Genomic DNA, 55,420 nt, shown 5'->3' with positions numbered 1-55,420 from the left:
CGCTGGGCAAGCTGAACGGCGAGGCCGCCGAGATCCGCTATCTGCAGCTCATGTACGCCCACCACATGGGCGGGGTGCACATGGCCAAGGGCTGTGTGGAGCGGTGCAAGGTCGGCGTCGAGCGACGGCTCGCGCAGGGGATGGTCCAGGCCCAGGAGTCGGAGATGCAGCTCATCACCGACCTGCTGAAGAAGCGCGGCGCGAAGCCGGAGGCCTGAGCCCAAGGCCGCAGGCCTGAGCCCAAGGCCGCATGCCTGCTGCTGAAGTCGCAGGCCTGCGCCCGGCGCTGAGCCGCTGAGCCGGGCCCCGCGGGGAGCCTCCCGGCCGGGAGGCCACTGGGGCGCGACCCGGTTCATGTCGGGCATCGCGCCCCAAATCCCTTGCACATGCGGTTCCTTGGGCGCTTCTTGGCCCAGCCATGTCCCCGCCATTCCCCTGGCATGAACGGTTCATCGCAAGAGTGACCCCCATCCAGAGATCCATTAGGGGGTTCTCCATGAGATCCAACCGAGCCGCGGTGCGTGCCGGAGTGAGCATGGCGGCGACGCTGCCTCTGCTCGCCGGCGCGCTGGCACTCGGCATACCCGCGGCCCATGCGTCGACCGACCCGGACGGCCGTGACACGCTCCAGGGCACCAAACCGCTGTGGGCCACCGCCCAGGCGGACAAGGGAGCCACGGCGGACGCCTCCCGGGTCTCGGCCCGGGTCTACCTCGCCGGCCGGGACGCGGCGGGCCTGAGCGCCTACGCCAAGGCGGTCTCCGACCCGTCGTCGCCCTCGTACGGGAAGTACCTGAGCGCGGGGCAGGCCGAGGCCCGCTTCGGCGCGACCAGGGCCCAAGTGGCCGAGGTGACCGCGTGGTTGAAGTCGGCGGGCCTGACCGTCACCGGCACCACACGGCACTACCTCTCGGTGACGGGTGAAGTGGCCGACGCGGAGAAGGCGTTCGGCACCCAGCTGCACAACTACGCCAAGGGCAAGAAGACCTACCGGGCTCCCTCGAAGACCGCCTCGGCTCCCGCGGGCCTGAACGGCGCCGTCCTGACCGTCACCGGCCTGGACAACGCCCCGCACAAGGCGAACCACTCCGACACGCTGCCGCCACCGGACGCCGTGTTCCACAACGCCGGGCCGTTCTCCTCGTACTACGGCTCGAAGACCGCGACGACGCTCCCGAAGGCGTACGGCACGAAGATCCCGTACGCCGTCAAGGGTTACACCGGCAGGCAGCTGCGGGCCGCGTACGGGGCGGGCCGGGCGACCGGCAAGGGCGTGACCGTGGCGATCACGGACGCGTACGCCTCGCCGACCATCGCGGCGGACGCGGCCACGTACGCGGCGAAGCACGGCGACGCGGCGTACGGCGGCGGGCAGTTGAGCCAGGTGCTGCCGACGCAGTACACGCGGACAGAGGAGTGCGGGGCGGCGGGCTGGTACGGCGAGGAGACCCTCGACGTCGAGGCCGTGCACGCCGTCGCGCCCGCCTCGAACATCGTCTACGTGGGCGCCGAGTCCTGCTACGACGACGATCTGCTCGACTCGCTCGGCAAGATCGTCGACGGGCATCTGGCCGACATCGTCTCCAACTCGTGGGGCGACATCGAGGCCAACCAGACGCCGGACCTCGCCGCCGCCTACGACCAGGTCTTCCAGCTCGGCGCGATCGAGGGCATCGGCTTCTACTTCTCGTCGGGCGACAACGGCGACGAGGTCGCGAACACCGGTACGAAGCAGGTCGACACCCCGGCCAACTCGGCGTGGGTGACGGCGGTCGGCGGCACCTCACTGGCCGTCGGCAAGGGCGACACGTACAAGTGGGAGACCGGCTGGGGCACGCTCAGGGCCACGCTGTCGGACGACGGCAAGAGCTGGACCGACTTCCCGGGCGCGTACACCTCCGGCGCGGGCGGCGGCACCAGCGCGACGGTGAAGCAGCCGTTCTACCAGCGGGGGGTCGTGCCGTCGGGGCTCGCGAAGGCGAACGGCCGGACGGCCATGCGCACGGTTCCCGACATCTCCGCGATCGCCGACCCCAACACCGGGTTCCTGGTCGGGCAGACGCAGACCTTCCCGGACGGGACCCAGAAATACGACGAGTACCGCATCGGCGGCACCTCGCTCGCCTCCCCCGTCATCGCGGGCATCCAGGCGCTCGCCCAGCAGCAGCGCGGCGGCCACCCGATCGGCTTCGCCAACCCGGCGATCTACGACCGGTACGGCTCGAAGCTCTACCACGACGTCACGGACCGCCCGACGGGCCGCGACCTCGCGGTGGCGCGCGTCGACTTCGTCAACGCGTTCGACGCGTCGGAGGGTCTGCTGACCTCCGTCCGCAGCCTCGGCAAGGACAGCTCGCTGAAGGCCGTGCGGGGGTACGACGATGTCACCGGGGTGGGTTCGCCCGCGCCCGGTTATGTGACTTCGTACCGTCGCTGAGGCTTGTGCTGTGTGGTGCGCCCGTCTCTCGTCCTTGTCGGCGAGGGGCGGGCGCGCTCATGTCTCCAGGATCGCGTCCGCGACGTCCTGGGGGCGGTCGAGCATGACCAGATGGCCCGCGGGCTCGGACACCCGGAAGGTGCCGCCGAGTCGTTCGGCGAGCGCGCTCTGCCGGTCGAGCCAGTGACGTGAGCCACCCTCGTACGCGGCGAGCACGGTGACGGGCGCGTCGAGCGGAGACCGGCCTCTCAGGGAGGCCAGTTCGACCGCCTGGTCCCGGTAGCGGCCGTTCTCGGCGAGGACCGCGTGCAGGAAGCGGCTGGTGGAGTAGGCGCGGCGGACGAGGTCGTACGGGGCCGGGTCGCCGCCGGTGTGCCGTCCGGCCCGGACCGCGGTACGCCGCAGGAGGGGGCCGAGCGCACGCGGGACGCCCGCGGTGGACAGGAACGTGCCGTACGCGCGCGTGCACGCGTCCGCGAACTCGGGGGCCCTCCTGGGGCGGGGTGCCTCCTCGACGCTGGCGTCGATCAGCACGAGCCCGGCCGTCCGCTCCGGGAAGAGCCGGGCGAACGCCTCGCAGTGGAACCCGGCTAGCGAGTGCCCCACCACGGTCACGGGCGTCTCCGCTCCGACCCCGGCCGCGTCGAGCACGCGCGCGATGCGCTCCGCCTCACCGGTGAGCGTGGGCCACGCGCGCGCGTGGCCGCTTAGCCCGAGCCCCGGGCGGTCGAAGCGGATGATTGTGCGGTGCGGGGCGAGGAGCGGGATCACGGGGTTCCAGTCGAACCAGGCCATCCCCAGGCCGGCGCTGAGGATGCAGACGGGGCCGGTGCCGTCGACGCGGATGTGGTGGGGAACTCCGGAGATGCGGGCGAAGGTCATGGGTGGTCCCCGGAGGCGGACGGTGTGCGTTGCCTGTCGTCCGCGTCGGCGTTCGGGATACGGGTCCGAAGTGATGGGCCGGGTGGCGTGGGGCGTACCAGTGAGACGGCCAGGACCGTCAGCCAGACCGCGATGACGCCCACCTGAAGGCGTTGGGCCACGCCCAGGCCCCAGGCGGCGTGGCCCGTCTCCAGCGCGGCGATCGTGGTCAGCGTCCAGGCGGTGGCTGCCAGTTCGAGCGTCACCAGGGCGGGGCCGGAGCGGGCCAGGGGCGCCCGGGGCGCGTACCTGCGGGCGGCGAGGGTGAGGGCCGGCATGGCGACGAGGATGCCGCACAGGGCGACCGTGCTGCTCACGGAGTGCGCGGAATGGGCCACCGGTAGCAGGCCCGCGCGCTCCTGGGCGGCGCAGGTCGGGTCCGCGGTGGGGGCGCAGCTGAGCGGCAGGCGGGAGTCGACGGCTGTGGCCATACCGAACAGAACGAGTGCGACCCAGCCAACCCTTGTCCACCGCCCCGGGGAGGGCAGCCGCAGCAGTGCCAGCAGGCCGGCGGCCCACACCAGGACACCCGCGAGCAGGTCCGTCGTGCGGAACAGGGTGCCGTGCGGCTGGTTCCGGGCGGCCAGTTCGCTCACGTACGTGTGCGCGGGGGCGAGGTCTGTCGTCAGGACGACTTCGAGTGTCCAGGCGGTGTAGGCGAGCGCGCCGAGGGCCAGGAGGGTGGCTGTGGTCGGGCGGGGCTTGATCATTGGTGCCCATGATCGAGGCGGGGGGCTTGTTCCGCATGTTCGTCGCCTGCGGGCGACTGGGGGCCGGTCGCGCAGTTCCCCGCGCCCCTGAGGTGGGTGGGGGTTCATGTTGTGTGTCGACTACAGCCCGGTGGGGGCTGAGCGCGCAGTTCCCCGCGCCCCTTAAAAGCAGGGGCTACCGCCCCCAAGGACAAAAGCCAGGGGCGCGGCCCCGCTCAGGTCTTCAGGGGCGCGGGGTCACGAAGACCCTGCGGATCGCCGACGCGGCGGAGTACAAGCGGCGGCAGTGCCCGCCGGGGACCAAGATCTCGGCGAAGGGGTTCGGCAAGGACCGCCGCCTGCCGGTCACCAACAGGCCGGTCACCAACAGGCGGCGCGAGAACGTCTGAGCGGGACGGGCACCGGACCGGCGCCCGTCCCCGAGACGCGAGGGGACGTGCCGGGACGTGCGAGCGCCGCGCTTCCCGGCCCACCCGACTTCCCACAGAGCAAGCTCGGATGTCCCGGCGCGTCCCCGCCCCACCACGAACCCAAGGGGCGCGGGGAACTGCGCGACCAGCCCCCGACAACCCGCAGACAACCGCCGGAGGTCACCGACGGGCAGCAGTCTCCACCTGCCGCGGAACACCCCCGGCAACAACGCGTCCGGCACGGACCGTCACCCTCCGACGATCCACCACGTACGCGAGTGTTGCTACGCCCAGGCCCAGTACCGCCAGGGCTGCGCCCGCCAGGGCGGGCGACGTCGTGCCGAAGCCCGCCGCCAGCGTGAGCCCACCGATCCACGCACCACCGGCATTGGCAAGGTTGAACGCGGCCTGGTTGGCGGACGAGGCCAGGGACGGGGCCGAGGATGCCTTTTCCATGACCATCAGGAGGAGGGGGGAGCTGGTGACGAACGCCGCTGTGCCCAGGAGGACCACGGCCAGGGGCGCGCTCCATGCCGTGGCCATGAGGACCGGGAAGAGGAGCAGGACCGCCACCAGGGCGACCAGGCCGCCGAAGAGGGTGCCGCGCATCGAGCGGTCGGCCAGGCGGCCGCCGAGCAGGTTGCCGATCGTCGCGCCGACGCCGAACAGCGCGAGCAGCAGGGTCACGCTGGAATCGGCGTATCCGGCGGAGTCCGTGAGCATCGGCGTGATGTAGCTGTACGCCGAGAAGAGGGCTCCGAAGCCGGCGACGGTGGTGCCGAGGGCCAGCCAGACCGGGAGGGACTTGAGCGCGGCCAGTTCGCTTCGGAGTCCGGCGGCGGGGGTGTGGCTGTGGTCGCGGGGCAGTACCAGGGCCAGGGAGGCGATGGCCACCAGGCCGATCACGCTGACGCCCAGGAACGTGGCGCGCCAGCCGAAGTTCTGGCCGACCAGGGTCGCGGCGGGCACGCCCGCGATGTTCGCGACGGTCAGGCCGAGGAACATCAGGGAGACGGCGCGGGCCTTGCGCTCGGGGGCGACCATGCTGGTGGCGACGACGGCTCCGACGCCGAAGAAGGCGCCGTGCGGCAGGCCGCTGAGGAAGCGGGCGGCGAGGAGGGAGTGGTGGTCGGGGGCGAAGGCCGAGAGCGTGTTGCCCACGACGAACAGCACCATGAGACCGATCAGGACCTTGCGGCGGGACATCCGGGCGGTCACCGCGGCGAGCAGCGGGGCGCCGATGACGACACCGATCGCGTACGCCGAGACCAGGTGTCCCGCGGTGGGGATCGAGATGTTCAGGTCGTCCGCGACGTCGGGCAGCAGGCCCATCATCACGAACTCGGTGGTGCCGATGCCGAAGGCGCCCACGGCTAGGGCGAGCAGGGCCAGGGGCATGAGGGACCTTCCAAACGAGTGCGGTGTTCCGTACAGCTTATGTTCATCTACGGAACAAAGCGTCTCAGGCCCAGTATTCCCAGGGGTTACGAGCCGGTTGCCGAAAGCTTCACGCGGGCGGCGATCGGAAGGTGGTCACTGCCCGTCTCCGGGAGCGTCCAGGAGGTGACCGGCTCGACGCCCTTGACCATGATCTGGTCGATCCGGGCCATCGGGAACGACGCCGGCCAGCTGAACCCGAAGCCGCTGCCCGCCGCGCCCTGCGTGGAGCGCATCTGCGAGGTGACGGCGTTCAGCGCGCGATCGTTCATCGTGCCGTTCAGGTCGCCGAGCAGGGCGACCTGGGGAAGCTTCTCGTCGGCGATGGCCTCACCGAGCGCGTCGGCGCTCTTGTCGCGCTGGCGGGCGGTGAAGCCGGCCTCCATCTTCACCCGCACGGAGGGGAGATGGGCCACATAGACCGCGAGCTTTCCCTCCGGCGCGGTGACCGTGGCCCGCATCGCGCGCGTCCAGCCGAGCTTGATGTCGACCGGCCGGGACTCGCTCAGCGGGTACTTGCTCCACAGGCCGACCGTGCCCTGCACGGAGTGGTACTTGTACGTCGGGTCCAGAGCCTGCTCGTACACCGGGACCGCCGAGGCCGTCAGCTCCTCAAGGGCCACCACGTCGGCGCCGGACGCGGCCACGTCGCGGGCCGTGCCGGCCGGGTCCGGGTTGTCGGCGTTGACGTTGTGCGTGGCGACCGTGAGATTTCCGCCACTGCCTGTCCGGTCGGCGAGCAGTCCGCCGAAGAGGTTCAGCCAGACGATCGCCGGCAGCAGTACGGCGATCAGCGCGGTGGCGGACCTGCGGACCAGCGCCAGGACGAGCAGCACCGGGATGAGGACGGCCAGCCAGGGCAGGAACGTCTCCGTGAGGCTGCCGAGGTTGCCGATGGTGTTCGGGATCCGCGCGTGCAGCCCCATGACCAGGGAGAGCACGAGGGCGAACGCGCCGAGGACGATGCCCCGGCGCCAGATGCCCCGGTCGTTGCGGAGGGTGGAGAGCAGGCGCCGAAGCCGGGGTTCTCTGCGGTCGGACCCCTGGTCACCGCTGCCCGTCTCCGTCTTGTACGCCTGCGCCATACCGTCGCCTCACCAAGTGCCGTGCACACCATCCCTGCGTCTAAGACCCTAGGGGATGATCGCGTTTGTTCTCGCCGTGCCATGACGGCCGTATGGGCACGAGGACGAAAGAGTCGACGTGAGGAGTTCCGGTTGCGAGCCCGATGGGAGTGGTCTGTGACGAAACGCGCACATTGCCGCGGGGGTTGGCGGCCCTCTGCGGGTGGACTCAGGAGGCGGCGGGTCCCAGTCCCGCCAGGACCGTGTCGACGATCCGTTCGGGCAGGCCCTCCTCCAGCTCTGCGTCCGGTCGGACGACGGCGCGTACGAGCATGGGGCCCACGAAGAGGTCGTTGGCCAGTTCCACGTCGACGTCCGCGCGGAGTTCGCCGTTGAGCTGGCCGCGGCGCAGCACGTCGAACGTCCTCCGGCGGCGCGGTTCGATGACGGCCGAGTGGTAGACCTTCCACAGCTTGGGGCTGCTCTTCATCTGCGCGTGGACGTTGTGCATGATCGCCGAGGAGCGGTTGACCAGACCTTGCTGCCGCAGCGATTCGAGCAGGATGATCAGGTCCTCGCGCATGGAGACGCCGGGCAGTTCGGGGTCGGGCGGTTCGGCGGTGCGCAGCACGTCGCAGAAGAGTGCCTCGCGACCGCTCCAGCGCCGGTAGATGGTGGCCTTTCCCACACCGGCGATGCGGGCGACCCGCTCGATGGAGATGTCCGCGAGCGGAATGCCCTCCTCCAGCAGCTTCATGACGCCCTCGATGATGGCGCGCTCGACGGCCTCGCTGCGCGGGCGTCCCCTGGCGGGTCCGCCCCCGCCGGCCGCCCCCGCCTCCTGCTCCGCGACGCCCACGCCCTCGCTCCGCTCTCGAATCCCGCTGTTCCGCCGCCCGTGTTGGCCGGCCGCCCCGTTGATTCTCCCCGGCGCGCGGGGAGTTCGGTCACTCGCCGTCCCGGGTGGCCGGATCCTTGCCGTACGGCTCAGTTGTCCGCGCTCACCAGCTCCGCCTCCTTGTCCGCCGGGGCCGGTGTGCGGCCCGGCAGGAACAGGCCGACGACCACGGCGCCGACGAGGGCGACACCCGCGCCGCACAGGGCCGTGACATGCATCGCGTGCAGGAAGGCCTCGTTGGCCGGGCCGACGAGGGCGTCTCCCTTGGGGCCGAGCTTCGCGGCGAAGCCGAGCGTCGCCTCAATGGACTCACCCGCGCTGTGCCGGGCCGCGGCGGGCAGCTTGTCCTCGATGCCCGAGCGGTACGCGGCGGACAGGACCGAGCCGAGTACGGCGATGCCGAGGGCGCCTCCGACCTGGCGGAACGTGTTGCTGAGCGCGGAGGCGGAGCCCGCCTTCTCGCGGGGCAGGGCCTGCATGATCACGACGCTGGTGGGCGTCATGATGTGCGCCATGCCGGTGCCCATGAGGAAGAAGATGACCTCAAGGATCCAGATCGGCGTGTCCGCCTCAAGACCGGCGAACGCGGCCAGCATGGCGGCGATCAGGAGCATGCCGCCGGTGGTGGTGGCCTTGTTGCCGAAGCGGTCCACGACGAGCCGGGCGCGCGGCGCGAAGACGAGCTGTGCGACGGCCAGCGGCAGCATCAGCAGGCCGGTCTGCAGCGGCGAGTAGCCGCGCACGCTCTGGGTGTAGAAGACGGCGAAGAAGGTGACGCCCATCAGCGCGAAGAACACGAGCGCGATGGCGCTGATCGCCGCCGAGAAGACCTTGTCCTTGAAGTACGTGACGTCGATCGACGGGTGGCTGCTGCGCTTCTCGAACACCACGAAGCCGACGAGTACGGCGAGTCCGGCGCCGATGGTCGCGAGGACCGTGGGGTCCGTGAAGTCGGCGAGCTGGCCGCCCTTGATGATGCCGTAGACGAGCAGGACGAGACCGATGACGGACAGTACGACACCCACGGGGTCGATCCGGCCCGGCTTCGGGTCGCGGGAGTCGGGGACCAGCCAGATCATCAGGCCCAGGGCGAGGATCACGATCGGCACGTTGATCAGGAAGACCGATCCCCACCAGAAGTGGTCGAGGAGCACGCCTCCGGTGATCGGGCCGATGGCGATGGCGAGGCCGACGCCGCCCGCCCAGATGCCGATGGCCTTCGGCTGCTCGTCGCGCTCGAAGACGTTCATGAGGACCGCGAGGGTGGCCGGCATCACAAAGGCGGCGCCGAGGCCCATTACCGCGCGGAACGAGATGAGCTCGACCGGCGTTCCGGAGGAGGCCGCGAGCGCCGAGCCGACGCCGAAGACGAAGAGTCCGCCGAGCAGGACCTTCTTGCGTCCGAGCCGGTCGCCGAGGAGGCCCGCGGAGAAGAGCAGGCCCGCGAAGACGAGGGTGTAGGCGTTGATGGCCCATTCCAGCTCGCTCTGGGTGGCCCCCAGGCCGGTCGGGGCGGGCGTCGAGATGGTCTTGATCGCGACGTTCAGGATCGAGTTGTCCAGGACGACGATCAGCAGGCTCAGCATCAGGACGCCGAGGATCGCCCAGCGGCGCCGGTGCACGGCTTCCGGTATGCGGGTGGCAGGGACGGCGGGAGTTGTCATGCCGAAAAGCCTAGGGGAGATTCGATACGAGACCGTCTCGTATTTGAAACCCTTTACCGAGACCTTACGGGCCCGTGGGGAGCGGGTGCCCCCTCTCCTGGGGAGCGGGTGCCCCCTCTAGCCGTTCCCTGGCACGAGGTGCCACCATGGAGGGGATCCGGAGACGCCGTGAGGGCGCTTCGAGATGACAGAAGGAGCCGTTGCAATGACGCAGCTTTCGGCTGCCCAGGCGACCACCGACAGCAGCAGTAGGGCGCTGTACGGGGGCAAGGGCACACGCCGCATCACCGTCCGCGACATCACCACCGCCAAGGAGCGCGGCGAGAAGTGGCCGATGCTCACCGCGTACGACGCGATGACCGCGTCCGTCTTCGACGAGGCCGGCATCCCGGTCATGCTCGTCGGCGACTCGGCGGGCAACTGCCACCTCGGGTACGAGTCGACCGTGCCCGTCACCCTCGACGAGATGACCATGCTCTCGGCCGCCGTCGTACGGGGCACCTCGCGCGCACTGATCGTCGGCGACCTGCCCTTCGGGTCCTACCAGGAGGGGCCCGTGCAGGCGCTGCGCTCGGCGACCCGGCTGGTGAAGGAGGCCGGGGTCGGAGCGGTGAAGCTGGAGGGCGGCGAGCGGTCGCACCGGCAGATCGAGCTGCTCGTGGAGTCCGGTATCCCGGTGATGGCGCACATCGGGCTCACCCCCCAGTCCGTGAACTCCATGGGGTACCGCGTCCAGGGGCGCGGCGAGGAGGCCGCCCAGCAGCTTCTGCGGGACGCCAAGGCCGTCCAGGACGCGGGCGCGTTCGCGGTCGTCCTCGAACTGGTTCCCGCGGAGCTGGCCGCCGAGGTGACCCGGGTGCTGCACATTCCCACCGTGGGGATCGGGGCGGGGCCCGACACCGATGCGCAGGTGCTGGTCTGGACGGACATGCTCGGGCTCACCGGGGGCAAGATGCCTCGGTTCGTGAAGCAGTACGCCAATCTGCGTGAGGTCATGGGCGGCGCGGCGAAGGCCTTCGCCGACGACGTCGTCGGCGGAACGTTCCCTCTGGAGGAGCACTCCGTCCACTAGTCCACTGTGGCACCAGGCAGCCCGCCGATTTCCCCCGTCGGCGGGCTGCCCCTCTTTTGCGCCTAAACCGGCGCCGCTCTCGCGGACCTGGTTGCTCGCCGTCGTGGTTCCTCAATTGATGGTTGCGGTACTCGTCGGGAGTCTGCCGGTGCTGTCGGCAACATGTCGGTGGTTTGTCGGTGGGGGCTGGCACCTTGGCGGCATGACGCGAATCGACAAGAACCCCAGCGGCGGAAACGCCGCCGTCTCCGTACGGGGGCTGGTCAAGCACTACGGCGAGACCAAGGCACTGGACGGCGTGGACCTGGACGTCCGCGAGGGCACCGTGATGGGTGTGCTCGGACCGAACGGCGCCGGCAAGACCACCCTCGTACGCATCCTGTCCACCCTCCTCTCCCCCGACTCCGGGCAGGCGAACGTCGCCGGCTACGACGTCATACGGCAGCCGCGGCAGCTGCGCCGTGTGATCGGTCTCACCGGCCAGTACGCCTCCGTCGACGAGAAGCTCCCGGGCTGGGAGAACCTCTACATGATCGGCCGGCTCCTCGACCTGCCGCGCAAGGACGCCCGCGCCCGCGCCGACGAACTGCTGGAGCGCTTCTCGCTCACCGATGCCGCCAAGCGGCCGGCGAGCACGTACTCCGGAGGTATGCGGCGGCGGCTGGACCTGGCCGCGTCGATGATCGGGCAGCCCTCCGTCCTGTTCCTCGACGAGCCCACCACCGGTCTCGACCCGCGCACCCGCAACGAGGTGTGGACCGAGATCAAGCGGATGGTCGGCGACGGTGTCACCGTGCTGCTCACCACCCAGTACATGGAGGAGGCCGAGCAGCTCGCCTCCGAGCTGACCGTCGTGGACCACGGCAAGGTCATCGCGAACGGCGCCATCGAGGAGCTGAAGGCGAAGGTCGGCGGCCGTACCCTGCGGGTCCGCCCGGTCGATCCGCTGCAGCTGCGGCCCCTGGCCGCCGCGCTCGACGAGCTGGGCCTCACCGGCCTCGCCGCCAGCACCGTGGACACCGAACGCGGTGCCGTCGTGGTCCCGATCCTCAGCGACGAGCAGCTGACCGCCGTGGTCGGCGCGGTCATCGCGCGCGGCATCACGCTCTCCTCCGTCACCACCGAACTGCCCAGCCTGGACGAGGTGTTCCTGTCCCTCACGGGTCACCGCGCCAGTGCCCCGCAGGACGCGACGCCCGCCCCCGACCTCGAGGAGGTCGCCGTATGAGCGCCACCACGCTTTCCCCCGCCGGCATCAAGGACGACATCAAGGACGACGGCCGGATCCCGCTGCGCGGTCATCTGCGCCACACCGGCGCCCTGGTCCGCCGCAACCTGCTGTGGATCCGGCAGGACCCCGAGTCGATGTTCGACGCGCTGCTGATGCCGGTCGTCTTCACCCTGCTGTTCGTGTACGTCTTCGGCGGCTCGATCGGGCAGGCACTGGGCGGCGGGCAGGACGGGTACGTGCAGTACGTGATCCCCGGCATGATCGCGATGATGAGCATGACGCTGTCTCAGGGCGTCGGCACCGGCTTCAGCCAGGACTTCAACTCCGGTGTCATGGACCGCTTCCGGTCCCTGCCGATCGGGCGCGGCTCGGTGCTGTTCGCGAAGGTCTCGGTGGAACTGGTCCGCATGCTGTTCGCGACGACCGTGCTGATGATCGTCGCCGTCCTGGTCGGGTTCGACATCAACAGCTGGCCCGGTCTGTTCGCGGCCGTGGGCCTGGCCGCGGTGTTCGCCTCGTCGATCATGTGGGTGTTCCTCACCCTGGGCGTGATCCTGAAGAACGCACAGTCCGTGCAGGCGATGGGATTCCTCGTGTTGTTCCCGCTGCAGTTCGGCTCGTCCATCTTCGCCCCGACGGCATCGATGCCCGGCTGGCTGCAGGCGTTCACCGACTACAACCCGCTGTCCACGCTCGCCGACGCGGCCCGCGGACTGATGGTGGGCGGACCGGTCGCGCACGACCTGTGGGTGACCCTGGGCTGGTCGGTGGCGATCACCGCCGTGATGGCGCCGGTCGCGATCCACAAGTTCCGTACCAAGAGCTGACGTTCACGCTCGTCCGGACCACGGCACGTCCACGATCCGCGTCGTCAGACCAGGGCGGCGGCCTCCGTAGGGGAGAGGCCGCCGCCCTCCGCGTACGCGGCCTCGTACGCCTCGTCGTCGAGGGCGGTGCGCACGGCCGTCTCGGCACGCTCCCGCACATGGCGTTCGATCGCGGACCGGACGTGGCCGGGCGGCAGCAGCCGGTCGGCGGCACCGAGACAGCGGGCGGCGTCCCGGACCCGCTGTCCGCCGTCGACGCCGGACAGCGCGAGGGAGGCGGTGGCAAGATGCGCCGACGTCATGTTCGGCGAGATCATGTTGCTCAGCGGGTCCTGCGCCCGCTGCAGGGCACCCCTCGCCTTCGTCACCGCTTCGTCGTACAGCCCGTCCACGGCGTCCAGCCAGGCCTCCACCCCGAGCACGTACGAGTCGAAGACCACGAAGTGGACGGCGCCGAACTCCTCACGCATCCGGTCCATCTGGATGCGGGCCTCGGCAAGCCGGCCGGTGCGGCCGAGCCACATCGCGAGGAAGAGCCGCGCCGCGGGCATCGCCTCGTTGCGCGCTCCGTGGCCCTGCTCCAGGACGTCGCGGAGCATCCGCTCGCCCCGCTCGGCCTCCCCCGAGTCGATGAGCACGCCGCCGAGGCGGGTGGTGAGGATGGCCGTCTGGGCGCGGGCACCGAGGTGTTCGGCGTGGGTGATGGCCGCCCGGTAGTCCGCCGCGGCGAGTTGGTACTCGCCCTTGCGTTCACGGGCCTCACCCCGTGCGGAGAGCGCCTCGGCGGCGCCCCAGCCGTCCCCGATGCGGACGAAGATCTCCAGCGACTCGTCCGCGTCACGGGTCGCGTCACCGGCCCAGTCGGCGCGGTTGGCAAGGATGTTGGCGCGCATCTGCAGGGAGCCGGCCAGCTCCCACTGGTAGCCGAGCTCCCGGCAGGTGTCGACGCTCGCGTCGATGACCTCGCGCAGCCGGTCCATGTCGCCGGTGAGCATCACGGCATAGAACCAGAGGAAGCCGGGGTTGCGGCAGACCTGCGGGTACCCCGGCTGGTAGGTCTTGGTGATGGCCAGCAGCTTCGCCTCGGCCTCCGGGGTCTGCCAGGTCTCCAACTCCAGGTCCATACAGGCGAGATGGAGGAGGTGGACTCCGCGCCGGGCCTCGGCGAGGACCTCGGGGCGCATCGGCGGCGGAGCCTCGGTGCACCGTTCGTAGAGCGGGACGGCGGGCTCGGCGGGCGGCGCGAACGGGTCGGGGCCGAGCGCCATGATCTCGCGGGTCCAGTTGCGTGCCGCCGTGCGCAGGTCGCGGATCTGCCAGTACCAGGCGAGGGAGAGGATGAGGCAGAGCGCCTCCTGTTCGTCGCGTTCGGCGACGGCGTGCTGCAGTGCGGCGCGCGTGTTCTCGCCCTCGACCTGGAGCAGTTCGATGGCCGCGCGCTGGCCGGGGCCGCGCAGCTTCGGGTCGGTGGTGCGGGCGAGTTCGCGGTAGTACGTGAGGTGGGCTCGCTCGGCGGCGGGGCGCTCGCCGGACTCGTCGAGCCGCTGCCCGGCGTACTCGGCGACGGTCTCCAGGAGCCGGTAGCGCATCTCGCCGTCGGCCCCGCCCAGGGGGGAAGGCGCCGCGACGACAAGGGACTTGTCGACGAGCGAGCCGAGCAGCTCCAGGGCGGCGGGTCCGCAGACGGCCTCGGCGGCGGCGAGGTCGCAGCCGCCGGCGAAGACGGACAGCCGCCGCAGCACGTCCCGTTCGTCCGCGTCGAGGAGGTCCCAGGACCAGTCGACGACGGCACGGAGTGTCTGCTGGCGCGGCAGGACCGTACGGCTGCCTGAAGTGAGAAGGCGGAAGCGGTTGTCGAGGCGGTCGGCGATCTGGCGCGGGGTGAGCATCCGCAGCCGGGCGGCGGCCAGTTCGATGGCCAGCGGCAGTCCGTCGAGCCGTCGGCAGATCTCGGCGGCGGCTGCTGCGGTTTCGGCGTCGGCGTCGACCCGGAAGCCGGGCCTGGCCGCGGCGCCCCGGTCGGCGAGCAGTTTCAGCGCGTAGGGCTCGGGCAGCGGTTCCACCGGCCGCAGCAACTCCCCCGGTACGCCGAGGGGTTCGCGGCTCGTGGCCAGTACGGTCAGTCCGGGGCAACGTTCCAGGAGCTGTTCGACGAGGCGGGCCGCGGCGTCCACGACGTGTTCGCAGTTGTCGAGGACGATCAGCATGCGGCGCTTGGCGCAGTGTTCGGTGAGCCTGGCGAGGGGGTCGTCGTGCCGGTCGGTGACGGCCCGCATCTCCTCGGCGCCGGCGCCGCGCAGCACGGTCTCCCGCGCTCCGACCGCGGTGAGCACGGCCTCGGGCACGGCCTCCGGGTCGTCGACGGGGGCGAGTTCGGCCAGCCACACCCCGTCGGGCACGGACGCGGCGACGCTCTCGGCGGCTTCCTGGGAGAGCCGGGTCTTGCCGGCCCCGCCGGGCCCGAGCAGGGTGACGAGCCGGGCGGCCCCGAGGTCCCCGCGGATGGTCTCCAGGTCGGTGTGCCGGCCGACGAAGGAGGTGAGCCGGGCGCGGAGGTTGCCGAGGGGCGCGGGGCGCTCGCGCGGGGCGGACGGGGGGTTGGGCCCGGGCGTCTGCTCGTACGACGTCGGCCGGTGTCCGTTCCTGCTCGTTTCCCCGCGCAGCAACTCCCCGTGCAGCGACCGCAGTTCGGGGCCCGGGTCGGTGCCGAGACGGTCGGCGAGGAGTTGTCGTACGGATTCGTAGCCCGCCAGTGCCTCCGCGGTGCGGCCCGCGTCGCGCAGGGCGCGCAGGCGCAGGACCTGGAGGGGCTCGTCCAGGGGGTGGGCGTCGCTGAGGGCGGTGAGGTCGGGGAGGTACTGCTCGGCCTGGCCGAGGGCGAGTGCCGCGGTGAGGCGGGCTCGGTGGGCGTCGAGGCGGCGGGCCTCCCAGCGGGACGACTCGGCGGTGCGGTCCGGGAGGTCGGCGAGGGCGGGGCCGCGCCAGAGCGCGAGGGCGTCGTCGAGGACGACGGCCGCCTTGCCGGGGTCGCCGTCGGCGAGCGCGCGGACGCCCTCCCCGGCAAGCCGTTCGAAGCGGTGCAGGTCGATGTCGTCGGCCGCCGCGCACAGCCGGTAGCCGCCCTCGGCGGAGGTGATGGCGTCCGCGCCGAGCGCCCTGCGCAGCCGGCCCACCAGGGCCTGCAGTGCGCCCGTGGCGTCGGCGGGCGGGTCGGCGCCCCACACCTCGTCGACCAGTACGGCCGCGGGTACGGTCCGTCCCGGCCGCAGGGCGAGCACGGTCAGCAGGGCACGCAGCCGCGCCCCGCCGACCGGGACGGGGGTGCCGTCGCCACGGAGTGCCTGGGTGGTGCCGAGAATGCGGTAGCGCACGGGGTCCATTGTCTCCGGTGGTCTCAGCACGGGTCGCGGGGTTCCTGCGGAGTGGCGCCCGGGATGTCGATCGTGACGAGGACACCGTTCTCTGCGGAGCCCTCCGGGTTACGGGTTTCTGTCAGTTCGTAACGCTTGGCCCAGGTATCGACCGAACGCGCCGGCCGCTCCCCCGGGACGGGTTCACACCGCACCTGCCTGCCCGCGTGGAACACCTGCCATGACCCCATGGGTCCACCCTCCCTGGAACTCACAGGCGATCGCGAGACGTTTTCGGCATACGCCCGGTACGGTCGGGCACGCCCCTCAGCATGAAGCCCGCTGAGCGAACCCCAGGGAGCCCGACCCCATGACCACCGCCACCACCCGCCACAGCGACCGGCGGATCAGCCCCGTCTTCCTCGGGATCGTGGCCGTCACCGCGGTGACGGGATGGGCCACCTGGACGGGCTTCGCCGAGCAGCCCGGCGTGGCCGTCTTCCTGTTCGTGACGGCGGCCTGGATCGTCTCGCTCTGTCTGCACGAGTACGCGCACGCGCGCACGGCCCTGCACAGCGGCGACATCTCGATCGGCGCGAAAGGGTATTTGACGCTCAACCCCCTCAAATACACCCACGCCCTGCTGAGCATCGTGCTCCCCGTCATCTTCGTGATGATGGGCGGTATCGGTCTGCCGGGCGGCGCGGTCTGGATCGAGCGGAACCGCATCCAGGGCCGCTGGAAGCACAGCCTGATCTCGGCGGCGGGCCCGCTGACGAACGTGCTGTTCGCGGTGGTCTGCACGGCCCCGTTCTGGCTGGACGCGCTGGACGGCGTACCGGCGGACTTCCAGTTCGCCCTCGCGTTCCTCGCGCTGCTCCAGGTCACGGCCGCGCTGCTGAACTTCCTGCCGGTGCCGGGCCTGGACGGCTACGGCATGATCGAGCCCTGGCTGTCGCACAACATCCGCCGCCAGGTGGAGCCCCTCGCGCCCTTCGGGCTGCTCCTCGTGATCGCCATCCTGTGGATCCCGGCGGTGAACGGTGTGTTCTTCGACGTGATCGACGCGCTCCTGCGCAGCCTGAACATCGACGAGTTCCAGACGTACTGCGGGCAGAACCTCTACCGCTTCTGGACGGACACCAACGAGTTCTGCTCGGTCAACCAGTGACGGACTGCGCCTGACGGCGCGCCCTGTCCCGGCGCAGGTAGTACCAGGTCATGTTGGACGAGAGTCCCGCGAGCAGCACCCAGACGATCCCCAGCCAGCTGCCCTGGACGAAGGAGACGACGGCCGCGGCGGTGGCCAGCAGGCAGACGACGAGGGCGTAGAGGGCGAGTCGGGACATGGGGTGCGGCTCCTGTCGGGTCCTGTCGTTGCTGCCGTGGCCGGCGGTCCCGTGGGGGACACTGCTGCCTCCAGTGTCCCCCATGTCCGGAGCCCGCCGTACGCCTACACGTCGGTCACACGCAGACCCGCGTGGGCCTTGTACCGGCGGTTCACCGAGATCAGGTTCGCGACCAGCGCCTCGACCTGGTGGGCGTTGCGCAGCCGTCCGGAGAAGACCCCGCGCATGCCGGGGATGCGTCCGGCCAGCGCCTGGACGATCTCGACGTCCGCGCGCTCCTCGCCGAGGACCATGACGTCGGTGTCGATCTCCTCGACCTCCGGGTCCTGGAGAAGGACAGCGGAGAGGTGGTGGAAGGCGGCGGTGACCCGCGAGTCCGGCAGCAGGGCGGCGGCCTGCTCGGCCGCGCTGCCCTCCTCGGGCTTCAGCGCGTACGCGCCCTTCTTGTCGAAGCCGAGCGGGTTGACGCAGTCGACGACGAGCTTGCCGGCCAGCTCCTCGCGCAGGGACTCCAGCGTCTTGCCGTGTCCGTCCCACGGCACGGCGACGATCACGATGTCGCTGCGACGGGCCGTCTCGGCGTTGTCGGCGCCCTCGACGCCGTGGCCGAGTTCGTCGGCGGCGGCCTGCGCGCGCTCCGCGGCCCGCGACCCGATGATCACCTTCTGGCCGGCCCGCGCCAGCCGGTAGGCGAGGCCCTTGCCCTGCGGACCGGTGCCGCCGAGTACGCCGACGACGAGCCCGGACACGTCGGGAAGGTCCCAGGGGTCCTTCGCGGGCGCCTTCTGTGCACTGTCAGTAGAGGTCATGGGCCGACTTTACGTGCGCGGTTCGCGTCCGCGGCGGTCAGGTGAGCGCCGTCACGGGCACCCTGCGGAAGACGATGGTCTCGTACGCGCCGAAGTCGCCCGTCTCGTGGAGGAGTCCGACGGTGTCGTCGTCGACGCGGACGAGATCGGAGTACCCGGCGGGCAGCCCGTCCACGGTGTGCGCGGGCCGCCAGGTGACGCCGTCGTCGGTGCTGGCGCGGATCGTCATCAGGGCGCGGAAACCGGGGTCGGCGGGGCCGGAGTACAGCAGGACGTCCGGGTCGCGGAGCTGGAGCACGCTGCCCTCGACGACCGGGCCGGTGAGGCCGGCCTGCGGGCGGAAGGGCTTGACCAGACTCTGGCCGCCGTCCCGCGAGTAGGCGTCGGCGCGGGTGCCGGGTGCGGTGGAGTCGGTGCGGGTGTTGAAGTAGACGCGGCCGTCGGGGAGTTCGGTGGCGGTGGTCTCGTTCACGTTGATGTAGTTGTCGGTGTTGTCGTCGACGTACCCGATGCGCCAGGTCCCGCCGTCGTCATCGCTCAGCAGACAGTGCCCGCCGTTGTACTTGCCCTCGGTGCCGGTGTCCTTGCCGGTAGGCGGGAGGGAGTGGTTGGCGGGGACGACGACTCGGCCGGTGCTCAACTGGAGGGCGTGGCCCGGGGTGGTGGCGTACCACCGCCAGGTGTCCTTCTTCGTCTGCTTCGTGATCTCCTTCGGGCTCGACCAGGTGAGCCCTTCGTCGTCGCTGTGCTGGACCCAGACGCGGCGTCCGTCGGCGGCGCTCACCTTGCCGCGGCGGATGGCGTCCTCGGTGGCGAGGGCGGCGTTGCGGAGGTGGACGAGCAGGACACGGCCGGTGGCGAGGACGACGGGGGCCGGGTTCCCGGAGAGCGCGTCGCCGTTCTTGGCGGCGACCTGGAGCGGGCCCCAGGTCAGACCGCCGTCCGTGGAGCGCTTCAGCACGATGTCGATGTTCCCGAAGTCGTCGCGGGAGCCGACCCGGCCCTCGCAGAAGGCCAGCAGGGTGCCCCCGCCGGTGGCGACGACGGCCGGGATGCGGAAGCTCGCATAGCCCTCCTGTCCCGCCCGGAACGGCACTGATGTCTCAGTACTGGCCATGGAACCCTCCCTCACCGACTCGGACGGACACTCTGCCCACCCCGGGCGAATTCATGGTGAACTCCACCTGACGAGTGGCCGGTTGCGGCAGGATGCGTGCGCATGGATGCCGTACGGGTCGCCCTGTTGCGCGAAGTGCTCGCCGGAACCGAGTGGCCGGGTGCCACGCGGCGGTTCGCGGGAGCGCTGCGGTCCTCCGTGCTGCCGCACGGGGGCGGACTGCTGCTGGTGGGGACGGCGGAGTACGAGCCGTGGCACCTCGCCGCGCACCTCGTGGACGAGGCCGCCTGGTCGGGCACGCCGGAGCTGACACCGACGCTCGTACGGCACGGGGCGCATCCCGGCGACCCGGCCCATCTGGCCGTCGGACTCGGCCGGATCGAGGCGGCCAGGCGGGGCGAGACACTCCTCGTGGTGGCGCCGGACGCCCCCGGGGCCCCGCTCCTGGAACGCGTCCACGACGCGCGCCGGGCCGGGGCGACGGTCCTCGCACTGGACTGCGGCGACCGTGAACTGCACGCGATGGCGCACGAGGCGCTCGCCGTGCCGTCGGAGCCGGACCTCAGCCTGGACACCGTGCAGCACCTGGTGAGCGCGGCGGCCGGGGAGAACTCACTGCCCTCCCCGCGGGGCAGGCGGCGGCTGCGGGACCGGCTGTCCCGGCTGGCGGACCAGTTGACGTCTCCACCGCCGGCACGCTGGTGACGTACGCGCCGGTGCCGGTTCGCTGGTGACGTACGCGCCGGTGTCGACGTGCTGGTGATGTACCCGCCGGTGGGCTGAGGGTCCTCGCGGTCGGAAAAGCGGTTGTCCTCGTCGGGGGCCGGGCCGGACCATGGCACCTCGTGACGGAACCCGATTGCGACGCCCCCGAATCCGCCCCCGGACGGGCCCCCTCGCGCCTGCGCGCGCTGCTGCCCGATCTGGCGCCGTGGCGGACTTCCGCCGACTTCCGGCGGCTGTGGGTGGCCGGGCTCGTCACCAACTTCGGCAGCTTCCTGACCTTCGTCGCGCTGCCGGTGCAGATGAAGGATCTGACCGGTTCCGTGGTGGCCGTCGGCGCGATCGGCGCGGTGGAACTCGTCCCGCTGATCGTGTTCGGGTTGTACGGCGGGGCGCTCGCCGATGCCCTGGACAAGCGGAAGCTGATCCTCTGGACAGAGGTGGGGCAGGGGCTGCTGAGCGGCGTACTGCTGGTCAACGCACTGCTGCCGGATCCCCTGGTGTGGCCGTTGTACGCCGTCGCCGCGCTCTCCTCCTCGCTCGTCGCCGTCCAGCGGCCCGCCCTGGACGCGCTCACGCCGCGCATCGTGCGGCACGAGCACCTGCCGGCGGCGGCCGCGCTCAACTCGTTGCGGTGGACGGTCGGCGGGGTCGCGGGTCCTGCGGTCGCGGGGCTCGTCGTGGCGTACGCCGGGCTGGGCTGGGCCTATGCCGCGGACCTGGCGACCTTCGTGGTGTCGGTCGCGCTCGCGGTCGGCCTCGCCGCGTCGCCCGCCTCCCACGAGGCCGCGAAGCCGTCACTGCGGTCGATCCTGGAGGGCGCCCAGTACGCGTGGAGCCGCAAGGAACTGCTGGGTACGTACGCCATCGACCTGGCAGCCATGTTCTTCGCCTTCCCGCTGGCCGTGCTGCCCTTCCTCGCCGACGAGCTGGACGCCGAGTGGTCGCTGGGCCTGATGTACGCGGCCCTGCCCGCCGGGGCGCTGCTGGTGAGCCTGACGAGCGGCTGGACGTCCCGGGTGCATCGGCACGGGCGGATGGTGGTGCTGGCGGCGGCGTTCTGGGGGCTCGCGATGGTGGCCGCCGGGGTCGTTCACGATGTGTGGCTGGTCCTGCTGTTCCTCGCGCTGGGCGGCTGTTTCGACATGGTCAGCGGGATCTTCCGTGCCGCGATGTGGAACCAGACGATCCCGGACGAGCTGCGGGGGCGGCTGGCGGGGATCGAGCTGCTCTCGTACTCGGTGGGGCCTCAGCTGGGACAGGTACGGGCCGGTGGCATGGCCGCGTGGATCGGTGTGCGGGGGTCCGTGTGGGCCGGGGGTGTGCTGTGCGTGGCCGCGGTGGGGGCGTTGGCTCTGTGCCTCCCGAAGCTCATGACGTACGACGTGCGGACGAATGAGCATGCGGTGCGGTTGAAGGAGTCCCGGGAAGGGGCGACTACCGGTGCGTGAATTGGCTGCGGGCCGGTGGGGGCCGGCCGCGCCCACGCGGCGGAGCCGCAAATCGACACTGCCCCGCGCCCCTGGCTTTTAGGGGCGCGGGGAACTGCGCGATCGGCCACGACGGACCCGCAGGTTCATCACGACCCCTCCGGCGGAGCCGTCAGTCGTCTTCCGGGCCCCGCGCAGCGGAGTCATGCCAGCGGGGGTCGGTCTCCCACTCGAGATTGCGCTCGCGGGCGATCTCCATCGCCTGCTCCGCCTCGCCACGGGTCGCGTACGGGCCGAAGCGGTCCTTGCCCGGGCAGTCGGGACCCTCTTCGACCTTCTTGTGCTCCAGGCAGTAGTACCACTCGCCCGGCTTCCCGACGGTCCGCTTCTTGAACAGGGCCATGGCTGGGGCTCCTTTCGCCAGGGACATCGTCCCCCACCACGCGCTGGTTAGACTCGCTGGCATGTCTGGCCAGTCGCTGCTCGTACCAGGGGAGCTTTCTCCCACCCGTCCCGTGCCGGGAAACATCAGGCGTCCCGAGTACGTGGGCAAGCCCGCCCCCACGCCGTACACCGGAGGGGAGGTCCAGACCCCGGAGACGGTCGAGGCGATGCGTGTCGCGGGGCAGATCGCCGCCCGGGCGATGGCCGAGGCCGCGAAGCTCATCGCGCCCGGCGTCACCACGGACGAGCTGGACCGGGTCGCCCACGACTACATGTGCGACCACGGCGCCTACCCGTCCACGCTCGGCTACCGCGGCTTCCCGAAGTCCCTGTGCACCTCCGTGAACGAGGTCATCTGTCACGGCATCCCGGACTCCACTGTCCTGCGGGACGGCGACATCATCAACCTCGACGTGACGGCGTACATCGGCGGTGTGCACGGCGACAACAACGCCACGTACCTCGTCGGCGACGTGGACGAGGAGTCGCGGCTGCTCGTCGAGCGGACCCGTGAGTCCCTCGACCGTGCCATCAAGGCCGTCAAGCCCGGCCGGCAGATCAACATCATCGGCCGGGTCATCGAGTCGTACGCGAAGCGCTTCGGGTACGGGGTCGTGCGGGACTTCACCGGGCACGGCATCAACTCGTCGTTCCACTCGGGGCTGATCATCCCGCACTACGACAGCCCGCACGCGACGACCCTGATCCAGCCGGGGATGACGTTCACGATCGAGCCGATGCTGACGCTGGGCACGCACGAGTACGACATGTGGGACGACGGGTGGACCGTCGTGACGAAGGACCGGCGGCGGACCGCACAGTTCGAGCACACGCTGGTCGTCACGGACAGCGGGGCCGAGGTGCTGACCCTGCCGTAACCGCCCTTTTCCGACCAAGTTCCGCACCAAGCCGCCCGCTCGAACAGAGGGGCGGCTTTTTCATGTGGACCGGATGGAGATTCGGGGTACGGTTTTACCGACAGGGCGTCGGGAAACCTGTTGACTTAGGTAAGCCTAACCATACAAGATGGGCCCGGCTCTCGTCCCCCTTCGGCCCCGGAGGTCTTCATGAACTCGTCGAGCACACCGTTCTCGACGCTCATCCGCACCGCGTCGCACGAGCAGCACGGGCAGGCGCACGACTCGACGTTCATGAGCGAGTTGCTGGGCGGCAGGCTGGGCGTGGACGCGTACACGCGGTACACCGAGCAGCTGTGGTTCGTCTACCGGGCGCTGGAGGAAGGCGGGCGCGAGCTCGTCGGCGATCCCGTGGCGGGGCCGTTCCTGCGCCCCGAGCTGGTGCGGGTGGCCGCGCTGGAGCGGGATCTCGCGCATCTGCGGGGCCCGGAGTGGCGCGAGAGCGTCACGGCGCTGCCCGCGACCGAGGAGTACACGGCGCGGATCACCGAGTGCGCGCGTACGTGGCCCGGTGGGTACGTGGCGCATCACTACACCCGTTACCTCGGCGACCTCTCCGGCGGCCAGGTCCTGCGGAGCAAGGCCGAGCAGACGTGGGGCTTCGCCCGCAAGGGGGACGGGGTGCGGTTCTACGTGTTCGAGGACATCGGGAACCCTGCCGCGTTCAAGCGGGGGTATCGCGAGTTGCTCGATGGTGTGCTTGCGGATGATCTGGAGAAGCAGCGGATCATTGCTGAGTGCAAGCGGGCGTTCGCGCTCAACATCGCGGTCTTTGTTGCTTTGGGGGAAGAGTTCCGCATCAGTGCGTGAGCGCTCCGCTGGGTTGGTTGAGTTTTGGGTGCGGGTGAGTGGGGGCTGGTCGCGCCCACGCGGCGGAGCCGCAAATTGACACAGCCCCGCGCCCCTAAAAGCAAAAGCCGGGGGCGCGGCCCCTGTTCTCAGCGTTCGAGGAACACCCTGCCACCCAGCTCTACCCAGCCCTCCGGCTGCGGGGCTGTGAGGAGTTGGGAGCCTGTGCCCTGGACGATGTTCAGGGCTCGGCCCAGTTGGGCTGTCAGTTGGAGGGCTGCGGCGCCTGTGGCCTCGTCCTCGTGCACGCCGTCGCCGCGGCCGGGGAAGCCTCGGGCGCGGATCCGGCCGGCCGCCTCGTCCTCCCAGGCCCAGGCGTAGAGCCACTCCCCTGGTGGGGGCACCTCCAGCGCGTCGACCTCGGCCGCCGTGCCGTACCGGCGGAGTGTGCGCGGCTCCGGCCACTCCGGGCGGGCCTCGATCCAGCTGAACTCGCCGTCGAGGCGAGTGCCCACCACGCCCGCGGGCGTGACGAGTTCGGGTACGTCCAGCAGCCAGGCCGCTCCGACACAGGGGTATCCGGCGAAGGGCAGCCGCACACTGGGGGTGTAGATGTCGATGACCCCGCGCTCGGGGTCGTCCACGAACACCGTCTCGCTGAACCCGAGTTTGGCCGCGAACGCCTGCCGTTCGTCCCGCTCCGGCAGTACGGAACCGTCCCGCACGACCCCGAGTTCGTTGCCGTACTCACCGCGCGGTCCGCAGAAGACCCGCAGCACGTCGTAATCAGTCACGCGGGCATTCAAGCACTACAGGAGTGGTGTGTACGCATCCGGCCGCCGGCCCCCGATGGCAGGGGCGGCAGCCGGTTGCCGTCGGTTCGGTCAGGCCTGGGTGGCGTCCGTCGCGCGGCGGCGGCGTACCGCGAACACCACGCCCGCGCCCGCCGCGACCGTCGCCGCGGCCGCCGCGCCCAGGGCGCCGACCGGGATGTCGGAGCCGGTGGAGGCGAGGCCGCCCGTCACGCCGCCCGTGGTGGAGCCGGTCGTGCCCGCGCCGCCGGTGGTGCCGCCGGTCGTGCCTCCCGTGGTGCCGCCCGTCCCGCCGCTGGACGACGTCGGGTCGGGGTCCGGGAGTTCGGCGTCGTCGGACAGGGTCACCGAGAGGTCGACCGGGTCGAGTTCGGCGCCGGCCTGGTAGAAGCCGCCGAAGGCCTCCGCGCCGGCCTTGGTGAGGGTGGCGGTGACGTCGTCGAGGGTGATGACGTCGTTCTTGGCCGTCAGGTCGGCGGACTTGGGCTTGAGTTCGGCGAGGGTCACGTCGGCGGACTTCTCGCCGAGGCTGTCGACGTCCGCGGTCAGCTTGCCGGAGCCGCCGTCGACCTCCGCCTTGAGGTCGCTGAGGGTGAGGTCGAGGCCGTAAGTGCCGTTCGTCTCATGGCCCTTGAAGTTGACCGAGCCCTTGAAGGAGGCCTTGAGGGTGTCCTCGTCCGTGTCGTAGGTCCCGGTGGCGTCGGGGAAGGTGAAGATCCCGTTGCCGGACGCCTGCGCGGCACCGCCGGACACGGTGATCTGGCCCTTGGCGACACCGTCCACCACGTACGTACGGAAGGACTGCTTGACGCCCCAGCCGAGGGTGCCGTCGGTGATGTCGCCCACGGCGTCGGCCTCGGTGGGCGAGGACGTCGGGCTCGTGGTCTGCGACGGGGTGGTGGACGGGGTGTCCGAGGGGGTGGTGGACGGCGTCGTGGACGGGGTGGGCGAGGGGGTCGTGGAGCCCGAGGGCGTGGGCGTCGGCGACTCGGTCTTCTTCTCCACGACCGTCAGGGGGTCGCCGGCCGCGCCGGAGTAGCTGGAGCTGCCGAAGACGTCGCCCGCCTCCTTCGTCAGCTTGGTCGCCATGTCCGTCATCGTGCGGGTGACGGTGACCTCGGCCAGCGGCACGTCCTGCTGGGTCGTGCCGCTCTTCGTCACGTCCGCGGTGAGTCTCGCGGCCTTGCTGTCGAACTTCACGTCGGACAGGGCGAGTTCGAAGCCGTGCAGCTTGGAGACGATCTTCAGGCTGCCCTCGAAGCCGAGCGCCACGGTGTGGGCCTCGGAGTCGTAGGTCCCGGTGCCGTTGACGAAGGTGAACGCGCCGTTGTCCTTGGCCTGCGTGGCGCCGCCCTCGGGCGTGAAGCTGCCGGCCGCCATCCCGGTCACGTACGTGCGGTACGACTGCTTGATGCCCCAGGTCAACTCGTAGCCCTTGAGCGGTACTTCGGCGGCGGACGCGGACGTCGCGGCGAGCGCGGTGGCGCCGAGCGTGACGGCGGTCGCGCAGGCTGCGGCGAGGGCTATGGGGCGGCGACGGTTGGCGGCCATGGTCGTGGGTTCTCCTCGGCTCCGTGTGTGGGCGTCCGCTCAACTCGCGGACAGCGCTGGGAAATTCAGTTCGCATCGGGGGCGTCAGCGGCCGGTTGGGCGCGACGCCTGCGGATGATCACGAAGGCCGCGGCCACCGCGATCAGAGAAGCGGCCGCGAGGCCGACGGGCAGGACGGGGACGTCCGAATCGCTGGCGGTGGCCTCGGCCTTGGGCTCGGCCGTCTTCTGTTCTGCGGCCGCGGCCTCCGGGGTGGCCGACTCCGCGCTGCCCAGGTCGGGCAGCGCGGGCAGTTCGGCGCTGTCGGTCAGGGCGACGGCGAGGGAGACCGGGTCCATCTCCGTGCCCGCCTTGTACATCCCGCCGAAGGCCTTGGCGCCGTCGGCGGTGAGCTTCGTGGGCGCCTCGGTCAGCCGGGCAAGGCCGTCCTTGGGCTTGAAGTCCTTGGCCGTGAAGGTGACCAGGGGGACCTTCTTCTCCGTGCCGGCCGTACTGCCCGTACCGCCCGCGCCGGTGACGTCGGCGTAGAGCGTGCCCTTTCCGTCGTCCGTGACCTTGGCCCGGAGCGCGCCGAGCTTCAGGTCGAGGCCCTGCTCGCCGGTGAAGCGGACCGCTCCGGTGAAGGTCGCGTCGAGGGTCTGCTTCTTCTCGTCGTACGTGCCCGAGCCCTCGGGGAAGCGGAAGAGCGCGCCGCCGTCCTCGGCTCCGTCGGTGAGCTTCCACTCGCCCTTGGCGATGGACCCGGTGACGTACTCGCGGAAGGTCCGGCGCACGCCCCAGTCGACGGCGCTGTTCTCGATCCGGCCTGAACTCTCCTTCTTTGCCCTGGACTTGGACGGGGAGGGCGACGGCGTGCGTGACGGCTCGGCGGCGGCCGCGGCCCTGACGTCCGCCGAGAGGCTGACCGGGTCGAGGGCGGTGCCGGCCGTGTAGTACCCGGCGAAGGACTTGGCTCCCTGGGCGGTCAGGGTGGCGGGCAGGTTGTTCAACTGGACCGCGTTGCCGCCGCCCTTCATGTTGATGCCGCCCAGGGAGAGGGAGGCGAAGGGCACCCGCGAGGACGTCGTGACCGCCCCGGTGCCCTTCGCCTTGCTGATGACGTCGACGTACAGGGTGCCGCCGTTGCCGGAGAGCCGGACGGTGGGGCGGCTGATCGTGAGGTCGAGCTGATACGTGCCGTCGTCCTTCTTGTGCCCGAGGAAGTGGACACCGCCGGAGAAGCCGGCGTTGAAGGCGCCCGAGGCGCCGTCGTACGTGCCGGTCGCCGAGTGGAAGCGGAACTGGCTGCCGCCGACCGTGGCCGCGCCGCCCGTGAGGGAGAAACTGCCGTTCGCTATCGGGCCGGTGACGTAGCTCTGGAAGGAGGATTTGATGCCCCAGTCCAGGCGGCCGCCCTGCACGGTTCGGCTTGCCGCCTGGGCCTGACCGGCCGGGAGCAGTGCCACGAGTACTGCTGCGCAGAGCAGGGTCACGTAGGTGCGTAGGGACGGGCGCGAGGGCATTCGGGTCCTCCGGGGCGCGGGACCTGGCCAGATCCAGGGCGGTTCTGGCGAGAAAGGTAAGGCTAACCTAAGCTATGTCTTCCGATGCGGGAAGCGTTGGATGAGACAGAAGAGGGGACTGCGGGTCGTTTGTTGGCTGCGGGCCGTGGGGGCTGGTCGCGCAGTTTCCCGCGCCCCTAAAGGGGCGTAGCCCCTCCGAAGAGCGCCCGTGCCCTCGGCGAACCGAAAGGAACCACGCGACCGTGCGACGTCTGCGTACTCGAGTGGCGGGGGCACTGCTTGCGGTGCTCGCGCTCACCGTGACGGCCTGCTCCTCGGACAGTTCGCCGGAAGGAGCGCCGGCCGCCAAGGCCGAGGCCGCCGCCGATCGGGTCGAGCCGTTGGCCGACACCCCGACCCCCCGACTCCCGGTCACCGTGCGCTCGTCCGACGGCAGGCAGGTCACCGTCAGGGACGCCGAGCGGATCGTTCCGCTCTCGGGGAGTCTCAGCGAGATCGTCTTCACGCTGGGGCTCGGGGACCGGGTCGTCGCCCGTGACATCACCGCCACGTTCGCGCAGGCGGAGAAGCTGCCGGTGGTCACGCGCAACCACGACGTCTCCGCGGAGAGCGTCCTGTCCCTCAAGCCCGATCTCGTGCTCGCCGAAACCACCACCGGGCCCGACGAGGCGATGGACCAGATCCGTGACGCGGGTGTCCCCGTCCTCGTCGTCGACCCGGCGAAGGGTCTCGACGACGTGGGCCCGCGGATCGGGACGGTGGCCCGCGCCCTCGGCGTACCGGCCGCGGGCAGGGAACTCACGAAGCGCTCCGAGGATCGGATCGTCGCCGTGCGCAAGGACGTTCCGAAGAAGACCGACAAGCCACGCGTCGCCTTCCTCTACCTCCGCGGCACCGCCTCCGTGTATCTGATCGGCGGCAAGGACTCCGGGGCCACCTCGCTGCTCGAAGCGGCGGGAGCGGTGGACGGCGGCGCCGAGTCGGGTCTGGAGAAGGACTTCACCACGATCACCACCGAGGCTCTCGCCGAGGCCGCCCCCGACGCGATCCTCGTCATGTCCAAGGGCCTCGAATCCGTCGGCGGCATCGACGGTCTCGTCAAGATCCCCGGCGTCGCGCAGACCCCCGCCGGAATGGAGCGCCGGGTCGTCTCGATCGAGGACGGCGTCCTCCTCAACTACGGCCCCCGCACGGACGAGGTACTGAAGTCCCTGGTCGACCAGTTGTACGGGGACGCCGAGTGACCGTGACCGACAAGGGCACGGCGCCCGATTCCGGGACAGAGGCCGGGACAGCGGACGCGGCCCCGGTGGCGTCGGCGCCCCCCGGCAGACCCGCCGGGCCCCGTCGCGGCGCCCCCTGGCTGCTCACCGTCGGCCTGGCCGTCCTCCTCGGCCTCCTCACCCTGGCCTCCGCCGGGCTCGGCGCGTACGAGATATCCCCCGGTGACGTCCTGTCGTCCATCGCGCACCGCGCCGGACTCGGCGGCGGCGAACTCGCCCGGGTCCCCGAGTCCGTGCTCTGGAACGTGCGCTTCCCGCGGATCGTGCTCGCGCTGCTCGTCGGTGCCTCGCTGGGCTGTGCGGGCGCGCTGATGCAGGGCGTGTTCGGCAATCCGCTCGCCGAACCGAGCGTCATCGGCGTCTCGTTGGGCGCGGCGGTCGGCGCGGTCGCCGCGATCTCGCTCGGTCTGAACTTCCTCGGCAACTGGACCCTCCCCGCCTTCGCCTTCGTGGCGGGTCTCGGCACGGCCCTGCTGGTGTACTCGATGTCCCGCTCGGGCGGCCGTACGGAGGTCGTGACGCTGATCCTCACCGGTATCGCGGTGAACGCCTTCGCGGGCGCGCTGATCGGCCTGTTCATCTTCCTCGCGGACACCGCGGCGGTGAACCAGATCACCTTCTGGCAGCTCGGCTCGCTCTCCCAGGCCACCTGGCCGAAGGTGCTCGCGGTCCTGCCGTGCGCGGCGCTCGGCCTGGCCGTCGCGCCCTTCTACGCACGGAAGTTGGACCTGTTGTCCCTCGGCGAGCGGCCCGCCCGGCATCTGGGCGTGGACGTCGAGCGGCTGCGTGTCGTGCTGATCCTGGTCGTCGCGCTGCTGACGGCCGCGGCCGTGAGCGTCTCCGGTGTCATCGGCTTCGTCGGGCTCGTCATCCCCCATCTGCTGCGCATGGCGGCGGGCCCCGGCCACCGTTTCCTCATCCCCGGCAGCGCGCTCGGCGGTGCGGTGGTCCTGCTCTCGGGCGACCTCGCGGCCCGTACCGTCGTGGAGCCCGCCGAGCTGCCTCTCGGGGTGCTCACCGCGCTCTTCGGCAGCCCCTTCTTCTTCTGGCTGCTGCGCAGGACCCGTCGCAGGCAAGGAGGCTGGGCGTGAAGCTGCTCGGACTGATCGGCACGATGCCCGCTCCTCCCGGCCCCGTGCACCCCGGCGACGTACTCGCCGAGGCCGAGGCCCTGCACGTCCGGCTCGGTGGCCGCGAGGTGCTGTCCGGCGTGGACGTCACGGCCCGCGCGGGCGAGGTACTGGCCCTGGTCGGGCCCAACGGGGCGGGAAAGTCCACCCTGTTGGGCGCGCTCGCCGCCGATCTCCCGGCCGCCGCAGGAGTCGTACGCGTCCACGGTCGCCCGGCGTCCGACTGGTCGGCGCAGGAACTGGCCCTGCGCCGGGCGATGCTCCCCCAGTCCGCCGCGCTCTCCTTCCCGTTCGCGGTCGAGGAGGTCGTACGGATGGGCCGGGCGCCCTGGGCCGGACGGGCCGAGGAGTACGCAGAGGAAACAGACGACGCGGCGGTGGCGGCAGCCATGGCGGCGACCGAGGTCACGGACTTCGCGGGCCGGTCCTTCTCGGCGCTCAGCGGCGGTGAGCGGGCCCGAGTGGCGCTCGCCCGGGTGCTCGCCCAGCGCACCCGGCTGCTGCTGCTCGACGAACCGACCGCCGCCCTGGACCTGCGCCACCAGGAACTGGTACTCCGGGTCTGCCGCGCAAGGGCGCACGCCGGGGACGCGGTGGTCGTGGTGTTGCACGATCTGGGGCTCGCGGCGGCCTACGCGCACCGGGTCGCGATCCTGCGCGCCGGGCGTGCGGTGGCCGACGGACGGCCGGCCGAGGTCTTCACCGACCGACTGCTTTCGGACGTCTACCAGCAGCCGGTCGAGGTGTTCCCGCATCCGCGCACCGGCGAGCTCCTAGTGGCTCCCGTGAGGGGTTCTTGACCGATCTTTGACCGTTTCGTGGGGGGCAGATTGAGCCACCGTGATCCGGCCGTGCCCTTGCGTCACCGATGAGAGCTGAATCACTGGACGGGCGGCTTTCAGTCAGGTAAGCCTCAGATAAGTTAGGGCAGCCTCACTGAGGACCTGTTCCTCCTCCATGCCTTTCCTGTGACCCTCTTGGAGCCTGTATGCGAGCCGTCCGACTCTCCGTCACCGCCGCCGTGACCGCGGCGGCGCTGGCCGCTGTCGCGGGCTGCACCGAGAAGAGCGATGCCTCGGGCGGCGACGACCGCGTCGTCAAGGTGACCGCCACGGACTCCAAGTGCGAGGTGTCGAAGACCAGGTTCCCGGCCGGGCACATCCAGATAGACGTCGAGAACAAGGGCTCCAAGGTCACCGAGGTCTACCTCCTCTTCCCGGACGACCGGATCGTCACCGAGCGCGAGAACATCGGCCCCGGCACCAAGCAGAAGGTCACCGCCGAGGTGAAGGAGGGCGACTACCGGATCGCCTGCAAGCCGGGCATGAAGGGCAAGGGCATCCGTCAGGACGTCACGGCCACCGGTTCCGGCAAGGTCGCCAAGCGGGACCCGCGCCTCGACTCGGCGGTCGCCGCCTACCGCGAGTACGCGCAGGAGCAGGCCGACGAGACCCTGCCCAAGGCGAAGGTCTTCGCGCAGGCGGTCAAGGCCGGCGACATCGAGGCCGCGAAGAAGGCGTACGCCGACTCGCGCATCGGCTGGGAGCGGACCGAGCCCGTCGCCGAGTCCTTCGGTGACATCGACCCGAAGGTCGACGTGCGCGAGGACGGTCTGGAGGAGGGCCAGGATCCGGAGAAGGACTGGACCGGCTGGCACCGCCTGGAGCGCTCGCTCTGGCAGGACAAGAAGCTCACCGACCGCGACTCCGAGCTCGCCGACCAGCTGATCACCGACCTCACCGACTGGCAGAAGCGGGTCGGCAAGGCCGAGATCACCCCGACCTCGATGGCCAACGGTGCCAAGGAGCTCCTCGACGAGGTCGCCACCGGCAAGGTCACCGGCGAGGAGGAGCGCTACTCGCACACCGACCTCGTCGACTTCAAGGCGAACGTCGAGGGCGCGGAGAAGTCGTACGCGCTGCTGAAGCCGGTCGCCTCGGAGAACGACGCGGCGCTCACCAAGGAGCTCGACACGCAGTTCGCGGCGCTGAACACGCTGCTCGACAAGTACCGCGAGGACAAGACCACCTACGACTTCACCTCGTACGACAAGGTCAGCAAGGCCGACCGCAAGGAGCTCTCCGACGCGGTGAACGCGCTCGCGGAGCCGCTGTCCAAGCTCGCCGCAGCCGTCGTGAAGTAGGACGTGACGTAAGAGGGGCCCTGGCGCCATGACGGACACCACGAACAACACGAGCACGACGGAAGCCACCGACGAAACCGGCGGGACCGGCGGAAGCACGGACCGGAACGACTCGCCTGCGGGCCGGAACGAGGAGACTGCGGACTCCATCTCCCGTGCCCCGTCGCGGCGTTCACTGATCGGCTGGGGCGGTGCCGGGCTCGCGCTCGGGGCCGCCGCGGCCGGCGGCGCGGTGGCGATGGCCCGCAACGGCGACGACACGGAACCGACCGCGGCCTCTACGGGCGCCGCGGTCGCCTTCCACGGCACGAACCAGGCGGGCATCGCCACCCCGGTGCAGGACCGGCTGCACTTCGCCGCGTTCGACGTGAAGACGACGGACCGGGCCGCGTTCGTCCAGCTGCTGAAGGACTGGACCGAGGCCGCGCGGCGGATGACCGCCGGGCACGCGGTCGGCGAGGGCGCGTACGGCGGTCTGGCCGAGGCGCCACCGGACGACACCGGGGAGGCGCTGGGCCTCAAACCGTCGCGGCTGACCCTGACGATCGGCTTCGGCCCGTCCCTGTTCGACAAGTTCGGCCTCGCGGACCGGCGGCCGGAAGCCCTGGTCGACCTGCCGAAGTTCGCGGGCGACAACCTCGACGGGAACCGCAGTGGCGGCGACCTGTGCGTCCAGGCCTGCGCGGACGACCCGCAGGTCGCGGTGCACGCGATCCGCAACCTCGCCAGGATCGGCTTCGGCAAGGTCGTCATCCGCTGGTCCCAACTGGGCTTCGGCAAGACGTCCTCGACGACTCCGGAGGCCCAGACCCCTCGTAACCTCATGGGGTTCAAGGACGGCACCCGCAACATCGCGGGCACGGAGACGGACCGCCTGAAGAAGTTCGTGTGGGTCGAGGAGAAGGACGGCCCGGCGTGGATGGTCGACGGCTCGTACCTCGTGGCCCGGCGCATCCGCATGAACATCGAGACCTGGGACCGTACTTCCCTCCAGGAGCAGGAGGACATCTTCGGCCGTGACAAGGGCGAGGGCGCCCCGGTCGGAAAGGCGAAGGAGCGGGACAGGCCGTTCCTGAAGGCGATGAAACCCGACGCCCACGTACGGCTCGCGCACCCCGACACCAACGCCGGGGCCACGCTCCTGCGCCGCGGCTACTCCTTCACCGACGGCACCGACGGCCTCGGCCGCCTGGACGCGGGCCTGTTCTTCCTCGCCTACCAGCGGGACGTCCGCAAGGGCTTCATCCCGGTGCAGCGGAGCCTGGCGACCGACGCGCTCAACGAGTACATCCAGCACGTGGGTTCAGCGGTCTTCGCCGTCCCGCCCGGCGTCCGCGACAAGGACGACTGGTGGGGCCGGACCCTGTTCTCGAAAGACTCGAAGGACTCCAAGAGCTCCACGAACTCCACGAACTCCAAGGAGGCGTAGGCCGTGTTCGCGAACTATCTGATCGGCCTGCGCGAGGGCCTGGAAGCCAGCCTCGTCGTCTGCATCCTCATCGCGTATCTGGTGAAGACGGACCGGCGGGACGCGCTGAAGCCGATCTGGATCGGCATCGCCATCGCGGTGGGTCTCGCCCTCGGCTTCGGGTGCGCGCTCGAATTCGGCTCCCAGGAGCTGACGTTCGAGGCGCAGGAGGCGCTCGGCGGCTCGCTGTCGATCATCGCGGTCTGCCTGGTCACCTGGATGGTCTTCTGGATGCGGCGTACGGCCCGCCATCTGAAGGCCGACCTGCACGGCAAGCTGGACGCGGCACTGCAGATGGGCACGGGCGCGCTGGTCGCGACCGCGTTCCTGGCCGTGGGACGCGAGGGTCTGGAGACGTCCCTGTTCGTCTGGACGTCCGTACGCGCGTCCAGCGACGGCACCGAGGGCCCGCTGATCGGCGTGCTGCTGGGCATCGCGACGGCGGTCGTGCTCGGCTACCTCTTCTACCGGGGCGCCGTGCGCATCAACCTCGCCAAGTTCTTCACCTGGACCGGCGCCATGCTGGTCGTGGTGGCCGCGGGTGTCCTCGCGTACGGCTTCCACGACCTCCAGGAGGCCGACTTCCTGCCGGGGCTGACGAACAAGGCCTTCGACATCAGCGAGACCATCCCGCCGGACAGCTGGTACGGCACGCTCCTCAAGGGCGTCTTCAACTTCCAGCCGGATCCGACGGTCCTCCAAGTCGTCGTGTGGTCCCTGTACTTGGTACCGACCCTCGCCTTCTTCCTGGCCCCCTCACGGCCGGACAAGGACAAGGCGAAGCCGGCCGCGCCGGTGCGCGAAGAGGTCTGACAGGGACGTTTGGGGACATGGCAGGGCGCGCTGGATCACAGTGCGGGCGCGGTACGTGATCCCGCCGTCCGCGTGCTCCCCGGCCCCGGTAGGGTTCCCCTCCGGGAAGGGGAAGGTGACGGTACCGATGAGCAGGGATCACGGCCCTCGTAGGCCTCGCAGGACTGGCCGGAGCGCGCTGATGGCGGCGTCGGTGACCGTGCTGTCGGTGACGGCGAGCGGGTGCGTGGTGGTGCACGGGGAACGGGAGGTTCTCCCCGGGGCCACGAAGACCGAGGCCGCGCGGGCGCTGAAGGACTTCACGGCCGCCTACAACGAGGCCAACGGCGCCAACGACCCGTCCCTGGACGCGGACCGGGTCACCGGCGCCCTCGGGGACATCGACGGCGCGAAGCTGAAGGCCGGCGGCAAGAACCAGCCGGGCGGCAACCCCGACTACGTGCCGCTGGCGCTGAGCGACACCGAGTTCACGATCCCGAAGAAGGCCGGCTGGCCGCGCTGGTTCGTCACCGACTCGAAGGCCAACAAGGGCCGTGGCGAGGACCGTTGGCTGCTGGTGTTCACCCGTGGCAGTGCCGACGACGTGTGGCAGGTCTCGTATCTGACGATCGTCGCCGCCGAAGAGGTGCCGGACTTCAAGAAGGACCAGGACGGCTGGGCGGAACCGGTCACGGCGAGCGCGGCGGACCTGGCGGTCGCGCCCGGGGACCTCCCCCAGGGCTACGCGACCTATCTCAAGGACGGCGGCGACACCTTCGCCGCGGGCACCCACACCACGAAGTGGCGCTCCGACCGCACGAAGAGCGCGAGCCGCCCCGGCCTCGCCCAGCAGTACATCGACGAGCCCCTGGCCTCCGGCGACTACGCCCCGGTGGCCCTGCGCACCACCACCGGCGGCGCCCTCGTCTTCTTCACCACCCGCCACTACCAGAAGCAGACAGCAGCCCAGGGCGTCCCCATCAACGTCACCAACGCCGACGTCAAGGCCCTCATGACCGGCGAACCCAAACAGTCCCTGACCCTGGAATCCATCTCCAACCAGGCAGTACTGGACCCCGCCAAGGACGCGGCGAACCAACAGGTGGAGTTCCTGGGCAGGATCCAGGGCTTGACGGCGGCGAAGGGCGAGTAAGGGGGCGCCCCACCGATTCAGGGGCGCGGGGAACGGCGCCCCTTTAGGGGCGCGGGGAACTGCGCGACCAGCCCCCACCGACCCGCGGACAAAACAACAAGCGAGGCAAGGGATACGGGGCGTCAGCCCCGAAGAGGCCACGCCGCAACATGATCCCGCTCAACCCCCGCATACCGAGCACACTCATCGGTAAGCACCTCGAGCAACGACAAAGGATCCGGCAGCCCATGCTCCGGCCCCCGTACCCACTCCACCGTCAAATCCCCGGGCAACCGCGCCGGAGGCACCAGCACATAAGACCCACGGCAATGCCACCGCAACCCCGGATGCTCATCCATCGTCTCCGGATGACAGTCCAGCTCACACGGCCACCACTCGTCCTCATCCTCGGGCGTACCCCGAGTAGCGGTGAAGAAGAGCATCCGGTCACCCCCGGAAACCGCGACGGGCCCGACCTCGACACCGAGCGCGAGCAACCGCTCCAGCGCCTCCTGCCCCGCCTCCAGCGGAACGTCCAGCACGTCGTGCACCATGCCGGTCGCGGTGATGAAGTTGGCCAGCGGCTGATGCCGCGCCCACCGCTCGATCTGCGCCCGGTCGGTCGTGGACTGCGTCTGCCAGGCGAACGACACCGGGTGCCGCGCGGGGGTGGGACACCCGACGCGGTCACAGGAACACCGGTAGGCGGAGGGATGGGCGGCGGGCGCGAGCGGCAGCCCGGCTCCGGCGGCGGCAAGCAGCAGTTCCTCACGCCCCGAGGAGTCGTCTCCGGAGTCCGTACGAGGCCGTCGGCCACGCAGCCACTGGGAGATCCTGCCCTGCCCGCCCGAGCGGCGGCCCATCTCTGCGCTCATCGATCCCCTCGCCCTGGCTGTTGTGCGGACAGCATGCCCTATGGTCCCACCATCCTGCGTCACAGGGGGCCGGAGCCCACATCCGGGGTAGGCGGGACGATGCCCGACCGGGTCATCGATCGAGTGTCATTACATACTTTGAGACGATTTGCCCGCCTACGGTGTCGGCATGGTCACACGGACTGCGTTGGCGGCTGTCGCGGGTCTCGCGTCGCTGGCCCTCGTCGGACAGGGCGGGGCGATCAGCCCGCTCGAATGGGACGCCGGCCCGCTGACGGTGTCGGCACTCCCCCGCATCGTCCAGACCGCGCACCGCGGCGGCGCCCGGGAGGTGCCGGAGAACAGCATGTCGGGCCTCGTGGCCGCGTACGAGCGCGGTACGGCCCAGGTGCTCGACCTGGACACCCGGATGCTGCGCGACGGGACGATGGTGGTCATGCACGATGCGACCCTGAACCGCACGACCTACATGGGCGGCCCGGTGGACGCGCTCGACCGGCGGGACTGGGAGGGGGTCCGGTTGCGCCCCGGGGACGGGCTGCCGGGGAGCTGGCGCTCCGAGCGGCCGCCAACGCTCGCCGAGGTGCTGGACCGGTTCGGCGGACGAACGGTGCTGATACTGGAGGCCAAGGACCCGCGGAGCCTGCCGACCCTCGCCGCGATGATCAGGTCACGCGGCCTGACCCGCTCGGTGCTGGTCAACTCCAACCACCCGGCGGTGGCGCGGCGGGCCCACCGCATGGGCCTGGTCTCGCAGTTGTGGCGGTCGGCACGGCAGATGCGTACGGACCGGCCCGAGCGGTGGCGGTCGTTCGTGGACGTCCTGGACGTGGACCACAAGGCCCGCGACCGCGATCTCGTACGGGCGGTCAGGTCCGGCATCCCCCGCGTGTGGGCGCACACCGTGGCGACCCCGGCGGAGCGCGACCGCGCCCTCGCGCTCGGCTGCGACGGAATCATCACGGACGCGCCGGGACGGCTGGCGCGGGCGGGAGGTCAGCGGGCGGCGGGCCCCCGTGGCGCGAGGCCGTAGAGGGCGTACTCGACGAGCTTGTCCGTGTACTCGTACGTGATGGGGCCCGTGTACTGGAGCCAGCGCTGGGCGAGGGGCGAGACGAAGAGTTCCAGGGCGATGCGCGGGTCGATGTCGGCGCGCACGGCTCCTTGCTCCTGCGCGGCGCGCAGGCGCTTCACATACAGCTGGAGCTGGGGTTCGAGGAGTTTGCCGACGAACTCCCGGCCGACCTGTTCGTTGACGACGCCCTCGGCCGCCAAGGCCCGTGACGGGGCCTCGAAGGTGGGGTCCAGCAGCTCGTCGACGGTGGCCCTCAGCACCAGCTTGAGGTCGGCCTCCAGGTCGCCGGTGTCGGGAATCTCGTACGCCGCCTGCTCCCCGATGACCTCCGGGCGAGCGGCCGCCTCCGCCGCCTGGGCGCTCAGGTCGATGAACGCCTCCAGCAGGACGTCCGCCTTCGACGACCACCACCGGTAGATCGTCTGCTTGCCGACGCCCGCGCGGGCGGCGATGCCCTCGATGGTGGTCTTCGGGTAGCCGACCTCGCTCACGAGCGCGAGGGCGGCGTCGTAGATCGCCCGCCGGGACTTCTCGCTGCGGCGGCTGGAGTCGGGGGCGGGCTTCTGCGGGGGCTGGGCGGACGTGTGAGCCATACGCTCCAATTTACCAGCCCGACAAGACGCTCCGTCTCGCCGAACGACGATTCTCGCCCCGCCGCCCCTACCCATTCCCGTCACTACTCGGGGGCCGGCCCCCGAACCCCCGCTCCTCAAACGCCGGAGGGGCTGAGTCGCCTAAGGGGCGCGGGGAACTGCGCGACAAGCCACAGCCGGACCCGCACCCGACAACGCACCCCACGGGGTCTGGGGCGGAGCCCCAGAAGGATGGGACGGGTAGGGGCGGCGGGGGCGAAAAACAACCCGTTCGGCTCCCGCCGAGAGACCCGCTCGCGGCGCACCATGAGCACCAACTGCCCCCGCGGCACCCGCGGTCCACGTAAGGAGCCCTCCTTGCACCTTCCCCGCCGCGCCACACCCCGGCGCTACCTGATGTGCCCACCCGCACACTTCGAGGTCACCTACTCCATCAACCCGTGGATGGACCCCGCCAAGCCGGTCGACGTCCCCCTCGCCGTGGCCCAGTGGGAAGACCTCCGCGACCGCTACCGCGCCCTCGGCCACACCGTCGAGGAACTCACCCCCCGCCGCGGCCTGCCGGACATGGTGTTCGCGGCGAACGGCGCGACCGTGGTCGACGGCCGGGTCCTGGGCGCCCGGTTCGCCTTCCGCGAGCGGGAGCCGGAGGCCGAGGCCCACCTGGACTGGTTCCGCACGAACGGCTTCGACCGCGTCCACGAACCGGTCCACATCAACGAGGGCGAGGGCGACTTCGCCGTCACCGCCTCGTACGTGCTCGCCGGACGCGGCTTCCGGGCCAGCCCGCTCTCGCACGGCGAGGCGCAGGAGTTCTTCGGGCGGCCGGTGATCGGGCTCGACCTGGTCGACCCCCGCTACTACCACCTGGACACTGCCCTCGCCGTGCTCGACGACGCGACGGACCAGGTCATGTACCACCCGCCGGCCTTCTCCCCCGGCAGCCGCGAGGTACTGCGCCGGCTCTTCCCGGACGCACTCCTCGCGGACGACGAGGACGCGGCGGCGCTCGGCCTGAACGCCGTCTCCGACGGTCTGCACGTACTACTTCCGCAGTCCGCGACCGGCCTCTTCGACCCGCTCCGGGAACGGGGGTACGAACCGATCGGCATGGACCTCAGCGAACTCCTCAAGGGCGGCGGCAGCGTGAAGTGCTGCACGCAGGAGCTACGCGTCTGAGCTCTGCCCCTCACCCTGGGCCGGAGACAGGGACGGGGGCGGCCAGGCGTCGCCCCAGTCCGCGTCGCGGGCCGCCTTGTAGAGGAGGCCGTGGCGCTTCGTCACGGTCGAGCGGCGCAGTTGCTCCTCGCTCTCGCACAGGTCGAGGAGCACCTGCCCCTTGCGGATCTGCGGCCGCCGTACGACCCGGGAGGGGGCCGGGGTCACCGGGAAGCGGGTGGCGGCGACATAGCTGAACTTCTCGTCCTCGTACGCCAGTGAGCCGCCCTTGACCTGCCGGTGCAGCGAGGAACGGCTGACCCGGGCCGAGAAGTGGCACCAGTCCTCGCCGGGGACGATCGGGCAGGCGGCGCTGTGCGGGCAGGGGGCGGCGATGTGGAAGCCGACGCCGATGAGGCGGTCGCGGGCCTCGATGACGCGGGCGTAGCCGTCCGGTGTGCCGGGTTCGATGATCACGACGGCCTGGGCGGCGGTCGCGGCGGCGTCCACGACTTCGGTGCGGGCCTGCTCTGTGAGCTCGCCGAGAACGTACGACACCGTGACGAGATCAGTGCTCTCGATGGTGAGCGCCGCTCCGATACGAGAGCGGTGCCACTCGGCGGACTTCAACAGCGGGTTCCGCGAGGCGAGTTCACGGCCGAGGGCGAGTGCGGGTTCGGCCCAGTCGAGCACGGTCACCGGCCGCTCCTCGGGCCAGGTGGCGTTGACGGCCCAGGTGGCCGCGCCCGTCCCGCCGCCCACGTCCACATGGCGGCCCGGCGTCCACTCGGGCACGACGTCCGCGAAGGCGTCCAGCGCGGCGCGTACGGCCTCGAAGGTCGCGGGCATCCGGTACGCGGCGTACGCGGCCACGTCCGCGCGGTCGCGCAGGATCGGGGCGTCGGTCGGGGTGGTCCCCCGGTAGTTCACGATCAGCCGCTCGACGGCCTGCGCGGCCACCTTCGTCGGCAGCCCGTCGAGCAGCCCCGCCAGGGCCACGCGCAGGGTCTCGGCTGGGGAAACGGGGGCGGTCACGGGGGAAGTCTACGAGGGGTGCGGGTGCGGTTCGGGTGAGCGGTGCTCTCCAGCGAGAGCACCGCTCACCCCATCCGCGAGCACCGCCCGCCGGAAGCACCGCTCACCCACCAGAGCACTGCTCACGAATCGGCACTGCGCCAACGATCGAGAGCGCCGGCCGCAGACCAGAGCACCGCTCACAAACCAGAGCGCCGGTCGCAGACCAGAGCACCGCTCACAAAGCAGCGCACCGCTCACGCCCCCCGCACCGCCCGTGCCAGTCGCGTCGCCGCTGCTGCCCGTGGGCCGCTGTCCGAGGGGCGGCGGCGCGGATGGACCGTGTTCGCCAGGAGCACCAGGAACGTGTCCGTCAACGGGTCGAGGACCAGCGACGTACCCGTGAAGCCCGTGTGGCCCGCGGCGCCGTGGCCGGCCAGCTCGCCCATGAACCAGGGCTGGTCGAGGGCGAAGCCGAGGCCGGGCGGGGAGAGGAGCAGTTCGACGTAGTCGGGGCCGAGGATGCGGGCGGTCCCGTACGAGCCGCCCGCCAGCAGCGTGCGACAGAAGACCGCCAGGTCGCCCGCCGTCGAGAAGAGGCCCGCGTGGCCCGCGATTCCGCCGAGCGCCCAGGCGTTCTCGTCGTGGACCTCGCCCCGCAGCATCCCCCGGTCCGCCTTGGCCCACGGCAGCCGCTGGTCCTCGGTGGCGGCCGCGCCCGGGCGGGGGCCGAACCCGGTGGCCGTCATCCCGAGCGGCCGGGTGATGCCGTCCCGGACGAGGACGTCCAGCCGGCGCCGGGTGATCCGTTCGAGGACGTGCTGGAGGAGCAGCATGTTGAGGTCCGAGTAGGCGTACGGGCCGCCGGGTGCGGTCAGCGGCTCCTCGGCGCGCAGCAGGGCGAGCCGTGCCCTGTCGTCCCGGCAGTCGTACAGCGGGAGTTCGGGCCGCAGCCCGGAGGTGTGGGTGAGCAGGTGACGCACGGTGATGCCGTACTCGGCGGCCGCGGTGAAGTCCGGAAGGTACGCCCCGACCCGCGCGTCGATGCCGAGCGTGCCGCGCTCCAGCTGCTGCACGGCGGCCACGCTCGTGAAGAGCTTCGTGAGGGAGGCCAGGTCGAAGACGGTGTCCGTGGCCATCGGGACGCGGGCCTCGCGGGGCAGCTCGACGCCCGCGCCGGTGACCTCGTCGTACGCGGAGTACCGCACGGCCCACCCCGCCGCCTCCTCGACGGCGATCACGGGCCCGCGTCCGGCGACCAGTACGGCGCCCGGGGCCCAGGACCGGTCCCCGTCGGTGAGCCGCCGGAACTCCCGTACGAGACGGTCGAGTTCGTCGGGGTCGAGCCCGGCACGTTCCGCTGTGCCGAGCCGCAGTCTCGGTGCGCTCAGCTCTCCGCTCCCTTCGCGTCCGCCTGTCTCCGCCAGGGACGGCACAGTCCCACGAAGCAGCCGACGGCGACCAGTGAACACGCCAACTGGACGACGGCCATCGGGACCGCGGTGTGTTCCCCGGCGATGCCCACGAGGGGTGTGGCGAGCGCGCCGACGAGGAAGGAGGAGGTGCCGAGCAGCGCGGACGCGGAGCCCGCGGCGTGCCGGGTGCGCATGAGGGCGAGGGCGTTGGTGTTGGGCATGCACAGGGTCATCGCGGACATGAGGACGAAGAGGCCGACGGCGATCGGGACGAGGCCCACCTCGCCGAAGACCCCGCTCGCCATCAGCAGCAGCGCGGCCGAGGCGGTGGTGATGATCCCGAGGCCGACCGCGAGCACCTTGTCGAGGCTGACGCGGCCGACGAGGATCTTGCCGTTGATCTGGCCGACGGCCACGAGTCCGATCGAGTTGACGCCGAAGAGGATGCTGTAGGTCTGCGGGGAGGCGCCGTAGATCTCCTGGATCACGAACGGCGATGCCGAGATGTAGGCGAAGAGCGCCGCGAAGGCGAAGCCGCCGGTGAGCATGTAGCCGGTGAAGACGCGGTCGGCGAGCAGACCGCGCATGGTGCGCAGCGCTTCGACGGTGCCGCCGCTGTGCCGGTGTTCGGGCGCGAGGGTCTCGGGCAGCATCCGCCAGACGACGGCGGTCAGCACGATCCCGATGACGGTCAGGATGTAGAAGACGCCCCGCCAGTCGGTGATCCGCAGCACCTGGCCGCCGATGAGCGGGGCGATGATCGGCGCGACCCCGGAGATCAGCATGAGCGTGGAGAAGAAGCGGGCCATGTCGACGCCGTCGTAGAGGTCGCGTACGACGGCCCGTGCGATCACGATCCCGGCGGCGCCCGCGAGGCCCTGGAGGAGCCGGAAGGCGACGAGGAGTTCGATGGTGGGCGCGAACGCGCAGACGGCGGTGGCGACGACGTAGAGGAGCAGTCCGACGATGAGCGGCCGTCTGCGCCCCCACTTGTCACTCATCGGGCCGACGACCAGTTGCCCGAGCGCCATGCCGGCGAGGCACGCGGTGAGGGTCAGCTGCACGGTGGCCGCGGACGCGTGGAGCGCGTCGGTGACCTCCGGGAGCGCCGGGAGGTACATGTCCATGGACAGCGGCGGTACGGCGGTGAGGCCGCCGAGGACGAGGGTGACCAGGAGTCCCACGGCACGGCGGGCTTCCGGTGGCGGTACCGGTGCCGCCGCGGCGGCGGTCGCGGTCTCTTCGGTGACCGCGTCGGTGACCGTCCCGGTGACGGCCGCGCTCGGTATGTGCCCCTCCGGGCCGTCCTGGTCCCGCGTGGTGCGGCCACGCTCGGACATGTGCCCCTCCCTGTTTGTGGAATACGCCACCTATGCTCTCAGCTCGTACAGGTGGTCGAGACCATCGCGTTCGAGTCGTCGGTGATGTTCGGGTCGTCGACCACGTTCGGGTTCGGGTCGTCGGCCATCGGGTGATCGTGCTCATGGAGCGAGGGGTTGGGATGGCGGGAGAGCGTGTGCGGTGGGGCGTGCTGGCGACCGGTGGGATCGCCGGGGCGTTCACGGCGGATCTGATCGATCTGCCGGACGCCGAGGTGGTCGCGGTGGCGTCGCGCACCGAGGAGTCGGCGAAGGCGTTCGCGGAGCGGTTCGGGATACCCCGGGCGTACGGCGACTGGGAGAGCCTCGCGGCGGACGAGGACGTGGATGTCGTGTACGTCGCGACTCCGCACTCGGCGCACAGGGTGGCCGCCGGGCTCTGTCTTGAGGCGGGCCGGAACGTGCTGTGCGAGAAGGCCTTCACGCTGAACTCGCGCGAGGCCGAGGAACTGGTCGGCCTCGCGAAGGAGCGCGGGAGCTTCCTGATGGAGGCCATGTGGATGTACTGCAACCCGCTGATCCGGCGCCTGAAGGCGCTGGTCGACGAGGGGGCGATCGGTGAGGTCCGCACGGTGCAGGCCGATTTCGGTCTGTCGGGGCCCTTCCCGCCCACCCACCGGCTGCGCGACCCGGCGCAGGGCGGCGGCGCGCTGCTCGACCTGGGCGTCTACCCGGTGTCGTTCGCGCACCTGCTGCTCGGTGAGCCCTCGGAGGTGATGGCGAGAGCGGTGCTCTCCGACGAGAGCGTCGATCTCCAGACGGGAATGCTGCTCTCCTGGGAGAGCGGTGCTCTCGCTTCGTTGCACTGCTCTCTCGTGGGCGGAACGTCGACCTCCGCCTCCGTCACCGGATCCGAGGGCCGTATCGACATCCCGTCCGGCTTCTTCCACGCCGACCGCTTCGTACTGCACCGCGACGGCCGCGACCCGCAGGAGTTCACCGCGAGCGCGACCGACGGAACCCGGGCCAGTCTCAAGCACGAGGCCATCGAGGTCATGCGTTGCCTCCGCGCGGGCGAGACCGAGTCCCCCCTGGTCCCCCTCGACGGCACCCTGGCGGTCATGCGAACGCTCGACGCGGTACGGGACCGCGTCGGCGTCACGTATCCGGGCGAGGTATCCGGCTGAGGGGGCGCCCGGGCTTTTGGCTCTTAGGGGCGCGGGGAACTGCGCGACCAGCCACATCCGGCCCGCGGCCGACGAACCACCCGCAGTCCCCCACCCCTCCCGCCGTAACCGCTACGCCGGCTTCAGCCCCTGATCCCCCACCTCAGTGACAAACGACGCGGCGGTCGTGATCGCAGCCCCAGGCGTGGTCACGGCAGCCACCGTCTTGAAGTCCACCCGAGCAAGGTCCTGCCCGAGGCGAACCGTCGAATACCCCCGATGCCCGTTGTAGTGCTTCATGTGCGGGTTGGCGGCAAGATAGCCCGCCCAGTTGGCGGGCCGGGCGGCCCCGTTCTGCCCACTGGTGACCGACGTGGCGACGATCTCCGTACCCAGCGTCCGCGACCCCGGGTCGGCGAAGTCCTGCTTGATGTCGAAGGCGTACGACACATGGACGTCGCCGGTGAGCACCATCAGGTTCTCCACACCGGCGGCCTCGGCGCCCGCGAGGAGCCGCCGCCGCGAGGCGGGGTAACCGTCCCAGGCGTCCATGCTGAGGGTGGTGTTACCGGCGGTGGCGTGGTTGCGGCGGGCGAAGACGACCTGCTGCGGTATGACGTTCCACAGCGCGTTCGACCGCTTCCAGCCGTCGGTCAGCCAGCGCTCCTGGGCGAACCCCGGCAGGGTCTGCGACTCGGCCTCCGACTCGGGCGTGGGCGTCTTCCAGCCGTCGCCGTTCGCCTGGTCCGTGCGGTACTGCCGGGTGTCGAGGATGTCGAACTGCGCGAGCCGCCCCCAGTTCAGACGACGGTAGAGCCGCATGTCGGCGCCCTCGGGCCGCTGCGGGTGGCGCAGCGGCAGGTTCTCCCAGTACGAGCGGTACGCGGCGGCGCGGCGCAGCAGGAACTCCTCAGGCGGTACGTCGTTCTCGGGGATGTCGTCCGCGTAGTTGTTCTCGGTCTCGTGGTCGTCCCAGGTGACGACGAAGGGGTGCGCGGCGTGCACGGCCTGCAGGTCGGGGTCGGTCTTGTAGAGGGCGTACCGCAGCCGGTAGTCCTCCAGCGTGATCGTCTCCCGGTTGAAGACGTCGGGCAGCACGCGGTCGGTGTAGTTGCGCACGCCGCCGACCGAGCTGACCGCGTACTCGTACAGGTAGTCGCCGACGTGGAAGACCACGTCGACGTCGTCCTCGGCGAGATGGCCGAACGGGGTGAAGTACCCGTCGTGGTACGCCTGGCAGGAGACCACGGCCAGCGTCAGTTCGGAGACGTCCGAGCGGGACGAGGGCGCGGTGCGCGTACGGGCGGTCTCGCTGACCCAACTGCCCACGCGGAAGCGGTAGTAGAAGACCCGGTCGGAGTCGAGGTGGCCGACCTCGACGTGTACGGAGTGGTGGAACTCGGGGTGGGCCACGGCCGCGCCGCGTCTGACGATGTGTCTGAAGCGTTCGTCGCGGGCCAACTCCCAGCGCACGACGACACGTTGGGACGGCAGACCGGAGTCGGCCTGGAACGGGGCGGGCGCGAGCCGGGTCCACAGCACCACGGAGGTGGGCAGCGGGTCACCGGAGGCGACGCCGAGCGTGAAGGGGTTGTCGGTGATCTTCGCCGCGTCGAGTTCCGCGGCGCCCGCCACACCCGCGGTCGGCAGGTTGGTGGCGAAGGCGAGCGCGGCGGCCGCGCCGGTGACGGTGAGGAAACGGCGGCGTCCGAGGTGACGGGCGGCGGCGCGGAGTTCGGGGGCGTGCTGCGACTGTTGCTGGTGGCCTGCGAGTGTCATCTGGCCCTCCCCTGACTGTTGTTGTACTTGGTATTGGAGTGATCAGATTCGACGCCGGACTGTCACGTACACACCAGTCAGATGTCGGACAGATGAGATTCGTGTGGCGGAAGATCGCCTGTCCTCACGTACGCTGCTGGGCCATGAACGCCAAGGGAACGAAGATCGCGGTCGTGACGGGAGCGGGCTCGGGGATCGGTCGGGCAGTGGCCGTGGAACTGCTGCGCACCGGCTGGTCGGTGGCGCTCGCGGGCCGCCGCGCGGAGCACCTGGAGGAGACGGCGGCGCTCGCGGAGACGGCAGACCCGGGGCAGCCGGCCGCGAAGGACGGCACGTCCCTGTGTGTGCGCACCGATGTCTCGCGGCCCGACGAGGTGACCGCACTCTTCGCCGCCGTGCGGGACCGCTTCGGGCGGCTCGACCTCCTCTTCAACAACGCGGGCACCTTCGGCCCGGGCGGGGTGCCGTTCGAGGAGCTGCCGTACGAGGCCTGGCGGCACGTGGTCGGCACCAACCTCGACGGGGCGTTCCTGTGCGCGCAGGCGGCGTACCGGCAGATGAAGGAGCAGGATCCGCAGGGCGGCCGGATCATCAACAACGGCTCGATCTCGGCCCATACGCCACGCCCGCAGTCGGCCGCGTACACGGCGACCAAGCACGCGCTGACCGGCCTCACGAAGTCGCTGTCGCTGGACGGGCGGCCGTACCGGATCGCCTGCGGGCAGATCGACATCGGCAACGCGGCGACGGACATGACCGAGCGGATGCAGACGGGGGCGCTGCAGGCGAACGGGGAGGTGGCGGCCGAGCCGGTGATGGATGTGGCGGACGTGGCTCGCACGGTGCGGCATATGGCGGCGTTGCCACTTGAGGCGAATGTGCAGTTCGCGACGGTGCTTGCTACGGCGATGCCGTATGTGGGGCGGGGCTAGCTCAAGCGCCGTAGCAAGGTGCGGGCCCGCTGTGGCTGATCGCGCCCACGCGGCGGAGCCGCACATCGATACAGCCCGCGCCCTGAGGGGCGTGACTCAGCCAGTCGATCTGCACAAACGGAAGGTGTCCATCCGGACCATACCTGCCGGTTACAGGCCTATGCTCGACACTCCTCCACCAGAACTTCACACTTGGAGCACAGGACTTCCATGCCACACCTCTGGGGGAGGCGGCAGCCGTTCCGGCGGTTCGGGTGGGGGAATTCCGCGTGGGACCGCGGAATCGTGACCCGGGCCGCGGAACGGCTGCCCATCAATCCGGGCAAGAGCCCGTGCGTCCCGCCGCTCAGCGGCCCAGGGCGTCGTCGATCTCGGTCAACTGCCCTGCCGTGAGCGGGCCCTTGGCGAGTGCGCCCGCGTTCTCCTCGGATTGTGCGACCGAGCGGAAGCCGGGGATGGGCACGGTTCGCGGGCTACGGGCCCACAGCCAGGCGAGGGCGCCCTGGGCGAGCGTACGGCCGTCGCTGGTGAGGACGGACCGGAGGGCGTCGACGCGGGCGAGCCACTCGGGGTCGGCGCCGCCGTCGCTGAAGCCCGGGAGCCAGGCGGGCGGCCTGCTGCGGATGTCGCCCGCTTCGAGGGACTGACCGGGCCCGCGCCTGCCGGTCAGCAACCCCATCGCCAGCGGACTGCGGTTGATGCTCGCGAGCCCCGATTCCTCGCAGAGCGCGAGCATTTCGGGCGCGTCCTGGAGGACGTTGAGTCGGTGCTGCACGGCCGCGCAGTGCTCGCCCTCGGCGAAGACCGCGGCCCGCTCCGGGTCGTCGGTGCTCCAGGCGTAGGCACGGACGAGCCCCTCACGGACGAACTCCTCGCAGGTGTCACGGAGTTGGGCGGCGCGCTCCGGGTCGGCGTCGGAGATGTGGAGCTGGTAGAGGTCGATGTGGTCGGTGTCCAGCCGTCGCAGTGAGGCGGTCAGCGCGCGTCGGGCGTACTCCGGGGAGTCGTCGCTGCCCACGGCGAGCCGGCGCTCCTCGTCGATGACGTTGCCCCACTTGGTCGCGACGACGACGTCGGCCCGCCGCCTGCCGAGCGCCCGCGCGAGGACACGCTCGCTGTGCCCGGTGCCGTACGTGTCCGCCGTGTCGAAGAAGGTGACGCCGAGATCGAGGGCGCGGCGGATCGCCCGTACGGACTCGTCGTCGTCGACCTTGCCCCAGCCCAGGGGCTGTCCGTCGGGTCTCGCCCACTCGCCGCCGATGGCCCAGCAGCCGAAACCGAGGGCGCTCACCTCGATACCGCTGCGCCCCAGAGTCCTGCGCCCGTCGTCGTTCCGCGTGCTTCCGCTGCTCTCCATGCCCATGGACGCTAGGAGTTGGAGTGCGGGCGAAGGCAAGACCGCGAGGGCAGGACTGTGGGGGCAGGACTGTGGGGGCAGGACCGTGACGGCGAAATCGCGGCGGTCGTTACGCCTGGCCGGTCTCGAAGCGGGAGACCTTGCCGCCGTCGTCGACGGTGAAGCTCCACCGCGTCCTCATCTCGCCCCAGGCGTCGTTGCTGTAGCGGGCGAGGAGGGCGAGGCCGCCGTCCGACTCGTTGTCGACCTCCATATGGCCGTGGGAGTCGAAGATCTCCCGCTCGGTCCACTCGTCGAGGTCACGGTCCGAACCGTCGTCGGACATGGTCGCGCCGGGCGCGAGGACGGCCCGGAAGGCGTCCCGGTCATGGGCGTTCACGGCGCTGACGAACTCCCGGACGGCCGGGTTGCTCAGCTTGGCTACCTGAATCGTCATGGACGTCAGACTCACACCGCCCGGCCGCCCCCGCCACCCGAACGGCGGCGCGGACCGGGACCCGGGCGGCCGTTCGGTGCGACGGTGGGCAGGCGGCGTACGAGACAGAAGGGGCCGTTCGCGTGAGAACGGCCGCCTGGGACACCGGCTGGGACATCGGCCGAGACATCCGAGGAGTGACGAGAACCGTGACCTCTTTCGACCGACGCGACCTGGGACTGCTGCTGCTCCGCCTCGGCACGGGCGGGGTGCTCGCGGCGCACGGGACGCAGAAGCTCTTCGGCTGGTTCGGCGGAGGCGGGGTCTCCGAGACCGGCCAGTTCATGGAGTCCGTGGGATACGCGCCCGGCCGGGCGAGCGCGGCCGCGGCGGGCCTCGCGGAGGCGGGCGGCGGCACGCTCCTCGCGCTGGGCCTCGCGACCCCGGCGGCCGGCGCCGCCGCGGCCGGTGCGATGGCGGGCGCGTCGGCGGTGCACGCCCCGAACGGCTTCTTCAACCAGAGCGGCGGCTACGAGCATGCCGCGTCCCTCGGGCTCGCGGCGGCGGGGCTCGCCGTCACGGGCCCCGGCCGGCTCTCCCTGGACCACGCCCTCGGCCACGCGGTCGACCGCGGCTGGATGGTGCCGGTCGCCCTCGCGGGCACGGCGGCGGCGACCCTGGCCGTGGTGGGGCTCCGCAACAAGCGGCTGCGGAGCGAGAAGGAGGGCGAGCAGGGGGAGTTGTTCGACGAGGAGAGCATGTCGTACAGCGGCTAGAACAGCTTGAGGGCGCTCGGGACGGCTTGAGGCTGCTTGGGATCGCTTGAGACAGGGGTGGTCACCGGCACCCGCCCCGGTGCCGTCCGGCTCGTGACAGGCTGATCGTCATGAGCGACGACGATCTCTGGGAGTCCATCGACCGCCTCCAGGACCGGCTGGCGAGCGCCCAGCCGGAGCGGCCGCCCCAAGAGGCCCTGCTCCTGCGGATGTTGAAGCTCTCGGAGGAGGTCGGCGAGGTCGCCGAGGCGGTGATCGGCGCCACCGGGCAGAACCCGCGCAAGGGCATGTCCCACACCTGGGACGACGTCCAGTCCGAGCTGTGCGACGTGATCATCACGGCCGCGGTGGCCCTGCGGACACTGACGCCGGAGACTCGCGAGGTGTTCGCCGCGCACCTGGCGCGCGTGACGGACCGCCCGCTCGACCCGGGGCAGTAGGGCTCCACGCGGGAAATTCCGCGCGGGAAATGTCGTATCGAACCTGCGGGTCGACGCCAGGCTCAGGACGAGTCTCCGTAGCGGGCGGCGATCGCGGCGGCGCGGTCGCGCAGGGTGGTGCGCAACGACTGCGGGGTCAGGGCCTCCGCGTCCGTGCCTAGCTGCCACAGCGCCCATTCGGCGTGGCGGGAGTCCTGGAAGGTCACCTCCAGCCGCAGCCGGCCGTCCGCGTCGGGCTCTTCCGCGCGGACGGCCAGCGCGGTGTCCAGCAGGTCCTCCCGCCGCGCCGGATTCACCCGTACCAGCACGGTGAGGTGGTCGCCGCCGGAGAGGAACTCCGCGGACCGTTCCCGCCAGATCCGGTCCAGATCGACCCGGTTCGGCCGCTGTGCCGGTTCGGGGAGTTCCTCGGCGGCCAGCACTCGCGAGAGCCGGTACGTGCGGTCCGCACCGGCTCTCGTGGCCAGCAGGTAGGCCCGGTCGCGTGCGGTGACCAGGCCGATCGGGTCCACCGTGCGCCACCGCGGTGCCTGGCCCGTGGCCGCGTAGTGGATACGCAGCTTGTGTCCGGCGAGCACAGCGCGCCGGACCTCGATCATGGTGGTCCCGGACACCTCCTCGGTGACCAGCCTGCGGGAGAGCAGGTCGGTCTCCGGCTCGACGAGAAATCGCTGGGCAGCGTCGCTCGCGGTGGCCCGGTGGCTCTCGGGCAGCGCGTCGACCACCTTCCGCATGGCCGAAGCGAGCGCCGCGCCGAGGCCGAACGCCTGCTCGCCGCGCCCCGATCCGGCGGTCAGCAGGGCGAGGGCCTCCTCGTGGTTCAGCCCGGTGAGCTCGGTCCGGAAGCCGGGCAGCAGCGCGAACCCGCCGTGCCTGCCGCGTTCGGCGTAGACCGGGACGCCGGCCGCGGACAGTGCCTCGATGTCGCGCAGCACGGTGCGGGTGGACACCTCCAGCTCGCGGGCCAGCGTGTCCGCGGTCAGCCGGCCGCGCTGCCGCAGCAGCAACACCAGGGAAACCAGCCGGTCGGCGCGCATACGAGAACGCTACCGAATAGGCGACCGAATACATGACTGAGGATGTCGTGTTTTGTTGCGAGGCTCGTCCACACGACGTCGAGAACACGGCGCCGAGGCCTTCGGCCACCGAGCCGATGGCCGTACGTACTCCCCATGAATCGAATGGAGCCGACGTGGCAGCTGATGTGACAGTGGAACGAACGGCGGTCAACCCGGTGACGTGGTCGGCTGAGCTGGGATTCAACCAGGGTGAGGTCGTCTCCGGGCACACCCGGACCCTCTACATCTCCGGACAGACCGCGATGAGCGGCGACGGCAAGCCCGAGCACGACGGTGACATGGCGGCGCAGTTGGCGCTGAGCGTCGACAACCTGGAGGCCGTTCTCGGCGAGGCCGGCATGTCGCTCGCGAACCTCGTCCGGCTCAACGTCTACACGACCGACGTCGATCTGCTCTTCCGGCACTACGGCGTTCTGGCCGCGCGGTTGGGCGCCGCCGGGGTGGCACCGACCACCACGATGCTCGGGGTGACACGGCTGGCGATCCCCGGCCAGCTGGTCGAGCTCGAAGGGACCGCCGTCGCGTGATGCACCCGGCAGCCCGGCCGACGCGCCGGCCGACGCATGCCGGGCCTCTCACGCCGTCGGTCGGTCGAGGCTCCCGCGGGGTCCCCAGGGCCGCCACTTCAACGTGCCGGTTCAAGTGACCGGCCCGCCCCGCGAGCCCCGTTCCTCCTACGCGGACGTGCGCGTGAAGGCGAGCGTCGCCGTGACGGTGGTCAGGCCGCGGATCATGCCCATCTGGTTCCAGCCCATGCCGAACTGCTCCCGGTCCACGGTGAATTCCGCGGTGAGTGTGACCTCGGAGGCGGTCGCGCCGGTGACGCGGGCGGTGACGGTCTGCGGGCGGCTGATGCCACGGGCGGTCAGCTGACCGGATATCTCGACGGTGTCGTCCTGGCGGACCGTGGCGTTGCGGACGGCGAAGACGAGGGAGGGGTGCCGGTCGGCGTCGAAGAAGTCGCCGCCGCGCAGGTGCTCGTCGCGCTTGCGGTTCTTGGTGTCGAGAGACGCGGCGTCCAGAGTGATCGTGCCGCGGGCGGTGCCGTCGGGCTGGACCTCGCCCTCGCCGGTGACGCCGCCGAAGGTGCCCTTCACGGTGACCATGCCCCACATCGTCTTGTGCTTGATGGCGACGGTGGTGCGGGCGGGGTCGAGCTGCCACAGCCCTGTTTCTACGGCGACGGTCATGGGACTTCTCCTGACGGTTTCGAACGGTCGACTCAGTAATCCAAATTTGGATGACCCCACGCTAGCCGATTATCCAAAATTGAACAACGGGTAGACTTGGGGACTATGGCCGACCCCTCCTCCCCCGCCGACCAGCCCGAACGCAAGCCGACGGGCGGAGACGGGCTGCCGACGGACTGCGACGGGCTGCCGGCGGGCGACGCCGGGCTGCTGCCGGCCGAGTTGCGCGCCTGGATGCGCCTGCTGGCCGCGGCCGGGGCGATCGAGCAGTTGCTGCGTTCACGGGTCAAGGACGCCATGGGGATCTCGCACGACGAGTTCCTGGTGCTGTGCCTGCTGGCCGACCAGCCCGGCTCCAGCCTGCGGATGACCCGGATCGCGGAGTTGCTGGGGCGCCCGAAGACGCGGCTGACCTATCAGGTCGCCTGCTTGCAGCACGCGGGGCTGATCAGCAAGAACTCGGCGTGCGGCGACCGGCGCGGTATCGAGGTGACCCTCACGGACAAGGCCCGCCGCCTGCTGAGCGAGTCCTCGCGCCTCCTCGCCGACGCCGTCTCCGAGGCCATCGCCCAGACGGCCTGCGCCCAGCGGTACGCGCAACTGCACGACCTGCTGCCGGAGCCACATGTCCCGGCGACCGAGGGGCACGGCACCGAGAAGCCGCAGTAGCCCCAGCAGTCGCAGCAGTCGCAGCAGTCAAACAATGAGGGGCTGTGGTGCGGGGTCACCCCCGCACCACAGCCCCTCACCCTCCTTCGCGTACGTACCGGCTAGAAGCCGGGAAACACCTTGCGCAGGTCGTCCAGAGTCAGGCCGTCCCCGGTGAGGGTCACGCCCTTGGGTGTGTTCGCGGGCGCGTGGCGGCCCGTGACGAGCCGGATCCACCACTCCGCGGGCGTGCTGAGTACGGCGTCGGGCTCGGCCGGTTCGTCGGTGAGCGCGACCGCGTCGCCCAGGTCCAGCCCGAACGAGCGCTCGGGGGACGTGGTGCGGACGGCGACGCGGACGTGCCGGCCATCGAGGGCGTCGGCCTTGCCGACGAAGCCTATGAGCATGCCGACCTGGTCGAGGAGCGGCTCGGTCGCCGCCCGTGCCAGGCCGACGGTCCGGTCGAAGGCGACCTCCACGTCCCAGGAGTGGTTGGCGAACTCACTGAGCCGCATGCTCGCGGCGGTGGCCACGTCCACGGGCGCGGGCAGGAACCCGAGGTCGATCCGCAGGTCCTGCCGCGTCTGCGCGTCGAGGTCCTCATAGGCGCGCACCAGCGCCTCGTCGGAGGCGACGAACCCCTCGGCCTGCTCGGCCGGGGACATCGCGTCCCACCGGGCCCACACGGACTTGTTGAAGTCCATGTCCTTCGGCCCGGCGCCACTCACCGCACCCTCCAGGACGGCCAGACCTATCTCCGCGCCGCTGCCGAGGTGGCTGAGCACCTGGGCGACGGTCCACTCCGATGCCCCGGAAGGCCGGTCGAGGTCCCCGGCTGCGAGGCCGTGCACGACGGTGGTGAGGTAGTCGTGTCCGCTGCGCAGAGCGTCGATGATCTGGTCGGCACGCTCGGTCATGTGTCTCAACTCCGAGGAGATGTGGGTGTGTTGGCGGCCCGGTTCGAGCCACACTCCGTACGGGCCGGCCTGACGCGTCTTCGACTCGCCACGTCATTAACTTGAACCTTCAACCAGGACCGTAAGTCATTCCGCTCGAACCCGTCAACCGACATCGAGCCTCGCGGGCGCCCGCCGGAAGAGCCGCGGCGGGACGGCCTCGGCCAGTGTCCGGTAGCCCGCCGGGTTGAGGTGCAGCCAGTCCCCGTCGTGCAGGGTGGGGAGCAGTCGGCGCGGGTCCTGCGGGTCACGGACGGCACGGTCGAAGTCGATGACCGCGTCGAACGTCCCGCTCGTACGGATCCAGGAGTTGACCGCCTGCCGGGCCGACTCACGGTGCCCGTCGGGGTCGTCGTACATGGTGTTGCCGCCGAACGGCGTCAGCGTGGCCCCGTACACCCGGATGCCCTGCGCGTGTGCGCGGACCACGATCTGCTCGTACGCGGCGGTCAGTTCGGCGGTGACGCCCCGCTGGGCGGCCGGGGTGGCCGCGGCGGTGCCGAGGTCGTTGACCCCCTCGAAGACGACCAGCCAGGAGACGCCGCTGCGGGACAGGACGTCGCGGTCGAGGCGGGCGAGGACGTTGGGGCCGAGACCGTCGTTGAGGACGCGGTTGCCGCCGGCGGCCTGGTTGAGGACCGCGACGTCCGAGGTCACGGCCCGGGCGTGCAGCCGGTCCAGGAACTGGTCGGGCCAGCGGTTGTTCCCGTTGGTGGTGGAACCCCGGCCGTCGGTCAGGGAGTCGCCCAGGACGGCGACGGCCGCCGTGCCGCGCCCGGAGAGCACCTCGACATCGCTGAGCAGATACCAGTGGTTGACCGGGGTCGCCTCCGGCAGGTCCAAGTCCCTTGTGCGGTCGGCCTTCTGGAGGTACGAGGTGGTGCGCGATCCCGGGTGCGAGGTGAGCGCGAGGGAGGGCTGGCCCTCGGCCAGGTAGGCCGTCACGGTCAGGTTCGAGCCCGGCCGGAGGTCGAAGTCCAGTGTGTCCGAGACGACTTGGGCTCCGGCGGGCACGGTCGCGGAGCCGCGCCCGCCGAAGGTCACCCCCCGCAGGGTGCCGGGCTCGACCGCGGCGACCCCGGCCCGTCCGTCGAGCGGGAGCGCCACGGTCACCGCCGTGAGCGGCAGCGCGGTGTTACCGAAGGCGTTGGAGAACCGCAGCCGCACACGCTCACCCCCGGTCGAGACACGCACGGTCTGCCGCAGTGTCGTGTCGGCCAGAACGGCACGGTCCTCGGTGAACGGCGGGGGCGGCATGTTGCCCGGCTCGGTGAGCTGCGGCATCGCGGTCCAGGTGTTGACCCAGTGCCGGGCGGCGGACGACTCGGTCGGACGGCCGGTGTCCCCTTCCCCACCCCGACCCCCCTTGGCCAGGGCCACCAGCGCGGACGAGGTCACGACGAGGGCGAGGATGAGGACGAGGGGGGTGAGCAGACGAGCGATCAGGTGGGCGAACGGGGCTCTTCCGGGCGTGGACGGCTTCGCGGGCATGGTGAACTCCTCCGGAGCGACGGACGGGGTTCCTGGCGGCCGAAGGCACACTCCGGCCGCCAGGATGTGACGGAGCACAGTTACTGACGATCCATCAACTCGTAGTGCATGCCGTCCCGTTGAGGGTGAACGTGGTCGGAGGCCCGCTGTTTCCGCCGTGATTCGCCTGATAGCCGATGCCGACGCTCGCGTTCGGCGCGATCGTGCCGTTGTACGTGGCATTGGTGGCGGTGACCGCCCCGCCAGCCGGGGCGTACGTGGCGCCCCAGCCGTTGGTGATGGCCTGCCCGGACGGCAGGGTGAAGGCCAGTTTCCAGCCGTCGATGCGGG

53 protein-coding genes (2 of these 53 cut by a window edge) are annotated in these 55,420 nt (G+C 71.0%); 26 read left to right on the top strand and 27 right to left on the bottom strand.

Translation table 11 applies throughout. The annotated features are described in order from the left end of the window. A protein-coding gene (locus tag QF035_RS36910) for a DUF305 domain-containing protein (RefSeq protein ID WP_307525198.1) crosses the window boundary here: on the top strand, positions 1-218 show its final stretch. It extends 406 nt beyond the left edge of the window; the window shows 218 of its 624 coding nt (coding positions 407-624); its start codon lies beyond the left edge, outside the window; it ends in the stop codon at positions 216-218. Between the two features lie 278 nt (positions 219-496). Continuing rightward, positions 497-2,437 carry a S53 family peptidase gene (locus QF035_RS36905; protein ID WP_307525196.1) on the top strand — a complete coding sequence of 647 codons (1,941 nt, stop codon included), beginning with the start codon at positions 497-499 and terminating at the stop codon, positions 2,435-2,437. A 57-nt stretch (positions 2,438-2,494) separates the two neighbouring features. Here the strand turns inward: QF035_RS36905 and QF035_RS36900 are convergent, their stop codons facing one another. After that, a complete protein-coding gene (locus QF035_RS36900) occupies positions 2,495-3,319 on the bottom strand; it encodes an alpha/beta fold hydrolase (protein ID WP_307525195.1) in 825 nt (274 codons plus the stop codon). Next, a complete protein-coding gene (locus tag QF035_RS36895; protein WP_307525193.1) occupies positions 3,316-4,068 on the bottom strand; it encodes a DUF998 domain-containing protein in 753 nt (250 codons plus the stop codon). Before QF035_RS36895 ends, QF035_RS36900 begins: the two co-directional genes overlap by 4 nt. Positions 4,069-4,181: 113 nt before the next feature. Here QF035_RS36895 and QF035_RS36890 point away from each other — a divergent pair, with 113 nt between their 5' ends. Next, positions 4,182-4,457, top strand: a complete 276-nt coding sequence (locus QF035_RS36890; protein WP_307532061.1) for a hypothetical protein — start codon at positions 4,182-4,184, stop codon at positions 4,455-4,457. Positions 4,458-4,658: 201 nt separating this feature from the next. Here the strand turns inward: QF035_RS36890 and QF035_RS36885 are convergent, their stop codons facing one another. The 4 genes from QF035_RS36885 to QF035_RS36870 form a co-directional block, all read right to left on the bottom strand. Further along, the gene (locus QF035_RS36885; protein WP_307525191.1) at positions 4,659-5,876 is read right to left on the bottom strand and encodes an MFS transporter; all 1,218 of its coding nucleotides are present in this window, start codon (positions 5,874-5,876) and stop codon (positions 4,659-4,661) included. Positions 5,877-5,962: 86 nt separating this feature from the next. Continuing rightward, positions 5,963-7,000: an endonuclease/exonuclease/phosphatase family protein gene (locus QF035_RS36880; protein ID WP_307525189.1), complete on the bottom strand. Its 1,038-nt coding sequence runs from the start codon at positions 6,998-7,000 to the stop codon at positions 5,963-5,965. A 208-nt stretch (positions 7,001-7,208) separates the two neighbouring features. Next, complete coding sequence (locus tag QF035_RS36875; protein ID WP_307525187.1) at positions 7,209-7,838, bottom strand: TetR/AcrR family transcriptional regulator; 630 nt, start codon at positions 7,836-7,838, stop codon at positions 7,209-7,211. 128 nt (positions 7,839-7,966) lie between these two features. Then, on the bottom strand, positions 7,967-9,541 hold the full coding sequence (locus QF035_RS36870) for an MFS transporter (RefSeq protein ID WP_307525185.1): 1,575 nt from the start codon (positions 9,539-9,541) through the stop codon (positions 7,967-7,969). A 205-nt stretch (positions 9,542-9,746) separates the two neighbouring features. On the opposite strand from QF035_RS36870, the gene panB reads away from it, so the two are divergent. The 3 genes from panB (at position 9,747) to QF035_RS36855 (ending at position 12,671) form a co-directional block, all read left to right on the top strand. Continuing rightward, positions 9,747-10,613 (top strand): 3-methyl-2-oxobutanoate hydroxymethyltransferase, encoded by an 867-nt coding sequence (gene panB, locus QF035_RS36865; protein WP_307525183.1) that lies wholly within the window; start codon positions 9,747-9,749, stop codon positions 10,611-10,613. A 202-nt stretch (positions 10,614-10,815) separates the two neighbouring features. After that, positions 10,816-11,841: an ATP-binding cassette domain-containing protein gene (locus QF035_RS36860; protein WP_307525182.1), complete on the top strand. Its 1,026-nt coding sequence runs from the start codon at positions 10,816-10,818 to the stop codon at positions 11,839-11,841. After that, on the top strand, positions 11,838-12,671 hold the full coding sequence (locus QF035_RS36855; protein ID WP_307525180.1) for an ABC transporter permease: 834 nt from the start codon (positions 11,838-11,840) through the stop codon (positions 12,669-12,671). Before QF035_RS36860 ends, QF035_RS36855 begins: the two co-directional genes overlap by 4 nt. 44 nt (positions 12,672-12,715) lie before the next feature. Here QF035_RS36855 and QF035_RS36850 read toward each other — a convergent pair whose 3' ends face one another. Next, positions 12,716-16,051, bottom strand: a complete 3,336-nt coding sequence (locus QF035_RS36850) for an AfsR/SARP family transcriptional regulator (protein WP_307531713.1) — start codon at positions 16,049-16,051, stop codon at positions 12,716-12,718. Between the two features lie 340 nt (positions 16,052-16,391). On the opposite strand from QF035_RS36850, the gene QF035_RS36845 reads away from it, so the two are divergent. Then, complete coding sequence (locus tag QF035_RS36845; RefSeq protein ID WP_307525178.1) at positions 16,392-17,192, top strand: site-2 protease family protein; 801 nt, start codon at positions 16,392-16,394, stop codon at positions 17,190-17,192. On the opposite strand, the gene QF035_RS36840 is transcribed toward QF035_RS36845, so the two are convergent. From QF035_RS36840 to QF035_RS36830, 3 genes are all read right to left on the bottom strand, one after another. After that, positions 17,182-17,370: a hypothetical protein gene (locus QF035_RS36840; protein ID WP_189838244.1), complete on the bottom strand. Its 189-nt coding sequence runs from the start codon at positions 17,368-17,370 to the stop codon at positions 17,182-17,184. The two genes, QF035_RS36845 and QF035_RS36840, sit on opposite strands and share 11 nt — an antisense overlap. Before the next feature lie 104 nt (positions 17,371-17,474). Beyond that, positions 17,475-18,179, bottom strand: a complete 705-nt coding sequence (gene npdG, locus QF035_RS36835) for an NADPH-dependent F420 reductase (RefSeq protein WP_307525174.1) — start codon at positions 18,177-18,179, stop codon at positions 17,475-17,477. A 37-nt stretch (positions 18,180-18,216) separates the two neighbouring features. Further along, entirely contained in the window at positions 18,217-19,296 is a 1,080-nt protein-coding gene (locus QF035_RS36830; protein ID WP_307525172.1) for a sialidase family protein, read from the bottom strand. 102 nt (positions 19,297-19,398) lie between these two features. Here QF035_RS36830 and QF035_RS36825 point away from each other — a divergent pair, with 102 nt between their 5' ends. Both QF035_RS36825 and QF035_RS36820 read left to right on the top strand, forming a co-directional pair. Then, positions 19,399-20,001, top strand: coding sequence for a hypothetical protein (locus tag QF035_RS36825; RefSeq protein ID WP_307525170.1), 603 nt, complete (start codon positions 19,399-19,401; stop codon positions 19,999-20,001). A gap of 140 nt (positions 20,002-20,141) precedes the next feature. After that, complete coding sequence (locus QF035_RS36820) at positions 20,142-21,470, top strand: MFS transporter (protein ID WP_307525168.1); 1,329 nt, start codon at positions 20,142-20,144, stop codon at positions 21,468-21,470. Positions 21,471-21,621: 151 nt separating this feature from the next. Here the strand turns inward: QF035_RS36820 and QF035_RS36815 are convergent, their stop codons facing one another. Beyond that, complete coding sequence (locus tag QF035_RS36815; RefSeq protein ID WP_307525166.1) at positions 21,622-21,852, bottom strand: hypothetical protein; 231 nt, start codon at positions 21,850-21,852, stop codon at positions 21,622-21,624. A 61-nt stretch (positions 21,853-21,913) separates the two neighbouring features. Here QF035_RS36815 and map point away from each other — a divergent pair, with 61 nt between their 5' ends. Further along, complete coding sequence (gene map, locus QF035_RS36810; RefSeq protein ID WP_307525165.1) at positions 21,914-22,771, top strand: type I methionyl aminopeptidase; 858 nt, start codon at positions 21,914-21,916, stop codon at positions 22,769-22,771. A 189-nt stretch (positions 22,772-22,960) separates the two neighbouring features. After that, a complete protein-coding gene (locus QF035_RS36805) occupies positions 22,961-23,620 on the top strand; it encodes a biliverdin-producing heme oxygenase (RefSeq protein ID WP_307525164.1) in 660 nt (219 codons plus the stop codon). A gap of 128 nt (positions 23,621-23,748) precedes the next feature. On the opposite strand, the gene QF035_RS36800 is transcribed toward QF035_RS36805, so the two are convergent. From QF035_RS36800 to QF035_RS36790, 3 genes are all read right to left on the bottom strand, one after another. Next, on the bottom strand, positions 23,749-24,393 hold the full coding sequence (locus QF035_RS36800) for a PhzF family phenazine biosynthesis protein (RefSeq protein WP_269654914.1): 645 nt from the start codon (positions 24,391-24,393) through the stop codon (positions 23,749-23,751). Positions 24,394-24,483: 90 nt separating this feature from the next. Next, entirely contained in the window at positions 24,484-25,962 is a 1,479-nt protein-coding gene (locus QF035_RS36795; protein WP_307525161.1) for an HtaA domain-containing protein, read from the bottom strand. 65 nt (positions 25,963-26,027) lie between these two features. Further along, on the bottom strand, positions 26,028-27,464 hold the full coding sequence (locus QF035_RS36790; protein WP_307525160.1) for an HtaA domain-containing protein: 1,437 nt from the start codon (positions 27,462-27,464) through the stop codon (positions 26,028-26,030). Positions 27,465-27,706: 242 nt separating this feature from the next. Here QF035_RS36790 and QF035_RS36785 point away from each other — a divergent pair, with 242 nt between their 5' ends. From QF035_RS36785 to QF035_RS36755, 7 genes are all read left to right on the top strand, one after another. Then, entirely contained in the window at positions 27,707-28,708 is a 1,002-nt protein-coding gene (locus QF035_RS36785; RefSeq protein ID WP_307525159.1) for a heme/hemin ABC transporter substrate-binding protein, read from the top strand. A gap of 65 nt (positions 28,709-28,773) precedes the next feature. Further along, the gene (locus QF035_RS36780; protein WP_307531711.1) at positions 28,774-29,838 is read left to right on the top strand and encodes a FecCD family ABC transporter permease; all 1,065 of its coding nucleotides are present in this window, start codon (positions 28,774-28,776) and stop codon (positions 29,836-29,838) included. 23 nt (positions 29,839-29,861) lie between these two features. Continuing rightward, the gene (locus tag QF035_RS36775; RefSeq protein ID WP_307531710.1) at positions 29,862-30,677 is read left to right on the top strand and encodes a heme ABC transporter ATP-binding protein; all 816 of its coding nucleotides are present in this window, start codon (positions 29,862-29,864) and stop codon (positions 30,675-30,677) included. A 188-nt stretch (positions 30,678-30,865) separates the two neighbouring features. Beyond that, the gene (gene efeO, locus QF035_RS36770; protein WP_307525158.1) at positions 30,866-32,020 is read left to right on the top strand and encodes an iron uptake system protein EfeO; all 1,155 of its coding nucleotides are present in this window, start codon (positions 30,866-30,868) and stop codon (positions 32,018-32,020) included. A gap of 28 nt (positions 32,021-32,048) precedes the next feature. After that, entirely contained in the window at positions 32,049-33,449 is a 1,401-nt protein-coding gene (gene efeB, locus QF035_RS36765) for an iron uptake transporter deferrochelatase/peroxidase subunit (protein WP_307525157.1), read from the top strand. A gap of 3 nt (positions 33,450-33,452) precedes the next feature. After that, positions 33,453-34,301 (top strand): iron uptake transporter permease EfeU, encoded by an 849-nt coding sequence (efeU, locus tag QF035_RS36760; protein WP_307525155.1) that lies wholly within the window; start codon positions 33,453-33,455, stop codon positions 34,299-34,301. A 127-nt stretch (positions 34,302-34,428) separates the two neighbouring features. Then, a complete protein-coding gene (locus QF035_RS36755; RefSeq protein ID WP_307525153.1) occupies positions 34,429-35,433 on the top strand; it encodes a hypothetical protein in 1,005 nt (334 codons plus the stop codon). A 122-nt stretch (positions 35,434-35,555) separates the two neighbouring features. On the opposite strand, the gene QF035_RS36750 is transcribed toward QF035_RS36755, so the two are convergent. Further along, positions 35,556-36,287, bottom strand: a complete 732-nt coding sequence (locus QF035_RS36750; protein ID WP_307525151.1) for a bifunctional DNA primase/polymerase — start codon at positions 36,285-36,287, stop codon at positions 35,556-35,558. Between the two features lie 169 nt (positions 36,288-36,456). Between QF035_RS36750 and QF035_RS36745 the strand changes: the two genes are divergently transcribed. Further along, positions 36,457-37,320 (top strand): glycerophosphodiester phosphodiesterase, encoded by an 864-nt coding sequence (locus tag QF035_RS36745; RefSeq protein WP_307525149.1) that lies wholly within the window; start codon positions 36,457-36,459, stop codon positions 37,318-37,320. On the opposite strand, the gene QF035_RS36740 is transcribed toward QF035_RS36745, so the two are convergent. Continuing rightward, positions 37,284-37,955, bottom strand: a complete 672-nt coding sequence (locus tag QF035_RS36740; RefSeq protein WP_307525147.1) for a TetR/AcrR family transcriptional regulator — start codon at positions 37,953-37,955, stop codon at positions 37,284-37,286. The genes QF035_RS36745 and QF035_RS36740 overlap by 37 nt on opposite strands. A gap of 306 nt (positions 37,956-38,261) precedes the next feature. On the opposite strand from QF035_RS36740, the gene ddaH reads away from it, so the two are divergent. Further along, a complete protein-coding gene (gene ddaH / locus QF035_RS36735) occupies positions 38,262-39,134 on the top strand; it encodes a dimethylargininase (protein ID WP_373466792.1) in 873 nt (290 codons plus the stop codon). Here ddaH and QF035_RS36730 read toward each other — a convergent pair. From QF035_RS36730 to QF035_RS36720, 3 genes are all read right to left on the bottom strand, one after another. Beyond that, entirely contained in the window at positions 39,123-40,148 is a 1,026-nt protein-coding gene (locus QF035_RS36730) for a small ribosomal subunit Rsm22 family protein (RefSeq protein ID WP_307525146.1), read from the bottom strand. The two genes, ddaH and QF035_RS36730, sit on opposite strands and share 12 nt — an antisense overlap. A gap of 236 nt (positions 40,149-40,384) precedes the next feature. Next, positions 40,385-41,563 (bottom strand): serine hydrolase domain-containing protein, encoded by a 1,179-nt coding sequence (locus QF035_RS36725; protein WP_307525144.1) that lies wholly within the window; start codon positions 41,561-41,563, stop codon positions 40,385-40,387. Continuing rightward, entirely contained in the window at positions 41,515-42,882 is a 1,368-nt protein-coding gene (locus tag QF035_RS36720) for a multidrug effflux MFS transporter (RefSeq protein WP_307525143.1), read from the bottom strand. The genes QF035_RS36725 and QF035_RS36720 overlap by 49 nt, the downstream gene beginning before the upstream one ends. A 161-nt stretch (positions 42,883-43,043) precedes the next feature. Here QF035_RS36720 and QF035_RS36715 point away from each other — a divergent pair, with 161 nt between their 5' ends. Further along, a complete protein-coding gene (locus tag QF035_RS36715) occupies positions 43,044-44,048 on the top strand; it encodes a Gfo/Idh/MocA family protein (protein ID WP_307525142.1) in 1,005 nt (334 codons plus the stop codon). 111 nt (positions 44,049-44,159) lie between these two features. Here the strand turns inward: QF035_RS36715 and QF035_RS36710 are convergent, their stop codons facing one another. After that, positions 44,160-45,806, bottom strand: a complete 1,647-nt coding sequence (locus QF035_RS36710) for an alkaline phosphatase D family protein (protein ID WP_307525140.1) — start codon at positions 45,804-45,806, stop codon at positions 44,160-44,162. Positions 45,807-45,949: 143 nt separating this feature from the next. Between QF035_RS36710 and QF035_RS36705 the strand changes: the two genes are divergently transcribed. After that, positions 45,950-46,738 carry an SDR family oxidoreductase gene (locus QF035_RS36705; protein ID WP_307525138.1) on the top strand — a complete coding sequence of 263 codons (789 nt, stop codon included), beginning with the start codon at positions 45,950-45,952 and terminating at the stop codon, positions 46,736-46,738. Between the two features lie 346 nt (positions 46,739-47,084). Here QF035_RS36705 and QF035_RS36700 read toward each other — a convergent pair whose 3' ends face one another. Together QF035_RS36700 and QF035_RS36695 are read right to left on the bottom strand one after the other, a co-directional pair. Next, positions 47,085-48,101 (bottom strand): aldo/keto reductase, encoded by a 1,017-nt coding sequence (locus QF035_RS36700; protein ID WP_373467010.1) that lies wholly within the window; start codon positions 48,099-48,101, stop codon positions 47,085-47,087. Positions 48,102-48,204: 103 nt separating this feature from the next. Continuing rightward, the gene (locus tag QF035_RS36695; RefSeq protein WP_269653996.1) at positions 48,205-48,531 is read right to left on the bottom strand and encodes a nuclear transport factor 2 family protein; all 327 of its coding nucleotides are present in this window, start codon (positions 48,529-48,531) and stop codon (positions 48,205-48,207) included. 188 nt (positions 48,532-48,719) lie between these two features. On the opposite strand from QF035_RS36695, the gene QF035_RS36690 reads away from it, so the two are divergent. Continuing rightward, a complete protein-coding gene (locus QF035_RS36690; RefSeq protein WP_307525133.1) occupies positions 48,720-49,286 on the top strand; it encodes a DoxX family membrane protein in 567 nt (188 codons plus the stop codon). A gap of 110 nt (positions 49,287-49,396) precedes the next feature. Then, positions 49,397-49,726 carry a MazG-like family protein gene (locus QF035_RS36685; RefSeq protein ID WP_307525131.1) on the top strand — a complete coding sequence of 110 codons (330 nt, stop codon included), beginning with the start codon at positions 49,397-49,399 and terminating at the stop codon, positions 49,724-49,726. A gap of 62 nt (positions 49,727-49,788) precedes the next feature. Here QF035_RS36685 and QF035_RS36680 read toward each other — a convergent pair whose 3' ends face one another. Continuing rightward, entirely contained in the window at positions 49,789-50,763 is a 975-nt protein-coding gene (locus QF035_RS36680; protein WP_307525129.1) for a helix-turn-helix transcriptional regulator, read from the bottom strand. Positions 50,764-50,936: 173 nt separating this feature from the next. On the opposite strand from QF035_RS36680, the gene QF035_RS36675 reads away from it, so the two are divergent. Next, on the top strand, positions 50,937-51,332 hold the full coding sequence (locus tag QF035_RS36675; RefSeq protein WP_307531707.1) for a RidA family protein: 396 nt from the start codon (positions 50,937-50,939) through the stop codon (positions 51,330-51,332). A gap of 147 nt (positions 51,333-51,479) precedes the next feature. Here QF035_RS36675 and QF035_RS36670 read toward each other — a convergent pair whose 3' ends face one another. Beyond that, complete coding sequence (locus tag QF035_RS36670) at positions 51,480-51,995, bottom strand: YceI family protein (protein WP_307525128.1); 516 nt, start codon at positions 51,993-51,995, stop codon at positions 51,480-51,482. A 105-nt stretch (positions 51,996-52,100) separates the two neighbouring features. Here QF035_RS36670 and QF035_RS36665 point away from each other — a divergent pair, with 105 nt between their 5' ends. Further along, positions 52,101-52,664, top strand: a complete 564-nt coding sequence (locus tag QF035_RS36665; protein ID WP_307525126.1) for a MarR family winged helix-turn-helix transcriptional regulator — start codon at positions 52,101-52,103, stop codon at positions 52,662-52,664. A 101-nt stretch (positions 52,665-52,765) separates the two neighbouring features. On the opposite strand, the gene QF035_RS36660 is transcribed toward QF035_RS36665, so the two are convergent. From QF035_RS36660 to QF035_RS36650, 3 genes are all read right to left on the bottom strand, one after another. Further along, positions 52,766-53,560 (bottom strand): maleylpyruvate isomerase family mycothiol-dependent enzyme, encoded by a 795-nt coding sequence (locus QF035_RS36660; RefSeq protein ID WP_307525124.1) that lies wholly within the window; start codon positions 53,558-53,560, stop codon positions 52,766-52,768. Positions 53,561-53,704: 144 nt separating this feature from the next. Beyond that, entirely contained in the window at positions 53,705-55,090 is a 1,386-nt protein-coding gene (locus tag QF035_RS36655; RefSeq protein WP_307525122.1) for an SGNH/GDSL hydrolase family protein, read from the bottom strand. A 94-nt stretch (positions 55,091-55,184) separates the two neighbouring features. Further along, positions 55,185-55,420 carry the end of an extracellular catalytic domain type 1 short-chain-length polyhydroxyalkanoate depolymerase gene (locus tag QF035_RS36650; RefSeq protein WP_307525120.1) on the bottom strand. Its footprint extends 1,162 nt past the window's final position, so only the last 236 of its 1,398 coding nucleotides appear in the window; its start codon lies beyond the right edge, outside the window; it ends in the stop codon at positions 55,185-55,187.

This window comes from Streptomyces umbrinus, from assembly GCF_030817415.1.
Taxonomy (GTDB): domain Bacteria; phylum Actinomycetota; class Actinomycetes; order Streptomycetales; family Streptomycetaceae; genus Streptomyces; species Streptomyces umbrinus_A.
The sequence above is the reverse complement of the archived record's forward strand: the minus strand, read 5'-3'. Positions and strand labels throughout refer to the sequence as shown.

What these genes read in the sequence shown, in the direction of transcription:
- QF035_RS36905 (WP_307525196.1), top strand. Translation starts at nt 497, where the DNA reads ATGAGATCCAACCGAGCCGCGGTGCGTGCCGGAGTGAGCATGGCGGCG.
- QF035_RS36900 (WP_307525195.1), bottom strand. Translation starts at nt 3,319, where the DNA reads ATGACCTTCGCCCGCATCTCCGGAGTTCCCCACCACATCCGCGTCGAC.
- QF035_RS36895 (WP_307525193.1), bottom strand. Translation starts at nt 4,068, where the DNA reads ATGATCAAGCCCCGCCCGACCACAGCCACCCTCCTGGCCCTCGGCGCG.
- QF035_RS36885 (WP_307525191.1), bottom strand. Translation starts at nt 5,876, where the DNA reads ATGCCCCTGGCCCTGCTCGCCCTAGCCGTGGGCGCCTTCGGCATCGGC.
- QF035_RS36880 (WP_307525189.1), bottom strand. Translation starts at nt 7,000, where the DNA reads ATGGCGCAGGCGTACAAGACGGAGACGGGCAGCGGTGACCAGGGGTCC.
- QF035_RS36870 (WP_307525185.1), bottom strand. Translation starts at nt 9,541, where the DNA reads ATGACAACTCCCGCCGTCCCTGCCACCCGCATACCGGAAGCCGTGCAC.
- panB (WP_307525183.1), top strand. Translation starts at nt 9,747, where the DNA reads ATGACGCAGCTTTCGGCTGCCCAGGCGACCACCGACAGCAGCAGTAGG.
- QF035_RS36860 (WP_307525182.1), top strand. Translation starts at nt 10,816, where the DNA reads ATGACGCGAATCGACAAGAACCCCAGCGGCGGAAACGCCGCCGTCTCC.
- QF035_RS36855 (WP_307525180.1), top strand. Translation starts at nt 11,838, where the DNA reads ATGAGCGCCACCACGCTTTCCCCCGCCGGCATCAAGGACGACATCAAG.
- QF035_RS36850 (WP_307531713.1), bottom strand. Translation starts at nt 16,051, where the DNA reads ATGGACCCCGTGCGCTACCGCATTCTCGGCACCACCCAGGCACTCCGT.
- QF035_RS36845 (WP_307525178.1), top strand. Translation starts at nt 16,392, where the DNA reads ATGACCACCGCCACCACCCGCCACAGCGACCGGCGGATCAGCCCCGTC.
- QF035_RS36840 (WP_189838244.1), bottom strand. Translation starts at nt 17,370, where the DNA reads ATGTCCCGACTCGCCCTCTACGCCCTCGTCGTCTGCCTGCTGGCCACC.
- npdG (WP_307525174.1), bottom strand. Translation starts at nt 18,179, where the DNA reads ATGACCTCTACTGACAGTGCACAGAAGGCGCCCGCGAAGGACCCCTGG.
- QF035_RS36830 (WP_307525172.1), bottom strand. Translation starts at nt 19,296, where the DNA reads ATGGCCAGTACTGAGACATCAGTGCCGTTCCGGGCGGGACAGGAGGGC.
- QF035_RS36825 (WP_307525170.1), top strand. Translation starts at nt 19,399, where the DNA reads ATGGATGCCGTACGGGTCGCCCTGTTGCGCGAAGTGCTCGCCGGAACC.
- QF035_RS36815 (WP_307525166.1), bottom strand. Translation starts at nt 21,852, where the DNA reads ATGGCCCTGTTCAAGAAGCGGACCGTCGGGAAGCCGGGCGAGTGGTAC.
- map (WP_307525165.1), top strand. Translation starts at nt 21,914, where the DNA reads ATGTCTGGCCAGTCGCTGCTCGTACCAGGGGAGCTTTCTCCCACCCGT.
- QF035_RS36805 (WP_307525164.1), top strand. Translation starts at nt 22,961, where the DNA reads ATGAACTCGTCGAGCACACCGTTCTCGACGCTCATCCGCACCGCGTCG.
- QF035_RS36795 (WP_307525161.1), bottom strand. Translation starts at nt 25,962, where the DNA reads ATGGCCGCCAACCGTCGCCGCCCCATAGCCCTCGCCGCAGCCTGCGCG.
- QF035_RS36790 (WP_307525160.1), bottom strand. Translation starts at nt 27,464, where the DNA reads ATGCCCTCGCGCCCGTCCCTACGCACCTACGTGACCCTGCTCTGCGCA.
- QF035_RS36775 (WP_307531710.1), top strand. Translation starts at nt 29,862, where the DNA reads ATGCCCGCTCCTCCCGGCCCCGTGCACCCCGGCGACGTACTCGCCGAG.
- efeO (WP_307525158.1), top strand. Translation starts at nt 30,866, where the DNA reads ATGCGAGCCGTCCGACTCTCCGTCACCGCCGCCGTGACCGCGGCGGCG.
- efeB (WP_307525157.1), top strand. Translation starts at nt 32,049, where the DNA reads ATGACGGACACCACGAACAACACGAGCACGACGGAAGCCACCGACGAA.
- QF035_RS36755 (WP_307525153.1), top strand. Translation starts at nt 34,429, where the DNA reads ATGAGCAGGGATCACGGCCCTCGTAGGCCTCGCAGGACTGGCCGGAGC.
- QF035_RS36750 (WP_307525151.1), bottom strand. Translation starts at nt 36,287, where the DNA reads ATGAGCGCAGAGATGGGCCGCCGCTCGGGCGGGCAGGGCAGGATCTCC.
- QF035_RS36745 (WP_307525149.1), top strand. Translation starts at nt 36,457, where the DNA reads ATGGTCACACGGACTGCGTTGGCGGCTGTCGCGGGTCTCGCGTCGCTG.
- QF035_RS36740 (WP_307525147.1), bottom strand. Translation starts at nt 37,955, where the DNA reads ATGGCTCACACGTCCGCCCAGCCCCCGCAGAAGCCCGCCCCCGACTCC.
- ddaH (WP_373466792.1), top strand. Translation starts at nt 38,262, where the DNA reads ATGAGCACCAACTGCCCCCGCGGCACCCGCGGTCCACGTAAGGAGCCC.
- QF035_RS36720 (WP_307525143.1), bottom strand. Translation starts at nt 42,882, where the DNA reads ATGTCCGAGCGTGGCCGCACCACGCGGGACCAGGACGGCCCGGAGGGG.
- QF035_RS36715 (WP_307525142.1), top strand. Translation starts at nt 43,044, where the DNA reads ATGGCGGGAGAGCGTGTGCGGTGGGGCGTGCTGGCGACCGGTGGGATC.
- QF035_RS36710 (WP_307525140.1), bottom strand. Translation starts at nt 45,806, where the DNA reads ATGACACTCGCAGGCCACCAGCAACAGTCGCAGCACGCCCCCGAACTC.
- QF035_RS36705 (WP_307525138.1), top strand. Translation starts at nt 45,950, where the DNA reads ATGAACGCCAAGGGAACGAAGATCGCGGTCGTGACGGGAGCGGGCTCG.
- QF035_RS36700 (WP_373467010.1), bottom strand. Translation starts at nt 48,101, where the DNA reads ATGGGCATGGAGAGCAGCGGAAGCACGCGGAACGACGACGGGCGCAGG.
- QF035_RS36695 (WP_269653996.1), bottom strand. Translation starts at nt 48,531, where the DNA reads ATGACGATTCAGGTAGCCAAGCTGAGCAACCCGGCCGTCCGGGAGTTC.
- QF035_RS36685 (WP_307525131.1), top strand. Translation starts at nt 49,397, where the DNA reads ATGAGCGACGACGATCTCTGGGAGTCCATCGACCGCCTCCAGGACCGG.
- QF035_RS36680 (WP_307525129.1), bottom strand. Translation starts at nt 50,763, where the DNA reads ATGCGCGCCGACCGGCTGGTTTCCCTGGTGTTGCTGCTGCGGCAGCGC.
- QF035_RS36670 (WP_307525128.1), bottom strand. Translation starts at nt 51,995, where the DNA reads ATGACCGTCGCCGTAGAAACAGGGCTGTGGCAGCTCGACCCCGCCCGC.
- QF035_RS36665 (WP_307525126.1), top strand. Translation starts at nt 52,101, where the DNA reads ATGGCCGACCCCTCCTCCCCCGCCGACCAGCCCGAACGCAAGCCGACG.
- QF035_RS36660 (WP_307525124.1), bottom strand. Translation starts at nt 53,560, where the DNA reads ATGACCGAGCGTGCCGACCAGATCATCGACGCTCTGCGCAGCGGACAC.
- QF035_RS36655 (WP_307525122.1), bottom strand. Translation starts at nt 55,090, where the DNA reads ATGCCCGCGAAGCCGTCCACGCCCGGAAGAGCCCCGTTCGCCCACCTG.